This window comes from Streptomyces sp. CBMA123 (assembly GCF_014596465.1).
Taxonomy (GTDB): domain Bacteria; phylum Actinomycetota; class Actinomycetes; order Streptomycetales; family Streptomycetaceae; genus Kitasatospora.
Genome location: NZ_MECK01000002.1, coordinates 1 through 56629, shown reverse-complemented (window position 1 = coordinate 56629; position 56629 = coordinate 1). Strand labels below are relative to the sequence as shown.

Here is a 56629-nt window from a genome sequence, read left to right as displayed (position 1 = left end):
TTGGAGAACGCGCTGCGGCTGCACGCCCACCGCCCGGGCACCCTCCTGCGACTCGCCCCCTACCTGCACGACCGCACCGCGGGCATGATCGGAAGCCTGTCCCACCTGGTCCGCGAAGCCGCGCTGGACGCCATCCTGGACGGCACCGAGAAGATCACCCGCAGTGGCCTGGAGGCCGTCGACCTCGACGAGAGCGCCGAACAGCAGAACCTCCCGCGCGCCCGCCAGCGCCGCACCCGCGAGGCACGAAGGACCGCATGACCAGCCACCTGCGGACCTTGCCCCTCTCACTGCCGCCGGTCCACGGCGAGACGATCGGCTCCTACCTCAACCGCCTCGCCGACGCCAACCACCTTGCCATCGGCCACCTCTCGTTCCTGATCGGCCCCAACCGCCGCCACCGGCGCGACGACAACCGCGTCGGCTACTGGACCCCCGCAGCCCTGCCACGACTGGCGATCCTGACCGGGAGAAGCATTCCGGCCCTACTCCACGCCATGCCCGCGCTGGCCGCGGTGCGGGAGCCCGGACAGCGCCGACCACCCCTGGCTGTTGAGGAATTGGCCGAACCACGGCGCCGCCCGGCCTGCCGGCTCTGCATGGCCCACCGCGGCATCCACGGACTCGTTGTCCGCAGCACCGACCCCCACGAAGGCGTCTGCCACCGGCACCGGATCTGGCTCCTCGGCGGCGACCAGCACGACCTGTCCGCTCTCCCCGAGATCACGTCCGCCGACCGTCGGCACCGACGGCTCGTCCGCCGCCGCAAGGACCCCTTCATCACCGTGGACTACCTCCACGCCCGCAAGATCACAGCCCAGTGGTTCCGAGAGGCCGACCCATCACCACTGCACCAGCGCTGGAACCGCCGCCTGGGCACCTTGCCGGAGGACCCCTATGGAGATCCCCATCGTCCCGACGAAGACCGCATCGAGCTCGCCACCTACCCCGAGACCACTACCCTGACCAGCCTGTTCGCCTCACCGCACTGGCGCGGACATCACGGCCTGCGGGCCGAAGCCGCCCAGCGTCTGGCTATCGCGGTCCAGGACCTGCCGCCCGGGCTCACTGCAGGTTGGCGTCACCCGCAGGCGGATAGGGCGTGATCTCGGCCGCCCACGCCGTTGCCGCCGCCAACACTGCCTCCGCCGTCAGCCGGGACGTGACCACAAACGGCTCACCCGAGCGGGCCTGGCGTCGCCAGGGGGGCGAGAACTCCAAGTCCAGGCTGACGCCCAGTTCGACCAGACCCGGATCGGTCCAGGTGAAGGTGAAGGCCAAGTTGGGCTCGGTGAAGTCCAGTCGGCCGCTGCCATCGTGTTCGGAGCCGGAGGGGCGGGCCGCCGCCCGACCGAGCCATCGCGCCAACTCAACGGCGTCGTCTGCGGTCAATGCCTGCCAGCGGAACGACCACGTCCCCTGCGGACAGTGGGCGGACCCTTCGACGATCAGCCAGCTCTGCCGCTGGCGCGGGTCAACCGCATCGGGGAACTGGTAGCCCACAACGCCCAGCTCGACACCATACCCGTCGCTACCGATCAACCTCATCGGCCCAGCATTCCACGCTGGGAACCCGTCAGGCACCAGGGACGAGCAGCCCGCCCCTCGACTCGCGAAAAGGACTCAGGACCAACCCCGGGTTCCACTCAAGCTGACCCAGTCCCCGGAAAATGCCATGCCCAGCGAGAATCGCCTCTCCGGCGTCTCAGCCAAGCTGACGAACCCCAGCTCAGGAGACCGGTTTCAACCGCGATCGATGAGACTGCCGACGCCGCCCCAGCAGCAGTCCGCCTCCCAGCACATCACCCACGAGACGAGTCTCAGCCAGACCTGTCAGAACCCAGGTCACAGCATGCCTTCGTGACATGATCAATGAGACGGGACAGACCGGATCTGACCGGATGAGCGCGGGGGGTGAGCGGGCCGATGGCGTGGGTGACCATGATCGGCCCGAGCGACGAGCAGGTTGAGTACCGCCTCACTGGCGGCCACGGATGCGGGAAAACCGTCCTGGTCGACGCCGCCCCCCTCGTCGCCGCGATCGAGGCCAAGGCAGCAGAAGCCGGTAGTACCGTCGCCGCTCTGCTCGGCCCCACCGAGGCCAAGAAGACTTTCTTCCGGGCCCGCACCCAACTGCGCAACGCCAAGAACGCGCGGTTCACCGGGTTCGACGCCGTCGAAGTCGCCGCCGCAGCCGGCCTCAACGCCCGCGACCTGTACGGTGATCAGGCTCTTCCCCGACCTGTCGGCGATGGGCAGGTGGACTACCACCTCGACGCCAGCGAACGCCCCCTCGTGTGGATCGGCGGCGGCCTCACCGAGTTCGGCATCACGCCCGGCAACATCCTCGCGCCCCAGCAGTTCCAGGCGGCCCGACGCCTCATGCACGGCGAGGACCCCCGCACCGGCCAGACCCTGGTGGAACCCAAGGTCGCCATCGCCCCGGCCGCGAAGCTGCCCGCCGCCCCGCTGGTCCGCGCCATCCGCCGCGCCGCCGCCGAACGCAGCGTCAGCCCCGCCAGCCTGCTGGACTCCAAGCGGAAGAAGGACGCCTTCCGCCGGATGGAGAACCAGCTCCAGCGGTTCGGCGAATCGCACCGCGCCCCGGCCTCCACCCTGCTCAAGCTCGCCGACGCCGTCGGCATCGACGCCGTCGCCCTGTATGGCGAAGCCACCCTGCAGAAGGCCGTCGCCGCCGAGGCGGGTGGGCGCCTCGACGCCCGCGCACTCCTGCGCGCCGTCGAAGCCCGTGCCACCGAAACCGGGCAGAGGCCCGCCGACCTGTTCACCGCAGCGTCCATGAAGCGCCGGTACGCCCAGGCCGCGCGCGAGGGCGAACGACGCCTCCGTGACCTGCCCATGGACGTTCGCGAAGCGGTCGCCATGGCCAAGGCCGCAGGAATCGCGCCCGAGAACGTGTGGGACGCCGAGGAGATCAAGGCCGCCCTCCTCGAAGGACGCGTGCAGGTCGGCAACCGTGGAGCCGACGTCACTCTCGACCTCCCGAAGTCCAAGTCCGCGTTCCTCGCCTACGCGCCCGACGAGATGGCCGCCCAGGTCGAAGCCATCTACACGTCCGCCGGCCGTGAGTCCATCAGCGCTCTGGAACGGTGGACCGCCTACGGCATGCGCGGACACAACGGTGACGGCGTCGAGTCAGAGACCGTGAAGACCAGCGGCTTCTCCGGCTGGATGATGGTGCACCGCGCCGCCCGGCCCGTCGACGGCGCCCCGTTCGGCGACCCCCACTTCCACCTGCACTTCACCATCGCCAACATGGCCAAGGGCGCCGACGGCCAGTGGTCCACCGTCGCCAGCGGCGGCCGCGACCTCAACCGCCACGCCCGCGCGACCCAGTCCCTCATGAACGCCCGCATCCGCAGGGAGCTGACCGATGGTTTCGGCATCACCTTCCGCCGCGAGGAGCGCACCGGCGCGTGGGAGATCGCCGCGATCCCCGAAGCCACGATCCGCCTGTTCAGCAAGCGCGACAACCAGGTGCGCGACCTGCTGACCAAGCTCGGCATCGACTACGACAGCGCCACCACCCGCGAACGCACCGCAGCCTCCGCCGTGTCCAAGGCCGCGAAGAACGGCGAAGCCGCCGGCGTCGAGGACGACGTCCTGCGCGCCTACTGGCAGGCCGAAGGCCAGGCCGCCGGTGATGACCCCGACGCCATCGCGGCCAGCGCCATGGAGCAGGACCGGGCAGACCAGAACCCCAGCCTGGACAAGCTGTGCGCCCAGGTCTTCGATCCGAAGACCGGCTTGACCAGCCACGCCAAGGAGTTCACCCACGCCGCCGCCATCGCCGCCGTCCTGGACGCCCTCCCGTACGGAGTCGCGGACGCCGACGAAGCCGAACAGCTCACCAACTCCGTCCTGCGGCACGCCGGGTACGCGGTCAAGCTGAACCCGAAGGGCGCCCAGCACTTCACCCACGCCGACCGCTACACCACGGCCGACGTGGTCGCCGCCGAAACGCTCATCATCTCCGAGGCCACGAACCGCCTCAACGAGCACGCGGCCGTAGTCAGCCACGACACCGTCGCCATGACCCTGTCCGCCGTCGAAGCCCAGCACGGCGGCACCTTCGCGTTCTCGGGCGAGCAGCGCGCGGTCCTCGAACGGCTGCTGACCGCAGGCCACGGAATCGACGCAGTCGTGGGCATCGCCGGATCGGGTAAGACCACGATCATGGACAGCGCCCGGCAGGCGTGGGAGGCCAACGGGCTCATCATCGCCGGGGCGAGCACCGCCGCCGTCGCCGCCGCCAACCTCAAAGCAGAGGCGGGCATCGGCTCCCGCACCCTCGCCTCCTGGCTCACCGGCATCCGCAACGGCGGCCCCGGTCTCACAGGCGTTGACGTGCTAGTCGTGGACGAGGCGGCGATGTGCGACGACCGCGACATCGCCGAACTCCTCGCCCACGCCGCGACGACCCGCACGAAGGTCATCGGCATCGGCGACCCCAAGCAACTGCACTCGCCCGGCATCGGCGGCTCCTTCGCCGCCGTCCACCACATCGTGGGTGGACTCGAACTCACCGAGAACTTCCGGCAGAAGGACGCGATCGAGCGTCGGGCACTGGCACTGTGGCGCGACGACAACCGCATGGAAGCACTCCGCGCCTTCGCCGGGACCGGCCGCGTGCACGCTCTCGCCGACAAGGACGCGACCCTCGCCGCGATGCTCACCATCTGGGCCGACAAGCGCGCCGCGCACACCGACGACCACACCGCCGTGCAGCAGCTCCTCATGCTCGCCTCCACCAACGAGATCGTGGAAGAGCTGAATCTCGGCGCCCGCGCCCTGCGGAAGGCCGCCGGTGCCCTCACCGGCCCGGAACATCTCTTCGCCCTGCCCGGCGGCGGCGAACTCGCGCTGTCCATCGGCGACCAGGTACTCCTGCGAGCCAACGACTACCGGAGCAAGCGCAGCCGGGGCGAGAACGAAGACGTCCTGAACGGCTACCGCGGAATCGTGCGGGCCGTGGACGAGGCACGCCGGGTCCTGGTCGAGTGGCGCGAGAAGACCGCCGAGGGCCACCGCGACGTCGCCGAGTGGGTCGATACCGATTACATCGCACAGGGCGGACTCGGCCTCGGTTACGCCATCACCGGCCACAAGTCCCAGGGCCTGAGCGTCCAGGAAGCCCTGGTCTACGGCCCCGGCGCGCAAGCCAACGCCCTCTACACGATGATGAGCCGCGACAAGAAGGAGACTCACCTCTTCCTCCCGCTGTCCGTCTACGAGACCGACGCGGACCGTGCTCGCGCAGGCGAAGCGCTCACCGACCAGGAGCAGCTTGACCGCGCCGTCGCGGGCCTGATCCGCGAGGTCGAGAGCGGCACCGAGGAACGCATGATCCTCACCGAACTCCCGCAGTCCGCCATCCCCGCCCACGTCCGGGACGTGGTCGCCGACCTGCCGACCCCGCGCGCTCCCGGCACGGGCAACGCCCACGAGGCGGAAGACATCGAGGACACGCCCAAGGTCGAGCAACGACGCGCTTCGGGTTCCACCAAGCGGTCGGCGGCGCCGTTCACCGCTCCGGACAACGGGCAGACGGCCGCCCGTCCGTACGCCCACCTCAGCACCCAGGCCCTACGCGACGCCGCGCGCAAGGCTGCCACAGCCGCGCGCGCCACAAAGACGGCGGCCGAGAAGGCAGAGGTCGCAGCCGACCATGCCGAACAGCAAGCCGCCGCAGGAGTCGGCCCGAATACGCTCGCCCTCAGCCGTCGACTCCAGGACGTCGACCACCGGGCTACGACGATCCGTGAAGTTCGAGCGCTGAGCGGTGTTGTCGCGGAACGGACCGCTGATCTGTGCGGCTTCGAGGAACGCCTTGAAGGGCTCCAGCGGCAGCTGACCGCCACTGGTCGATTCGGTCGGCCGGTGCTGCGCGGGGACGCCCGGCGGGCAGTCGAAGCCGACCGTGACGCACTGCTTGGCGGGCAGGAAGGGGCCGGACGTGAACTGGAGCAGTTGAACAACCAACTCCGCGAACTGGCCGAGACCGCAGGCCCCGCCGATGAATTCGAGGCCGTGATGACCGAAGCGAACATGCCCGAGCAAGAGATGACTGCTCTCCTGCGACGCGCTCAGGAGAAGGACAACCGAGGCGCCAAGGGTCTCCGCGCAGAGGCTGTCATTGCACGCACGACCGCCAACGGCGCAGCTCACCGCGAAGCTGGCCTTCGAGGCGAGATTGCGGGGCGAAGCCGGCCGAACGCCCATCGGTCCCACGCTGACGAGCTACCGGGACCGGCCCGGGGGCGACAGCCCGTGTCCTCTTACACCAACCACGCGGGGGCGGAAGCTCCGCACCTACACGATGTACCTGAACCTCCTCTGGCCGAACCGCTGTCGTAGGGATGCCGGCAGCAGGCCGCTCAGCAGCCTGAGCAATGCTCCCTCCGGTGACTGTGCCTTAACGCCCTGCGCAGGGCAGCGTCGGCAGCAAGGGGAAATCAGGGGTGACATGTCGGTTCTGGGGCTATCGTCACGCCATGAGTTCACCTACCCGGCAGCGACTGTCGGTTCGCATGGGCGCGGCCCCAGTGCCTGCGCTGGTGGAGGGAGTGCCCGCGTCCCTTGACCCTGCGCTCCGCGCCTGGATCTACGAGACAGCGGCTCAGGACCCGGAAGAAGCACAGCATTTGCTGATCCGGCTGGACCTCACACTGCCCAAGAAGTACGCCGACACGTACCAGCAGCAGCTACAGGAGCGGCAGTCGAAGCAGGCAGAGCTCAGCGCCCAGTGGGAGGCAGGCAAAGCGGCGCGGGGAGACAACACATACGTCGCCCCCCGACTGCCCGTGCCCATGCCACCGAACCCGTTCGCGCGCTTCTTGGCATACGGAACGGACCATGAGCTCCTCTGGGATGTCGTAGACGACCTGCTGTTCGCGCTGTGTCGGGAGCCGTTGTCACCCGAGACGTGGCCGGTGACAGCCTTCCTCAACCCCGATGCGCGGCGAACGAGGCGGATCATCGAGCCACTAAACCGACTGCTCGCCGAATCACGGTCGGTATACGAGGTCGCCCCGAACCAGCGCGGCCTCACACGGAGGATGGAGGCTGGTCTCGGCGAGGCACTCGCTCTGGCATCGGATGCGGCCCAAGACGGCGGCTACCCGAAGGCTCGGCGGCACCTGGAGCGGGCACGCGACAAGCTGTTCGCAGTGCGCCCCGACCCGAGCGGCGCCTATGTGGACCTGATCCGCGCGGTAGAGGCCGTGGCGTGCCCGATGTTCCTGCCGCTCAACCAGGTGCCCACACTCGGCATGGTCCGAGCCCACATCAAGGACGCAAAGACGAAGTACGAGTACGTGCTGACGGACAAGTCCGGGACAGCGGGCACCACCGATGCGGTGGTCGCGATGCTCACCGCACTGTGGGAGGGGCACAGCGACCGGCACGCCGGCGGTCCGCGCGAGGTCCCCGTACTCCAGGAAGCCGCCGAGGCAGCGCTGACCGTGGCGACGGCCCTGGTGACGATGTTCAGCACAGGGGCAGTCCGGTTGCGGCGCTGACGGCGCAGGCAGGCGAGAGGCCGCCAGCAGCCGAAGGCGCGGGGCTAGGTCATGCCGAACCCAGGACGATGTACTCCTGCATACCGGTGCGCAGCGCTCGCAGGGCCGACCGGATCAGCTTGTCCCGGTCGCAGTCACTGCTGTACTCGGCGGCTGTGCCGATGACGACTTCGCTGTGCTCCCGCGGGTCGAGCTTGATCGCGTCGATCTGCGCCGGGGACAGCTGGGGGCCCTTGTGGACGAATCCGAACTTCATCGGCCAGCCGTCGGCCGGGCTCCGGAAGATCGAGGTGAGGAGCGGGTGCAGCTTGGGGTCTGGGGCGAGCCGGATACCGGTTTCTTCGAAGCACTCCCGTACGGCAGTGTGCAGCGGAGTCGCGTCGTGAAACTCCATGTCCCCGCCAGGAAATTGGAGTCCGAGAGCTGGGTCGGCGGCGCGTAGCAGCACCGGGGCACCCTCGGTGGTGGTGCAGAACAGCGCCCCGTAGGCCGGGCCATGGGGAATCCTCGTCAGGTACTGGGGGAGCGGCACCCACCCGGTGATCGGGTTGGGCGGGGCGATCTGGCGCACCACGGACCGCCCGCCGTCGCTGACTTGCGGCGGCAGCTGGTCGGCGTAGGTCCAGATCTGCTCGTCGTGCTCGGCGGACAGGACCACTGCGGTCCCGGCCGGCACTGTGGCGGTGAACACGAACTGACGACTCGTGCGTCCCGGTTGGTTGGTGTAGTCGATGTGCATTGCATAGGCGAGGTCCAGGCCGGTCAGTCCGGCCTCCTCACGGAGTTCCCGGGCGGCGCCGTCGCGGATGTCCTCGCCGGGCTCTAGGCCGCCGCTGGGATACTCCCACCAGCCAGAGAAGGCTTCTTCCTTGGCCCGGCGGAGCAACAGCACCCTGCCGTCTGTGTCGGACACCAAGACGGCGGCGGCCAGCTTCTCGATGCCGTCCGCGCGGGCCTGGGCGCTCGCGGCGTCGGTGTCGATCGTCATACTGTTGCTCCTCGTGCGAGTTGGCGGTGCGGCACCCACCGCGTGGTGGTGTCCTGGCGCTGGTAGGGAACGTCGCTGCCACGATCCGCCTGGAGGGCGCGCAGGTCGGCGAACACGCCCCGGGGTGTTGGCGAGCTGGTCGAAAGTGCCTTCTTGCAGGACGCGCCCATGGTCGAGGACGACGATGCGGGTGTTCCGGTCGCCGGGTATGCGGGCACGACAGGGGGATTGCTGACTCTTCACGGGCAGGTCTTCTTCCGCGATCGAACGGCACAGGTGGACGCCGCGCTCTTCGGCCCGCTGAACGAGCCGGAGAGCTGGGCAACAACGTGGCCGGGCCGCCCCCGTGCCTGCCTCCGGCTCAGCTCGTACATGAGCCGGAGGCGGTATGGGGGCGGTGACCTATTTCCCGGGCCGTCCGAGCTGGTGGACCGTCCAGCCCGTCGCCCGCCAGGGCTCGGGGTCGAGTACGGTCCGGCAATCCACGAGCAGCGGGGTTGCGGGACGGCCAACAAGCGTCTGAGGGTTGGCCTGCTGGTACTCGGGCCACTCTGTGGCCAGAACGACGAGGTCTGCGCCGTCGAGAGAGGCGGGCAGGTCGGAGGTGTAGTCGAACTCGGGGTTACGGATCGTGGCCGTGGCCACGGCCTGCGGGTCGTGGACGGTGACGGTGCCGCCGGCCTGCTGGAGGGCCTGCGCGAGGGCGAGCGCCGGACTCTCGCGGACGTCGTTGGTACCGGGCTTGAATGCGGCGCCCCACACGGTGATCCGGGCTCCCTTGACGGGGTGGTCGCCCAGGGCGCGGGTGATGAGGCCCATGGCCACGCCGGTGCGGGACTCGTTGACCTGTTCGGCGGCTAGCAGGAGGGTTGCGGCCTGTCCGGCGCCGAGCTGCCGGGCTGAGGCGGTGAAGGCGCGGACGTCCTTGGGGAGGCAGCCGCCGCCGTAGCCGATGCCGGGTCGCATGCCGCCGCTGCCGATCCGGGGGTCGATGCCCAGGATCTGCACGATCTGGGAGATGTCGCCTCCGGCCGCCTCGCACATGTCCGCGACCGCGTTGATGTAACTGATCTTCAGGCCGAGGAAGCTGTTCGCTGCCCCCTTGGCAAGCTCGGCGGTCTGCGGGTCGCAGATGAAGATGGGGACACCGGCGTCCAGGATGGGGGCGTAGACGGCGCGGATGGCCTTCTCTCCCTCCGTGGTGGTGACCCCGGCGATGATGCGGTCCGGCCGCAGGGTGTCCTCCACCGCGTGTCCCTCGCGCAGGAATTCCGGGTTCCACACGACCTCGACGGCCGTACCCGCCGGGGCCAGTCGCTGCGCGAGGGCGGTGACCTTGGCGGTGGTGCCGACGGTGACGGTGCTCTTCCCGACGATCGTGCAGGCTCGGTCGAGGTGGGGGGCGAGTTGGCGGATTGCTCCGTAGACCTGTGCGGTGTCGTAGGAGCGGCCGTCGGCGTCGATGGGGGTTCCGACGCCGACGAAGTGCAGCTCGGCGAAGGCGGCGGCCTCGCCGATGTCGGTGGTGAACCGCAGTCGTCCGCTCGCGGTGTGACGGGCGAGCAGCTCGGGCAGGCCGGTCTCGTAGATGGGGCATTGGCCGCCGTTGAGCTGGTTGACCTTGGCCTGATCGACGTCCACGCCGATGACCTCGTGGCCGAGTTCGGCCATCGCCGCCGCGTGCGGGATACCGAGGTGACCGCAGCCGATCACGGAAACGCGCATTGCAGGGTCCTTGTCTGGTCGGGGGCACACCGTTCTCGGCGCGCCCCCTGACGCTATCGCTGTGGGAACGGGCTTGTGGTGGGCCCGAGTTCGCTCAGATGTTCACGTTGAGGAGTTCAGCCAGGTGGAGCAGGGCGGGGGTGGCCTCGGACCGCACGATGACGTCGCCCTCGCGGGCGCCCTCGATGAGGTAGGGCTTGTGGACCCCGTTCTCCTCGACGCCTTCGGTGTCGAGGTAGAAGATCTTCAGGCCGAGTTCGCGGGCACGGGCCTGGACCTTGCGTCGGTCGGCGTGCAGACCGATCACGAGCACCGCCTTGGCGTCCTCGGGGAACGGCATGTGGGGCGTCTTCTGGTCGTAGCGGCGCATGTACGCCTCCGGCAGCCCGGCCCGCGCGAACAACCTGTCGAAGTTGTGGGTCGCCACCGGGCCGGTCATGTGCCCGGCGTCGTGAAGGGCCTTCAACGCGCGGTGCGCGCTGGTCGGCTCTGCCAGGAGCAGGCGGCGGAACATGAACACCATGTCGTCCACCTTGCTGACCGGGTCCGTCAGCATCTCCTTGACCAGGAGGTCGGAGACCGGGGAGAGCGTGAACTTGAAGCCCTGGGTGAGGTCGTTGCCCGTTCGGGCGGTGACCCGATAGACCTCGTGCAGCCAGTGCAGCGGCGGGACGCCCGCCTCGATGCTGGTCCCGCATCCGGCCTCCACGACGAACGGCAGGTACTCCAGCAGGCCGGACAGGTCGGCGGCGTAGGCCGGCTTGCCGCGCTCCTCCTTGACGCGCATCCCCCCGGCCAGCACGTCCCAGGGCAGGTTGCGCGCGGCCCGGGTGAGGGCGAAGTCCACGGAGTTGATCGTGACGTCGAGCGAGGCGAACCCATCGGGGGTGTCCCGTCCGGCCCGCTCGTCCTGCGGGTGGTGGGTGTGCTCAGTGATCGTGGCGTACAGGTCGCCGTGGCGCCAGGACCCGGCCTCGTCGCCGGTCGGCTTCCACTGGCCCTCGGCAAGCCATCGCTCCAGGTCGCTCTGGTGTTCGGCGATCTCGCCGGCCGGGGCGAGCCACGACACGTGCAGGTACAGCTCCTCCAGCACCAGGCGGTCCATCGGCTGGGTCCGGTCGACTCCGTAGTGAAGCTGGTAGTGCACGACGCGGCGGCGGCCGTCCTCGTCCTGCGTCCAGCCGGACTGCTCCGCGTTGGCCGGGTCCTGGGTCCGCCGCCAGATGCCCTCCTCGACGGCCGGGCGGCGCTGCCCACTGGCCTCCGGGGAGAAGTGCGCGTCCCACGCGCGGACCTGCTCGGACGTCATGGAGTCGAGCACGGGGTGGGGCAAGAACATGGTGGTCCTCCTTGAATGATCGGGTGTCGGCCGGTGCGTGGTACGGCCTAGCCGTTTCGGTCCAGGGCGGTCACCGCATCGGTGAGCGCTGTGGACAGGTAGTCGAGGTCCTCGTCGGTCGAGGTCAGCGCGGGGGCGACGACCAGGCCCTCGCTGCGCGGGTCGCCGGCTCCGGTGAACGGGTAGAAGAACGCGCCGCGTTGCTCGCACGCCGCCATCAGCGGCCAGAGGAGACCGGGCGCCAGTTCCACGCTGTACAGGTGGCCAAGGCCCCGGACGTCCCGCACGCCCGGCAGGTCGGTCAGGGCCCGCAGGCGCGCGCCGAGCACCTGTCCGCGAGCCCGGAAGGCGGTGTGGTCGATCGACTCCAGCTCGTCCAGGACACCGAGGCACGCCGCCGCCTGGAGCGGGTGGGTGGCCATGGTGCCCATCGCGGGCAGCGGGTCGGCGTCCTCGTGCCTGATGAGCGGTGCGATCTCGGGAGACACCAGCACCGCGGCCACGCTGGTGTACCCGGCGCCCAGCCCCTTGGAGAGGATGACAAGGTCCGGCTCGGCGCCGGCCCAGTGGTTGCTGGCCAGGGGCGTGCCGGTGCGCCACAGCCCGGTCAGCACCTCGTCGTGGATGACGAGGACGTCCCGCTCCCGGCAGATCTCCGACACGCGGCGCAGGTATCCGTCCGGAGGCACGTAGGCGCCGCCCGTGCTCCCGTTGACGGGCTCGATCAGGACGGCGGCGACGTTCTCCGCGCCCCGGACGTCGATCGCCCGCGCCACGGCGTCGGCGCACGACGCGTCGCACCATGCCTGGTCGTGGGGGTGAGTAGGCGGGTAGGGCGCGGCGAAGGCCGGGCCGAGGCCGAGTGCGTCCTCCGGGCGGGGGCGCCGGGCATGGTTGCCGGCGAGCGCGAGGGTGAGCGCGCTCATCCCGTGGTAACAGAGGTCGTTGGTCAGGATGTCCGCGCGCCGCTTCCCGCCGCGCACCCTGGCGATGTTGCGTGCCAGGCCGATGGCGATCTCCACGCCAAGCGTGCCGCAGGTGACCAGCGCGACGGAGTCTTCCGGACGCCCCACGGCGTGGCACAGGCGCTCCATCAGCTCCAGCTGAATGTGGGGCCGTACGACGGCGGCACCGGCGAACGTGGCGAGGGAGAACTGCTTCTTGATACGGGAGAAGACCCGGGCGCTGCCCTGGCCGACGTTCACGCAGAGGAGTCCGCTCGATCCGTCGAAGATCCGGCGGCCGTCCGCGAGGTGGAGCCAGGGCCCGCGCGCCGCCACGACATCGAGGTCAGGCAAGGGCCGAGTTGACGTGAGCAGACGCTCGCGACGGGGTAAGTGCCGATTCACGGTTAGGTCCCTTCTTGGGTGCGCTGATCAGGTGCAAGTCGGTTGTGGTGCTGGTTTGTTGATGGTCGGTGCCGCTGCGGGCACCGGAGCGCGCGGCCGGAGACGGCGGCGACGATCGTGCAGCCGCTTAGGAGCTGGCCCTTAGATCAGAGCCGCAGTTCCGAGCGGAACACCTCCGGCGCCTCCTCCTCGGCCGACTCCAGCAGTGCCACCAGGGCCATCTGCGCCACCGAGACCAGCGCCGCCCGGAGCTCCTTGGTGGCGTGCCCCTTTCGGCCCACGCGCATCTTGCGCAGTTTCAACATGTTGAGCGCCGCGTCACCCATGTCCTGCTGCAGGTAGAGCAGCAGGAGGTTCATGAAGTCCGGCGCATCGTCGGAATACCCCTTCAACTGCGCGTGCTTGTCGCGTACGCGCTCCCAGAGGCGGTCCAGATCCATGGCCGAGTCGTTGTCGTTGGCGGCCTCGTCCGACAAGTCAGGCATCTTCTGCTCTCTGCTGGTGCCGATTGGCTCAGGTGGTATGGAATTCTGCGAAGGAAATCTGGAAGGCCGTCCCGGTATCCCATGGAGAACACCAGGACGGCTTGGCCCCACCATGTAGGGGCCACCCCCGCCGACCGAGCAGTTGTCGGGGGAAACTAGTTGGCGTTCATCTCCAGCCACAGCACCGGCTTGCTTACAGTCCACACGGTGGGCAGGTGGTCGGAGGTGCGGCGCAGCTCCTCTGTGTCGGCGACCCACGCGCTGATGGTCAGCGCCGCGAGGGACGGGCTGACGGTGATGCCGTCGATGCGCCGCGACCCGTACTGGTGCGGCTTGCCCCAGCCTGCGGTGATGCCGGCCGCGTCGTTCATGCCGAGCTTGTCCGCGGCGAAGTGGCAGACATCGATGTAGCGCAGCTGGTTCAGCACGCGCACCGGGTAGTCGTTGGTGACCCGGGTGCCGTCGCCAGTGTCGAAGGTGCGGTTCAGCCGGAAGACGACGTCGGCCTGGGCGTCGGTCCTCTCGAACTCGTCCCAGTCGGGCCCCTGGCCGGGCTCGAAGGAGTTACGGTCCATGCCGATGACGGTCAGCAGCCCCTTGTTGGCGAAGGTGCTGAACCAGTCGGCCTCGACTCGCTGCACCGCCGCCGAGAAGTAGCACAGGTGGTGCGAGACCAGCGCGAGCGACTTCTGACTGAGCGCCCCCGACCGCTCCTCCCGCATCTTCACCGTGATGTTCGCCGCCGGGTGCCACGGCATCCAACTGTGGTCGAATTGGTCCTGCACGACGAACGGGCCGTTCTTCCGCAGGAGGATCGCGTTCGCGTTGCGCGAGGCTCCGGGCAGCATCCCCTCGGCTACCTCGCGCACGGCCGGGGGTTCGGCCGCCGCGTAGCCGAGCATGTTCAGGCGCAGTGCGACCTTGTCCAGGTCCCCGGGTTGCATCTCCTGCCAGAGCACGATGTCGGGCCGCTGCTGGGCCAGCCAGTCGCAGGCTTGGGCGAGCTTGACCCCGTGCTCGACGTTCCACGAGATGATCTTGACGACGGTGTCGTTCGGCACGTCCATCTCGCGCAAGGGAGCTGCCTGTTCGCTCACGCGCTCTCCTCCGCGTTCCGTGGCAGATCATCAGCCCGGTACCCCTTGTACAGGTCCAGGGTGTGGCCCAGGATGATCGCGTCCAGCGCCGCGTGGGCACGCCGGACCCCGTGGGGGTTCATGTACTTGTCGAAGTCGGCGCGTGGCACGAACCGGTAGTCCACGAGCCCATCCCCGAGTTTGATCGGCGCGTCCCTCGACAACCGAGAGGGCACGTCATACAGGAAGTTGAACCCACGCGCGTAGCGCCCGGCCGGCACCTCGTCAATGAGGACCATGCGCCCGAGCTTGACGGAGATACCGATCCGCTCGACGGCCCGCGCCTGCGCCGCCTCCCGCCGGTCGTGGGCGGCCTCGATCATCGAACCCCCCACCAGGCCCCAGGTGTGCTCAGCACCCTCGTCGATCAGATACTGCTTCCGCACCAGGAGCAGCTGATCCGTCTCGTCCCGCAGGGCCAGGAGCACGCCCGCCCGGGTCGGGGTCGGAGTCGTCCAGTAGTCGCCTCGCGACATTTCCCCTCCTCGAATCCACCTCCCACCAGTGGGGAGGAAGTCTGTGGTGCGGGACCGGCCAGCCACGGAGCGGGTATGTCACTACCGGCCGGTCCCGCGATCATCCGCTAGCCGACGCGCCGGTACGGCGCGGGTCCGCGGGAAACCCCAAGTGCGGCGCGGGGGAGCCGCGGCCGTTCCTGGGGAACCTCGGGCGGCCAAGCCGCCTCGAACTCGCCCAGTACGAACTCGCGCCGGTGCGCCGCGAGGATGAGCTGAAGCTGATGCTCGTAGGGACCGACGCCCAGTTCCTTCAGAATCCAGACGGCCAGCTTGCGGGCCATGACCGAGTTGGTCAGCACGAAGGCGACCCCACCGCGCCAGGATGGCGTCACCGGGAGCACGTGCGGGCCGCCGAGCGTCACCCGGAGCATGTCGTTGTTCGGGCCGACAGCCGTGACGTTCAACTTGCTGAGGTCCGGCGGCGTGGCGCCAGCGCTGTTGCTGTGCTGACCACCGCTGGCGGATGAGTGCTTCATGACCTCACCGGGTCCTCTCGCACGAGTTCGCCGGGAATCACAGTGACCGGCCCGGCATGCCGACCCCAGCCGGGCTTCGTCACGCTGCGCATGATCTTCAGGGCTGCCATTCCCTGGGCGATGCACTGGCCGTCGATGGTTACCTCCGCGCCGATGCGCTCGCCGAGGCGCAGCATCAAGCGCTTGAGATGCTGTTGGTCCATGGCATCGAGTAAGCGCGTCGCTGCCTCCAGGGCCTCGCCCGGAGACGGGTTGACGACGCCAACCGCTACTAATCCGTTGGTCATGTGGGGATAACCTCCTCGATCGCGATCGAGACGCAGACCACCTTCCCGCCGGGGATGGGCGCGACCTCGAACGACTCGGACAGCGCCTCCGTGAGTTCCATCCCTCGGCCGCTCTCGTCTTCGGGGCCCGCCCGCCGCCGCCTGGGGGGGACGGAGCTGGTGTCCGCAACCTCGATGCGGATCAAGCCATTCGAAGGAGTGAACAGGGTTACGCGCACGGGGCGTTGGGTGTGTAGAACTCCATTGGTGACGAGTTCACTGACGACGAGTTCGACGGTGTCCGTCGGCACCTTGAAGCACTCGTAGGCGTTCTTGGCGAACCGGCGGGCCTTGGGGACGGACAGCTCTGCCGCAGGGAACTGACTCGACGCGAATACGTGAGCGTGTCTGTCTTCCAGGTCCAGCACGACTGCCTCCATCGTGTGGGGGTGCAGCTGCCGAGGTGCACGACATGATCACCAACGGTGGGGTGATGACCGTGCTGCGTGGTGATGACGAGTGTGTACCCCGTCACACCGTGTGCGCAACCCCAATGGGTAACCCAATGGGTCGACCCTCGGATCTTGCAACACTTCCGCTGGCGCTGGAGACTGACGGTTAGCCAGAAGGGAGGAACCAAGTGCCACCGCACTTCTCACCGATCACCGCCGGCGCCCTGGGCGTTGAACTGGGAGCCCTCCGCGGCACACTCGTGCTTCGCGAGGTGTCCAAGGGGACCGGGCTCGACGCCAGCGATATCAGCAAATGGGAGAACGGCAGCAAGCTCATCCCCGAGCGATCCCTGGAACGCCTACTCGACTTCTACGACGTCCAGGGGGAGCGCCGACGGCGCCTGCTGAACCTGCGGGAGAGCGCGACCAAGGTCCACTGGTGGGCGCCCTTCCGCGAGATCCTCGACCACCAGATGATTGGTGAAATCGAGGTCGAGGCCAAGGCGACCCTTCTGGAGGAGATCGTCGACGACTCCTTCGGCTACCTCCTCCAACACCCGAACGCTCGCCGGGAGAACGCCCAGTACTACTGGCAGCAGCCAAGCCCCGACGACGCGGAGCTGTATCTGGAGGTCCACCGCCGTCGGCGGCAGCGGTTGTTCGACAACCCGCCCCTGCACGTGCACGCGATCGTTCACGAGTTGGCGTTCGAGCGCTCGACCGACCCGGAGGTGATGGTCCCCCAGCTGACGCTTCTCAGGGACCTGACGGCCCAAGGTCATGTTGTCCTGCACGTCATCCCCAAGACGTCGGGCGCAGCGGGCAGGGTATTCTTCCGAGTCAAGCGGTACAGCTTCGATGAGGAAGATTCACCAACGTATGTGTTCTCCGAGGCACTTACCGCCGGGACTGTGCAAGAGTCGGAGCGCGAAGAGATCCGCTTCAAGCGAGCCTGGGCCCGCCTGTCCGCGCTCGCTCTCTCGCCCGAAGAGTCCAACGACCTCCTGCATCGACGTCTGAAAGACTGGCTGTGACGATCTCCCACGACCCCTACGCCCACGACGGTACCGAGAGCATCACGGCCCGGGTGAAGTCGTTCGCCTCCAACGCAAACACCGGATGCTTGACGATCGAGCGATTCCGGGATGGCTGTGTGGAACTCGGTGACGACAAGCCCGGCCGCGAGAATGACCGGATTCGTCTGACGCCGGCGGCGTGGTCGGCTGTCCACCGTGCCTTCGAGACGAAGGAGCCGCCGTTCGCCGAGTTCTACGACGCTGGCACCACCCTGGGCGTCGCGCTCAACTTGACGATCGGGCGGCTTCCGGACGGCGGCGTGGAACTCGGCGACAACACAGACGGCCACGCGGACGACAAGATCGTCCTCAACCAGGAGGAGTGGTCCGCTGTGCACCGCGCCTGGGAGGGCGGCCAGCCGGAGTTCGCCGAGCTCTACGACCCCGAGCACACCGAGGGCACGGCCGCTCTCTAAGTTCCGCGCGCTGCCGCTGCGCACGGAACGCGACGTCGCCCCCCGCACCGTTCGACCAAATCCGGCGCGGGGGCTGCTGGTTGCTGTGCGATTTCCTACCGGCGCCGGTGGCGACCACCACCACCCTTCACCGGCGAATACCCCGGCACGGGCACCGCCCGCGCCGCCTCGGAGTGGTTGACCGCCCGGCAAGCCGCTGGGTAGTTCTCGGCGACGGTGACCGGCTGCCATGCGAAGCCGTCCCACTCCAGGATGAGCCTTGGGGCGGCCGGGCTGACGTGGGCGCCGTGCTGCGGCCCGTCGGCGAGGGTGATCGCCCTGCGCTGACCGACAGGCCGTCTGCGCTGCTGGCGACCCTTCCACCACTCTTCCAACGGGATCTCACCGTCGTTCCGGTTCACCTTGGCCTCCATCAGATCGCCCAGCAGTTCGCCGGGTCGTCCAGCCACGCAAGCTGACCGTCGGAATCTACCGTCAGCCCGACTCGGTCAAGGCCCGGTTCGCCGTTTTCCACCCACCAGTGATGCGCCACCTCGAACTCCTCCCACAGCCGCCGCGGTCCGGCCTGGCGTACCACGGTCGGCGCGCCGTCCCGGAAGGTCGCCGACGCCCACGACGATCCGGAGAGCGCGTAGAGCCACAACGTCTGGCCGTTCTCGTGGACCTGGACGGCGTGGGTGAGGGTGGGCAGGCGCAGCCCAAGCACGAACGGGTACGGGTCGAATTGGCCGTGCCCGATCCAGGGGACGTCGGTTGTCGACTCGGCAGCCGGCATGTCCTGCGGGGCCGCCCAGACGTGGCGCTGGGAGCGCGCCTTCATGAACGCCACCGGGCGCAGGAACGGGCCCGAAGCGATGCCGTCGGCCGCGACGGTGAGGCGCACGAGGGCGTCATCGGTGGAGTAGTGGGTGCCCCACGGGGCGAGGATGATGCCGCCCGGCTTGGTCTGGGCGATCAGCGGGAAAGGCATCTCCCGCAGTCCGAACGTCACGATGGTGCGGTCGTACGGGCCCGCGTCGGGGCAGCCCGTCAAGGCGTCGCCGGTGTGAACCACCGGATTCAGCCCGGCCGCCTTGAGACGGTGCTTCGCGGCTGCTGCCACGGCGTCGTCTACCTCGCCCGTGACCACGTTGGTGTCGCCGAGGCGGTGCGCCAGGAGTGCGGCGTTCCAGCCGGTGCCGGTGCCCCCCTCGTACACCCGCATCCCCGGTTCCACGTCCAGGTCGGCGAGCATCGCGGCCACGACGGACGGCATGGACGCGGAGGAGGTGGAGACGCTGCCGGGCTGCTCGCCCTGGTGGTCGCCGTCGTCCCACTGGGTGACGATCGGGATGTCCGATTCGGCTGCCGCCAACCACCTCGCGGGGTCGGTGGCCTTGTTGACGGCCACGCTAGTGCCTGTGGCCATGTCGTAAGCCCAGAACAGGTCGGGCAGAAAGAGGTGACGGGGTAGCGCGGCGAAGGCCGGCGCCCAGTCGCAGGTCAACGTGCCGGAGTCGAGGAGGAACCGCCCCAGCGCGTGGCCGGGGCGGTCCGTTCCCTCGAAGAGGGTGTCGGTCACTTGCGGTGGCCTCCGTCACCGGGGGGCGGCCCGCCGTCCGGGGGAGGGGGCGGGGGCGGCGTCCAGGGCTGTCCGGGGACCAGGTCGGGGTTGCCCCCGCCTTCCTCCCCGCCGTTGGCCGTCAGGATCATGATGGTGCTCCTTCCATATGGGCGGATGGCGCAGTGATGGTGCTGCCCAGCCAAGGAGTTCGTCATGCTCCGGCTGGGAGTCGGTGGTGGGCGCCGTGGAGACGCATTCGACCGGCGTCGGTGGTTCACCGCCCGGCGGCCTGAGTGACCAGGCGAAGAACTAGGTGGTGGTTGCGGGGCGCCCGCCATGCTCGCTGCACATACAGGCCGGCCACGTGGCCGACGAGTGCAGAGCGGTAGCCGCGACGTCCTTGGGGTCGACGGGCAGGACGCCGGTGTCGCCGGTGATACTGCCGTCGGCGCGCCGGGTGTAGGAGCGGATGGTGAGGCCGCGGTGCCGCTGAGCCAGCGGGACGAAGTCGGCGCTGGTGGTGGTGTCGACGGTCACCGGCCCACCCGGCGACGACGACGGCGCTGGCTGGCGGCCAGCTGCGCGAGAAGGCTGGAGCGCCGGGAGGCACGGGAGTCGTCGAAGACGATGATGACCGGTCCCTCGGCGCCGCCGGTGTCGACGTAGTACGCCGGGTCTGCCGACCGTGGTTGCCGGTGCAGGCTCCGACCGGGGTGCCGCTGTTGAAGGACCGTCGACACGATGTCGCTCCTCACCGTCGGGGGTGGAGGCGGCCCCAGGGCACAAGGGGGTGGTGCACTGGGGCCGCTGGTCTGCCCCTGGCGATTCCTATCAGCTGGGGCGACATCTACGACGGTAGGGAGTAGCGGTATCGCTACTCAACGCGTTTGCGCGTTATTGCGGAAATTCAGGAGAAGGAGCCGGCCGCCGTGGTGACTAGGGCCTTCGCGGTGTCCCCGTAGACGGCCATCTTCGCCAACTGCTCGAACGCCCGTGCGTAGTCGCGGAGTTCACGCGGCTGCACGACCTCGATCTTGGCGGTCAGTGTCTCCACCCCCGCCTCCTGGTCGTCGTGCATGTAGAACGCCTCAAGCGGCCACACGGTCCGCTCGGCACCGAACGGGATGATTCCGAGGGAGACGGAGGGCAGCGGCAGCACGGTGAGCAGATGCTGGAGCTGACCTCGCATCGTCTCCGGGGTGCCGATCCGGTGCCGTAGGACACCCTCCTCCATCACCACGACGAAGCGGTGGTTGCCCTCGTAGAGGAAGCGGCTGCGGGCAACGCGGGCGGCAACGGCTTCGGTCACGTCATCCGGGGTGCCTTGGAACGCGGTGATGGTCTTGAGCAGCGCGGTGGCGTAGGCGGCGGTCTGGAAGAAGCCCGGCACGACGTTGGAGACGTACACCCTGTTCACGCGGGTCGTCGCGTACTGCCGAAGGCTTTTCTCCTGCACTCGGCGTAGACCGCCGCGGTGGATGCGGCGCCACTCCATGTGCATCGAGTCGACGGCCCGCGCGGTGGCGATGAGGTCCTCAGCCTGGTCCTCGGCTCCGCAGGCCCGGCACCACGTGCGGATGTCGCTGTCGGAAGGCTGGACCTTGGCGTTGATGATGCGTGAGGTCTTGGCGTCGTGCCAGCCGCAGCGCATGGACAGCTCATGCTGGTCGATCCCGGCGTCCTGGCGCAGGTGGGCGAGGCGCGCGGCGAGTGCGGCACGCGCGTTTTGGGCACTGGTGGACGGGGAGTCGGGCATGAGCTGTCCGGTGGCGGCTAGACGGTGTACTGGTCGTGCGGTGTGGCGCGCTCCCAGACCTGTTCGAAGGCGTCGGCGCAGAGCTTCACCGTGGCGAGGTCCTCGCGCGTCTCGACGCGCGGGTCCGCCCAGTCTCCGTCACCCGTGAAGATGTTGAAGCGCACGAGCCGGCCGTCGAAGAGCCAGAAGTCCGCGGCGGGCAGCGGAATACCCAGGGCGCGGCGGCGGGGGAGCCAACGGATCTGCTCCCCGGCGTCGATGTTCATCTGGGTACCGGCGTGCTCGAAGCGGATGTACTGGGTGACCGGCTCGGAGACGATGCGGGCCCGGCGCAGCACCACGCCGCGGTTGACGGCGTCGGCGATGAGGCCGAGCCAGGTGCTCCGTCCGGCCTTTTCCTCGGCCTCGGTCCACACGCCCTTCTGGAACGCCTCGAACGATGCCGCCTCGCTGGCGACCCCGTAGGCATCGCGCATCTCCAGGTGGGATGCGGAGTGCTGGGTGTTCTTCAGCAGCTCACTGAAGTCCGGCACGCTCTGCGTCATCACACGCCTTTCGGATGATCTCGATCATGCGGAACGGGAGCCGGATCGGAGTCTCTCCGGCGGGGATTCCCGTCTTGTGCCCGGCCACCCACTCGGTCCCCGCCAGCTTGGCCACCAGGGCCTCCTCGGCGTCCAGGCCCAGGAACACGAACTCGTGCGCGTCGGTGTCCACCCACACCGTGGGCGAGCCCTCCTCGCCCGTTTCCGGGTCAATCCCTACGAAATCTAGCGGCATGACCGTCTCCCCTACCAACTCGGTTGCAGTTATTTGCGCTTCGACCCTCCCGCAGGGGTGATGGGCCGTCAAGGGTGCGAACGCGCGGCAGCCCCAGGCCGTCTGACGGTGGTCGGCGGGGGACCGCTTCAAGTCGCGTACACCGCCTTCCCCAAGGGAACCGACCTGGCCGTCCACAGCTTTGAACACCTGATCACGGCCGCCGCCGAACTCAACGGTCGCCCACGCAAAGCGCTCGACTGGGAAACCCCAGCCGAGCGCCTGCATAAACTGCTCGCGGCCTGATCAAGCCGACCGCGTGTTGCAACAACCCCTAGAAACCGCCAACTCCGTTGCAGGGGTCGGCGTCGTCTCGAACGGAGACGGCTCAGCAGGGGATCGAGGGGCCCCGCGAGTTGCCCACGCCTAGAACGACGGTGAGGCCAGCGTTTCTGGCGGGGCTGCGTCAACTGGGATAGCCGCTTCGCTATATGCCGCATGCCGCCGTTTCGTCGTCTCCCGGGGAATGGCATGGGCCGTTGTTTCTGCCCGGGGTTCGGAGGTTTCCCGAGCTGCGGCCTTCGTGAACACCTGCTCGGCGCGGTCCGGGGTCAGCCGCATGGCGCCGTAGGGCCCGACCGCGTACCCCGTCCGATAGCCGTGCAGGTGTAGTTGCTCCACCGCCTGAACTCCGGCGTCGAGGTCCGGAGTGTCGGCCGGCGGGACGAGAGCGTGCAGTTCTTCCTGCCACTCCCACCCGAGGTCGTGTAGGACGGTTCGGGCCTCTTCCTTCTCCCACCCGTTTCGTGCCATCAGGCCGTGATGAGGGTCCGTCTCGAAGACAATGTCAGGGTTGGTCATCATCGCGCCGTGCCTCCGGATGGTGCCGTCGGTGTCGGGTGGTTGGCATCACCGGCAGCCTCTTCGAGCCATGCCGCGAGCTGGAAGCGCGAAGGACGGTCTTCGTGTCGCCCGACTCGGCACTCGTCCCCTGCTTTGCCCAGGGCCTTGTTCATCCGGGTCAGGAACCGGTCGTACTGCTCGTGCCAGACGACGGTGGAGCCGGGGTCTTCGTAGGCGTCGCCCCGAGCGAAGGCCAGCGCCGCGATCTCGTACCCCAGACCCTCGTGCTTCTCCCAGCAGGGTGGGATCACGTCCTGCGGCTGCCAGGCGTAGGTCTGGTTCAGCCAACGGCACACCGAGTTCAGCCACGCGGGCATCGGCTTGGCCAGTTCAGCCGGCAGGGCTCCCAGGTCCCACGGCGTGGGGCCGTCGACGACGGACTCCTCCGCGCTCCGCTCCGCGATGTACTCCAGGATCAGCGCGGGCGGCTCGGGGAAGGGCTTGAACAGCGAGAGCGGGTTCGTCATGCAGCAGCCCCCTGGACAGCCCAGGCAGCGGCGTGATCCTTGGCCTGCTGCTTCCTCGACTTGGCCTGCCGAAGTCGCTCTTCCTCGTTCGCGGCACGCAGTTCGCGGACGTGCCCCTCGATCTCCGGCCACGAGTCCCAGGTCCACATCCCGTCAAGGCGGGTGATCACCGGCGGGAGGTTGTCCGCGAGCACCAGGGCGTGGCCCTCGGGCAGCGACCTGATCTCGTCGCCGCGCAGGACAGGCTCCAGAGCCATGTGCGTAGCGGTCGAGTGGCTGCCGCGGTCCCCGCCGCTGGTGGTCTTCGTGGTGCGCTCCCGTTCGACCTGACCGCACAGGTCGGACATGTCCTTGAGGAAGGCGGGGTCCTTCGCTCCGCCGAAGACGACGACGTGGTTGGTGAAGCTCGCCAGCTCGTTCGCCGTGTCCTCGCCGAAGCGGGCGCGGGCCGAAGCCCAGCCCTGGAGGCCGTAGATCACCGTGATACCTCGGCCCCGGCCGTCTGCGACGCGTTGGCGAAGGCTGGGGATCGGCGCAACGTTCGGCGCCTCGTCCAGAGCAGCGAGGAGGGCCGGGTCGAGGCGCCCGGCCGGGGACGCGAGGGCGTGGACCTCGGCGACGTCGAGCAAGTCCTCCGTGATCGCCGTGGTCAGAGGAGCGACGCTGTTCACCTCCGAGTCCTTGCCGAGCAGGTAGATCGTGCCCCCTGCGTCAAGGAACTCAGTGAAGTCGGTGGGGACTTCACCTTCCCCTTGCAGAGCACGGATCACCGACTGGTGCATGAGGGGTTCGAGGGCCGCGTCGAGGGTGGAGGCCGTATTGCCGACGGTGCGGCTGTCGCCCGAGGTGGCGGTACGGAGCATGTCCGCCCACCCGGGTCCGGCACCGGGATGGGCGTTGAGGATGCCGATCGGCGCCGGGTCGGTCAGCTTCCGAGCCCACTTGAGCACCCAGTCCAGGCTGGCACCGTCGAGAGCTGCGGCGTGGAGGTACGCGGCGAAGATCTTGGCGGCCTGGCCCTTGTAGAAGGCGGCGCCCTCGCTGGACTGCGCAGCGACCCCGGGAGTCCGGGAGCCGGCGATGAACGCCTTGGCCCTCATCATTGCGACCTCCGTCTCGGCGGCGCCCGTGATCGGCGTCCACCGGAATCTCGGGAGAGAGGGGGCGATGCTCTGCGGGTCGAAGACCATGACCGGTCGCCCGTCGCGTCGTCGCGCGTCAAGGGTGAGTTCGACCAGGTCCGGCTTGGTCGAGGTGGCGAGCACTGGGCCAGCCCACTTTCGGATGGTCGGGGCGAAGAAGCGCGTCGTCTTCCCGCTGCCCATGGGACCGATGACCCTGCATGCCTTGTCGGCGCGGGACCACAGCTCGATGCCTTTCGGGCGCTGCGAGGTCCCCAGCGAGTAGCCGAAGTCGTGTGGATCAAGGTGGTGGCGCATGAAGTGCTCCGGAACGAAGGGGAAGGGCGACTCACGAGGTGGCAGAACATTTCTCCGCGAGGCTCACCGCCGCCGTGTGACTCGGGCTTTCCTCACCGCGGGTGAGGGAGGGACGGATCTCTGTGGCCTTGAGGACTGCTGCTGCCGACATCTGGCGCTTGAGCTGTCCCTTGTCGGCGAACCCGGCGTTACGCCGGGCCCGGTTCGTCACCAGCCAGACGGTGGCCAGGGCTACCGCGCACACGGCGACGACGGCGTACAGGGCCAGGGACATTCCGTTCGGCAGGAAGTTCACTACGCGGCCCTCTGGGTAGCACGGGCGGTGAGGTAGCGCATGCGCCGGCCGCAGAGCCGGGACAGCGCCGCATCGGGTCCGGCACAGCGCGGCGGAGCGGTATGGAATGCACTGTGGAGGTCTTCCGCCGCGCGCCAGATGTGGGCGACAGCGGTACGGACGCGACCACCGGCCGCGGAGTAGTCGCCGTGGTCGAGAGCGGTGGCGAGGGCCTTCGTGCGCCGGGCGAGTTCGAGCGCGTCGGCGTGCAACTGGTCGATCTCCTGCCGTACTGCGCGTTCGTCGGCAAGGAGCGTGGTCTCGACGGCGGTGCTGGTCATGGAGGAGGCGCGTTCCGAATCTGTGCGGACCTGGTCGACGGCGGCGAGGTGCTGGTGGGTGTTCACGCGGCGTCCGGGTCGGTGCTGGTGAAGTCGGTCATCGAGCCGGAGGAGAAGCAGAGGTGCTGCTCGGCCTCGACCAGGAGGTGCTGGACAGCGGGGTAGATGACCTCTCCGACCACCCACAGCGCGATGCCGCGACGCAGACGAGTGATGTGGTCGGCCGTCCAGGACGGCAACCCCAGTCGGGCCACTGTCGCTTCTGCTTCGGCCTTCTTCTGGCTGTAGATCACGATGGTGTCCGCCATTTTCAGCGCGGCTTGGGTCTCCGGGCTGTCGTCGATGTCGGACAGGTGGTGGACGAGACCGACGAAGCTCAGCCCGTAGCCGCGTGCGAACTTCAAGAACTTCTCCAGCAAGGCGGCGAGTTGGGGGACGCCGAGGATGTGCCACGCTTCTTCGCAGATGAGGATGCGCTTGCGCTGGGTGTAGCGGCGGCATCCCGACTCGGGGTTCGGCCCGAGTTCCCAGGCACCGGAGCCGGCGTCGACCACCACGCGTTCGTGACGACTCGGCTCCGCCCCGCACTCGCACAGCGGTCGCAGCCAGACCTCTTCGAGGAACACGGCGATCACCGCGACGAGGATGGTCATGGCGACGCCGCCGGACGGGACCTTCGTCAGGTCGAAGACGATCATGTCGGCGTTGAGGTCCACGCCGAGGCTGGTGGGTCCGTCGAGCATCCCGGTCAGGTCGCCGGTCGTGTCGTCCTCGCTCCCACAGAGCCGGTCGAGGACGTAGGACGCTTCCAGGCCGTCACCGAGGAGTTCGTCTCGCGTCCGCTGCTTGGCCGTTGCGTCGGATTCCTCCGGCGCCCGGAGCGCTGCGGCGACGTCGGCCAGTACCGGGATTCGACCCAGGTCACCGGCCCGCTGGTGGGCTCGCCGGATCGCGATGCGCAAGGCGGAGCCAGCGAACTCGTCCAGTGGCCTGCCGAGGCCGAGTTCAACGATCGTCCGGACCAGCTCGACCTGCCGCTTGCCCGCGATGGCAGGGTCCATCGGGTTGATGCAGGAGGCGCCCGGCCCGCCGCCGGGGCTGAACTTCACCGGGGACTTGCCGGTCAGCGAGCGGCCGAGAGCGGCCCACTCGCCTTCCTCGCGCTCCTTCTGCTCCTTCGTGTCGAGGATGACCACTTGCCGTCCGAGGCGGATCTGCCGGGCGGCGTAGGTCTTGGCGAACGCGGACTTCCCCCGCCCCGTGTCGCCCATCACGATCATGTTCCCGCCAGGCAGGCCGTCGCCGAACGCGCTGAACGGGCAGTAGATGAACGCCTTCCCGGAATAGAGCTCGCGGCCGATGATTGCCCCCGCGCTGCCCAAGGTCGGCGGCGCCACTGGCAGGAACAGGGCCTGACTGGTGGTCGTCTCCGTGTAGAGCGGTCGACGGACTGTCTCGTACATCGGGGAGAGCGGGGAGAGGTCGAGCAGGTCAGTCACTTGATGCCTCCGGCGAAGGGCAGGGTTGTGGCGAAGGCACGGGCGTGTTCGAGGTCGAGCCATTCGATCCGCAGGTGAGCGTTGCGGGCACGGGAAGCGGTCGTCCGCTTGGTGCGCTCCAGCTCTTCGGCGCTCCGGGCGGAGATGGTGATGTAGCCGACGACAGCGGCACCGGCCGCGCCCGAGGAGGCCAGGGCCATGCCGCGCGAGCCGGTGGCACTCGCGGCGAGCTGGTCGCGGGGGTCGATGTTCTTGCCGCGCTGGCGGTCCCGGTTCATCTCCGCCATGTTGTTCGTGTCCTCCGCGAGCATCCGCTCCACGGCCTTGTCGTTCGGTTCGAGCTGCTGCGTGATGGAGATGGTTCGGATCACGTCAGGCATCCCGATCAGCAGGGGCGACAGGAAGTCGGGGCCGACTGGCGTGGTGGGCCAGGAGACCACGGCGGCCGTGGCGTGGAACCAGCTGGTGGTGGAGCCTGCGGCGCGGGTGGCCACGTGCGCTCCGTGGCGGACGTCGACGTTACGGGGGAAGGCGTGGGCCTGCTGGATTTCGGTGTCCCAGATGGCGTGGTCAGGGTCGTACGAGTTGCGGATGAAGGCCGTCAGTCGGCCCTCGTCCAGAGGCGCGACCACCGAGAGGTCGGCGTCCTCCGCACGGGACCACAGCTCGTCGAGGTATGCGGCCATCGCAGCGGCGACACCGTCGTCACCTGATCCTCGGGCCGAGCCCTCGGCGGCCAAGTCCCGGGTGAACTTCGCGTGGATGGTGATGTAGTACCGGTGCTCCTCGGCGCTGGTCGACACCGCGTTGGCCAGCACGTCGTACGAGTCCTTGAGCCACTGCGGGGCGTTGGCCGTCGCTGCCGACTCGTCGCGCTGCGAGATGAACCGCTGGTGTGCGTACGGGTCGGACTTCATCTGCCGGGCGAGGACCTGAACCCTCTTCACCGGGTGCTCCTCGACGTTGCCGAAGGCGTCCAGCAGCTCGCCCCAGCGCTCCAGCGTGACGATCTGTTCCGGTACGTCCTTGCCACCGAGACCGGGGGAGGCGACCTCCAGCGCGGCTGTGACGCAGCCGGCCTCTGGTTGGAGGACGACGACGGCCTTCTGCCCGCGGACCGTGACCGGAACCCAGGTCATGCCCGCGATGCCCTCGGGCTCCGCCAGGGCGGCATCCGGCGGCGTGCCGTCGCGCCGTACGCCCTCCTCGATGGCCGGGGACACCCAGACGCCCCCGGTACGGCCAAGTGCCTTGCGGTGGTAGCGGTTGATCCGCCACCAGCGGTAGAGGGTTCGCCGCTGGGACGTGCCCTTAGGCCGGTACGGGGCGTACACGATGACCAGGGCGAGCAGGATCGGCACGAAGAGGCCCGTCGCCGCGACGGCCGTCACCTTGTTGAAGAGGAGGCCGAGCAGGAGGCCGGTCCCGGCACCGGCGCCGAGGACGACCTGTTCGCCGAGGTCACGGCGGCCAACCAGCCCGGTGGGGCGGTGCTTTCCGAACTGATACGTACGAGTCGACACGGGTCATCGGTCCTTGCTGGGGTCTGGCCGGCCAGGTGCCTGTCCGCCAGTCGGCCGCGACTGCGGCGTGGGCGAGGCGGAGGGCCCGGGGCTCGGGGTGGTTCCCGGTGAGGGAGAAGGGGAGGAGTGCGCCGCTGCCGGGCGGGGCGGCGGTGCCGCCGGGAGTACTGATGCCGGGGCGGGCGCTGCCGGGGGCGGAGCCTGTGGCGGAAGCGGCCGTCCGGTGACCGGAGCAGACGGGGTGCCGGCGAACTCCTCCCAGTTCAGCGCCATCTGGGCCCGCGGTGCCGAAGGCTGGGCAGGAGCCGAGCCGACGACCGGGGCAGAACTCGTGCCCTGCGGGCGGGCGGTGGCCGGAGTGCCGGAGGCAGCGTTGCCGCCAGGCGTGGCCGGTGCCGGTGCTGGCACCGGGCTGACGACCGGGCCTGAGGTTGCTCCAGCCGGACGGGCAGCGTCCGGAGCGCCGGAGGCAGCGTGATCGTTGGCTGCGGACCAGTCCGGAGTTGAGCCGACGACCGGGCCGGAGGTGGTGCCCTGCGGGCGGGCGGTGGCCGGAGCCTCGGAGGCAGCGTGATCGTTGGCTGCGGACCAGTCCGGAGTTGAGCCGACGACCGGGCCGGAGGTGGTGCCCTCCGGGCGGGCGGCCGGAGCACCCGGTGCTCCGGTGTGGCTGCTGCTCTCGGGCTGGCCTTGGTCGGAGCCAGGTCCGCCGTTGGCGGCGTCGGCACCCTGCGCGCCGGGGGAGCTGGCGGCCTTGTTCTTCGCCATGTCGAGGCCAGCCTTGGCCACGGCCGCCCCAACTGCGACAGGTCCGGCTGCTGCCGTTCCGCCGCCCATCTTGGCTCCAGCGGCCTTGCCGCCCGCTGCCTTCGAGCCGCCGCCGACCAAGGCGTCCTGCATGTGCGTGTTGATCGCCCGATTGGCGTGCTGACCGGGCCCGTCGATCGCGGCGGCCGGCCCCGAGGACTGGGCAGCCTTCCGGTCGTGGTGGAGCTGGGCCATCTCGTCGCCGAACGCGGGCACCCACCTGTAGAGCGTGGCGCTCGCGAAGACGGCGAGCAGGAGGATCAGTGCCCCGATCAGAGTCTTGGAGACCGCGTCGGACATGCCACCGGAGGTGTCGCTGAGGACGGCTCCGCCGAGGCCGAGCAGCGCGAAGAGCACCGGCTTACTCAGGCCGATGGCGAAGATGCCGCCGAACCACTTCTTGCTCTTGCCCCACAGGTCGCGGTCGACCAGGCCCGCGTTCACGATGGGGCCGAGCGCGACGGCCACGTAGATGGCCGCGCCGCGGATCAGCAGCTCGATCCACATCAGCAGCGCGCCGAGCATCATGATGAGGTTGACCACCAGCAGCTGCCCCACGCCGTCCGTGGGGTTGGCCGCCATCACCTTGAGGAGGTTCGCCAGGAACGGCTTGAAGTTCGATGTCGCGTAGGGCTGGAAGATGGCTGTGACTTCGTCAATGGCCTTCATCAGCAGGGCAAGTGCGCCGGGCGTCATCGCGTTGACGACGAACTGGAGGAGCAGGAAACCGATCGCCTCGGAGACCGCCGTGGTCACCGCGACCCCGCGGACCGCCCGCTTGGCGACGGCGATCAGCCACAGCGCGACGGTGAGCAGGCTGCTGGCCGCGAAGATGATCGCGTACTGCTGCAAGAAGCCGGCCGACGTGAGGTCGATCTTCGTCGTGTTCTGGATCAGGTCCAGCATCTGCCGGAGGAACCAGATGTTGGCCTCGGTCAGCTTCTGGAGCAAGAACCCCAGTGGGTCCTTGACGAAGTCGATGGCCGCCTTCGCCTCGCACACCATCGGGATGTAGCAGAAGATCGAGTCCGCCTTCGCGGCCGGGATGAAGAAGAACCCGATGACCACGTTGACCACGGCGATCGTCTGGAGCCGGCGCCGCCAGCGGCCGGGAGCGCTCCGTTCGAGCCTCAGCAGGCCGGGAGCATCGTCACGCAGTCGCAGGCGCATCGCTGGCACCCCCCACGTCCGCGAAGCTGTCGGCGGAGTCGGCCTCGTGCATGGCAGGTGGTGACGGAACGAGCGGCCCCGACGGCGTGACGGCCGTCGTCTTCCACGTGCCGTCGACCCAGACCAGATCCACGGTCATCCGGAGGAAGGCGATCTGCGGGCGCTGGGTCTCGTCCTTGCCCGCGACCCCGCCGACCGACGCGGTCCACAGTTCGACGCTCGCGGCCTGGTCGGAGCAGGAGATGGTGCGGGTTGCCAGGGCCGCCGTCCGCGTGATCAGTTCGCTGCCGTCAGGCGTCGTGCCGTCCGTGCCGACCCCGCGGTTGTCCGAGACCAGCCGGGCCGTCGAGTCCGCGTCCGAGGTGACCGAGGCCAGCACGCTCGGTGCGGCGGTGGCCGCCAGCATCCGGTGCCGCCACTCGGCGTCGGTGAAGAACCGCGGGTCGCCGTAGAGCATGACGGCACTGACAGCAGCAGCACGGGCTCCCTGCTCGCTCCGCTCGTACGGCGCGGGGAAACCGCCCTGCGCGGTTGCGCCGGTCATGACGGGATCTTCTGCAGCGGCCGGCACGTAGCTGGCGAAGTCGCCAGGGACGTTGGACGCCTGTCGGACGTCGATCGAGGCGAACAGCCCGGAAGTGGTCGAACTGTCGACGAGCTTCCAGTCGTTGGACTCCCAGACCAGGGTGACCGTCACTGACTGGTACCCAACGGTGGGCGTCACGTGCCCGGCCGCGCTGCCGCGGACCGTCGTCGTCCACAGCCGGACCATGGCTCCCTGGTCGTCGTATCCCAGGACCCGGGCGGACAGGACTCCAGTACGGGCGATGGCCTGCTCGGCGGAGAGCGTGGGGTTGTCGCCCTGTAGCGCACTGACTGCTTGAGCGGCGGACAGGTCGGCCTTCTTCTCCGCCGCGTCGGCGGTGCCCTGGGCGGCCATGGCCGACACGGCCCGGTTCCGGTCGGCCGTGTTCGTGAAGAAGTCGGCACTTCCGCTGATCACGGTGTAGTTCGCCGCTGCTGCCTTCGCGCCGTCCTGGGTGTGCGGGTAGCCCACGGGGACGCCGCTCACCGTCTGAACGCGCTCCCCGCTCGCGTGCATGGTAGGTCGGGCGGTTGCCGTGGCGGAGACGGCGGGTGCGGAGGGGGCGCCGGTCGCGAGGCTGACGATCACCCCGGCCACGGTGACGGCTGCGGCGCCACCGGCGGCGACGCTCCAGAGCTTCGCGGACGGCCGAGGCGGCCCATCTGCCGCAGAAGAATCGTTTCGCCTTGCGGATCGAGAGGCCATGGGTCACACACCCATGCCGTACGTGATGGCGAAGATGGTGCCGAAGCTCGCCACGAGGAAGACGCAGGTCAGACCCCCGACCATCATGCCCTTGCCCCGCGAGCTCTCCATGGTGCTGTGACCCTCGCCGAACCAGCCCTTGGATTTGCCGACGCCCGCGAAGAACGCGCCGGCGCCGATGACGAGGGTGACGGCGGCCATGACGCCGAGGATCACCTTCGCCGTGGAGCCGAGCTTCGAGAACGGGCCCCAGTCCGGGGTCACGCCGGACACGACGTCAGCCCCGGCGGCGAGGGTGGCGTGGAGGGAGGGGTTGGCAGCGGCAGCGAGGAGATGGTACATGTTCAATCCTTTTGGGTTCATTAAGGCAAGAAACAGAAGGTTTGTGATGGTTTAGGCGATATGTCGCATTGCGACGATGGTGTTGATCGCGCCCGCCGAGCCGGTCCACTGGGTGAGCGGAGTGATCCGTACGACCGCTCCCGTGTGCGGCGCCTCGATTACCTGGCCGTCGCCGATGTACATCCCGACGTGTCCAGGAGCCGCTGCGCTGCCGTCCGATCCCGGGGTGAACAGCAGGTCCCCCGGGGCAAGTTGAGAGACGCTGGCCACGGCTGTGCCGGAATTGACCTGGTCGAAAGTCGTCCGCGGGAGGTTCACGCCGGCCGAGGCCCAGGCCATCTTGGTGAGCGAAGAGCAGTCGCAGCCGTCCGAACCCGTATACGGCGAGACGCAGTTGCCGCCCCACTGGTACCAGGTCCCCAAGGCCGTCCTCGCTGCGGCCACCGCCCGAGCGGCGCCGTCACTGCCGGGGGAGTTCGGCGACATGCTGTCCGCCCACTTCGCGGCCAGGTCCCGGATGTTCTTCACGTAGTCGCGGGTCTCGGCGTATGGAGGGATGCCGCCGTACTTGATCACGGCACCGCTGCCCGCGTTGTACGCGGCGAGCATGTTCTCCGCGGGGTCTCCCGGCACGCCCTTGACTTCGGCGGCTAGAACGCAGTCGTACTTGGCTTGCGCTGCAACGGCGTCGGCCGGGTCGAAGACGTCCTTGATCCCGTCGCCGTCCCCGTCCACGCCGTACTGGGCCCAGGTGGAGGGCATGAACTGAGCGATGCCCTGGGCTCCAACTGGGGACACGGCCTTGGGGTCGAAGTTGGACTCGGTGTAGAGCTGGGCGGCCAGGAGCGACGCCGTGACCTGTGGGCACTCGCCGGCGTGCTTGTTGACGAGGTCGCGGACCCAGCCGGGAACGGGAGCGTCGGTGGCGATGCCTCCACCCGGGCCGGTCTCCTGGGCGGAGGCGCTGTCGGCTCCGCCGAAGGTGGTCAGCAACGTGATTGCCGAGACGGTAAGCGCCGCAGCAACTCCGAGGCCCAGTTGTGTGCCCTTGCTCATCGGGTCTCGTCACGCCCAGGGCAGCGCGGTGACGCGCCAGCCCTGGGAGGTGTGCTCCAGGCGGAGGGCGAGCTGTTCGTTGCTGCGCTGTTCCGTCCCGGAGTGCGGGGTGGTGGTCAGGGTGTAGTGCACGCGAACCAGTGCGGAGGTCTGCGTCGGGCCCGGAGCGCCGTCGGGGGTGGCGGCAGAGGTGATCTCGACTGTCTGGATGGCCTGCTCGGCGCGCAGTTTGGCCCACTCGGCATCCTGGCCCGGCCGCTTCTGGCTCAGGTTGTCCACCAACTCGCCGGTCGCGAACTTGGCTGCTCGGCCGCCGGCATCGGCGTAGGAACCGTCCTTGCCGTCGCGAGCATCGTGCTCGGCGTAGGCCGCGGTGAACGCCCGCGCCGTCTGCTCGACGTCCGCCGGCAGATCGGTGCTCGGCGGTGTCGCCGGGCCTGCGGAGGCGCGGACCGCAGTCGGCTCCGGGATGCCCACCGAGACGGCGCTCGGCTGGGCGACCGAGGGGTGGGAAGCGCCCGAAGAGCAGCCGGTCGAGAGCGCGGCCAGCGTGCCGACGGCGCCCACGGCTGCGGATATGCGTATGAAACGGCTGGATCGAGGCATGCGGAATTCACAATCTTGGTGCGAGGGGATTTCGATAGATCGGGTGTTTCGGCCCCAGTGTGGACGGGGTCGCAACACCACTTCGCGGAGTAGGATTGCCCCTGCGGGCTTTATCGGCGATTCGGCGCCGTAGAATTAGGGGATCGGTGACAGCTCTGCGCCGCACCTTTCCTTGGGCTGTTCCCGGAGCCGTCGGCAGACCTTCATGCAGGTCAGATACCGATTCCAGTGACCGTCAACCCATGACATAGTTCGGGGGCGGTGCGTGAGAGGCGGTAGCTCATATCAAGGCCATCAGCCCCTCTCAGGAAAGGGGAGCCCGGCGGATGGGCTCCGACAGGCCGAAAATCGCCTTGTGGCGTTGGCCGTGCCTAAATCCTCACAGAGGTCTGCGGACAACTCGAATCAGCAAAAAAAGCCGGAACCTAATTCCTGGAATTAGGTTCCGGCTTCTTGGTCGAGAGGTTGTTTCAGTCGGTCTGGCGAAGGTGCTCGATCGCCACCCCGAGCCAGGCGGTGGCGGGCCCGGCGATCAGCAGCGGGGCGCACACGCTGTACGAGAGCACGAGTTCGCCCGGCCCTGCCGTGAGCTCGGTGAGGAGGCAGTGGTCGAACGGCATCCAGGTTGGCGAGCCGGTCGGCCTGAGCCGTACTCCCGCGGAGGTCAGGGCGAGGCGGGCCGGGGTGTGGTCACGCCAGTGCGGTTCGGCGGCGGCTTCGGCCTCGCGCCGCCGCCGGGCGTCGTGCGGGTTGGGCACCCACTGCCGGCCGAACGTCGGGTGGTTCTCCCAGTACCCCGTCGACCGCGGATATACGACGTCGGTCCCGTAGAACCGGGCGGCCGAGCACCACACGTCCGCGAAGATCGTCTCGTCCTCGGCCAGCGGGACGTCCGCTGCCTCGACCGGCACCAGCTGGCCGCCGTTCTGGAGATGAACCGCAAGCGCGGATGCTGCCTGCACGCCTTCGGCGCGGGCGGTCTCCTCGGCGCGGTTCTGCCGACGTCGCCACATGGCCTTTCCTTCCTGGTCAACGGGGCCGGTCGTGGTCGCTGCGGCGGGGACCGCAGCGACCACGCGACACCAATGCGATGAGATCACCAAAGGGCGCTGGAGGCACCGGCGGGGGCGGTCGCGCGCTGGTCCACCTCGTCCTTCAACCGGGCCAGGAGAGCCCCCATGCGATCGTTGCTGATCGGCTGGTGTGCTCGGACGGCCTCCTTGATCGCGTCGCGGCTGATCCGTCCGCTCTCCTGGTAGGCCGCTCGCGCGACCGGCAGCAGTTCCTCAAGCCACCCGTCGTCGGCGGCTTCCCGGTCCTGCGGGAGTTCGGCGTCGTCCGGGACGGACGGCTCGCCGCCGTCCGCGTGCTCGCGGACCGGCTCTGGAACCGGGGCCTCAGCAGCCGCAGGAGAGGGAACCAGCACCTCCCCGTCCGCGACACCGGCGGCCCGCCCGTCCGTCAGGACCTGACCCCCGTCCGCCGGGTCCGCCGCTGCCGACGGGTGAACACCCGGACCCTCCGTAGCAGGCGCTCCGTCGTGGCCGCTTCCGGACTTTCGCAGGTCAACGATCACGGGTACAGCAGCGGACGGCGCGGACGGGACGGCCACCGCTCCGGTCGCCGGCCCGAACTCCGCCGAGCGGCGCTCCGGCGTCTCCTCACCCCTCGCAGGCGGCTGGACGGCTTCGCGGACCGGTCCGGGACCGCCGTCCGCGCCGTCCCGGACGGACAACTCGGTGGTCCGCGCCATCAGGATGTACAGGTGGACCGAGCCCGCCAGCGCCAACGGCGCGAGCATCGACAGCACCGCGACGACGCTGTCCGTGAGGTGCAGCGCGGACTGCGCGGACTGCGGACCACGGTTCAGCGTGATCGCGTGCAGGGCGTTCGCGCCCAGGCTCGCCGCGGTGGCCGCCAGGAACAGGAACCAGGTGTACAGCCGGGCGAAGAACGGCCGGTGGCGGAGCAGCAATATCGCGCGGACGCCGTACGCAATGAAGCCGTCAACGAAGATCGGGAAGAGGTAGCTCAGGGACTCCCGGGCGTGGATCGCGACGGCGATCTGCCGCAGTGCGTCGTAGGAGAACGCGAAGCCGGCCGCGCCGAGCAGGGTGACCGCCGCACGGTCCCAGGCCGTCATGCTCTGCATGGGGACGGCCTTCTGTGGCGCCGCCTTCGTCGGCTCTATGGGCGTGCGGGCCATCAGAGGTTGCCCCCGTCCTGCGGAGCGATGAACGGCCAGGCCGGAGTCTGCGACAGCAGTTGGCCGAGCTGCTCCAGGGAGGTCACCTCGCGCACGTGCTGGCTGGGGCAGCTCATGCACGACACCCGCAGTGTGATGGATTCCGTGCCGCCATGGTCGGAGTAATACAGCTCCAGGTGCTGGCCGCCCACCGTGTCGAGGGAGGCGAACGCCTGGAGGTGCTCTTCGAAGGACAGGAGACCCAGCGTCTGCCACTCCAGCGTGGCCGCCTCAGCGCCGAGGAGCTGGTAGGCGTAGTGGGCCGCTGCCTTGGTGGACCGGGGGCCCCAGGTGCGGAAGGCGTCTTCCCGCGCCGCGGTCCGCCGCTTCTCACCAGCCGTGAGGTGTTCGGCCGCAGAGACCATGATCGAGTGGGGCATCGGGGAGCCTTCCAAGGAGTTGCTGGTGGAGATCGTGTTGCTGTCGACGTGGCCGTTGGCGAGACGGAGAAGAACGTCCGCGTGGCACGACACGTCTAGGGGACAGGTGCACATGAGGTCGAGGCCACGGAGCGCGCGGGCGAACTCGTCGGCGTATAGGCGGCCCACCGGGCCCCGGAGTGTGGCGGCGAACAGGTCCACCGCCTCCTCCGCGTCCATCGGCGCTCTGGCTGGTGAAGGGCTGCGCTCCCCGGTCGTGAACGGGTTCGCGTACGGGCTGAGAGGCCCCACGTATGCACAGGCTGTGGACAGGGCTGCGGCGTCCGGCGCGGCTCCTTGCAGGCGAACGGGCATCAGGCCGCCCTCCGGCCGCGCCGACGGTCCCCGCCGATCATCGGGACGAGGCTGGTCACCATCTCGGCCAGTCGGCTCGCCACCCGGGCCCCGACGAAGTCGGTCAGGTCCGGCCCGTTCTCGTCCCGGGCAGGCAGGTTGGACGTGATGATCGTCGGGAGGCAGTGGTTGTACCGGTGATTGATGAGGCGGTACGTCACCTCCTCGGTCCATTCCGAGGTCTTCGCCGTACCGAGGTCGTCCAGCAGCAGGTACTGCACCTCGCTGAGCCGACGCAGCTCACGCTCGGCAGCACCCATGACCTGGGAGGGCCGCAGCCGGCCGTACATGTCGGCCGAGTTGAGGGCGATCACCTCGAACCGGTCCGGGCCGCCAGCCGCGATCCTCCTTAGCGCCCCATACGCCTCGTGCGTCTTGCCCGTGCCGGTCTGGCCGGTCAGGAGCAGGGCACCGACAGTGGCGTTGTCAGCCAGGGCGCGATCGGCCCAGGCCGCGACCTCCGGGAGGGTCGCTTCGGCGTCGAGATATCGGGGCGGAGTCGCGGCGCTCCAGCGGTTCAGCGCGTACTCCGCGCGGGTCCGGTGGTGCCACTGCCGATCACCCGGGTTCGCCTCCGGTGAGTCGTCGCCAATCTCTTCCGGCACGACCTGTAGCCCTCTCGCTGCGAGTATCCGTTCCATGGCCCGAAGGGATGTGGCGCTGGCCGCGCGCTCTGGGTGGGCCATGATCAAAATCCGTTCTGGTAAGCGCTGGGCTGGGCGGTGTTCTGGAACGGAACCCGCGTTCCGGGCTGCCGCCGCAGCGGGACGACGTTGGTCTGTGCCGCCGGTGCCGGGGCCTGGTCCGGGAGATCCGCCCAGATGCGGAGCAGGTAGCGGGCAGACAGCGGCGGGCGGTCGGCGTTCCAGCGCCGGGCGACCATCTCGACCAGCCGTTCGTGCCCCCAGCGGGCCGAGAGGGCTGTTACCCGCTCCCACTCGGCTCCGGTCAGCCGCCAGCCGACGACCATCCCGGCAGCGGTCATCGCCGCCACCAGCTCCTTGGAGCCCTCCGGGACCTCGACCGAGTCCTGTCCGGCCGGGACTTCCCGGAGATTCGAAGCAGAAAAGCTAGCTTGCTTTTGGGTGGTAATACTCCCGTAGGGAGTATTACCACCAGGCGCAGGCGGGGAAGAAACTTCCGACTCACTTTGAAGCGACTTCCACCTTGAGGTCGCATCGGAGGATTTCCGGGAAGCACCTTCCTGGAATATCTCTCCGGATTGCGGCACATGAGAGTCCGAAGTGGGAAGTTCTGTTCCTGTATGCGCCGGAGTGTCGCCGGCCTGGCCGAGGAGGAGAATCGAGTAGCTGTTGGGATTGGCGGCCCCTCCTCCGCGCTCGCGGCTGAGTTCTCCGAGCGACGCCAGGTTGCTCAGGCACGTCGTGATCGAGCGGACTGTGAGCCCGGTCAGTCGCGATATCTCCTCCAGGGTCAGGGCCACCCGGCCCTGATCGTCTGCCTCTCGGGCGAGAGCCAGCAGGACAAGCCGCGAACCCCTGCACGACTTGGACTCCGCCCAGACCAGGGCCGTGGCTATTTCGCTCATTCGGAGTTCCCATCGAATATCGCTATGATCCGCGTCGGTGCGAGGCCGAAGGACTGGTCGTCTTCCGGGATGTACCCGTCCTGGTGTGGCTCCGGGGTGAGGTAGAGCTCCCCAGTCGGACGGTAGAAGTCGTGGGCTAGCCGCCAGTCCGCGACGTTGCCGAAGGTCCGGCGGATCAGTCGCGCCGCATCTTCTTCCGCATTGCGGCCGAGGAACATGCGATGGAAATCCAGCTCGAACAGGTAAGTGGCGGCCCGTCGCTCCGGGAAGATCCGGACAAGCACCGCAGTGCGCGCAATGTCGCCGATTGCTTCCCCGAGGCTTTTCCGCGTCGAGGCTGTAAGGTCGTTCTGAGGCATGGGGGAGGCTCCCGGACAGCAAGGGATTCCTTGCTGGAAGAAATCGTTTCCTTGCCGCCGTCAGGCAGCGTTAGCGCTTTGAACCGGCGGCGCAGCCAGTTCGGTCCGGCGCTTCTGCCGGTAGGTCCGCGCGAGCTTCAACAGGTACTCGTGTGTGATCCCGAGGCCCCTCGCCACGGCAGCGGCGTCACTCGTGGGGTCCGTTGCGAACCGGGCGATCACCTCGTTGCGCTCAGCCTTGCTCAACGCTGCGGTAGAGCCCCGCAGGGCCCGCACAACGGCCCCCTTGTCCGCGCGCTGCTGCCATCTGGACCGCAGAGCGGAGCGCTCCGAGGCGATCAGACCTCCGCGAATCCCGAACTCCTCGTCGTCCCGCAGGGCCTCGATCAGGCATCGGGCGGCTGTCGTCAGCGGGCAGGCCGCGCACAGATTCAGCGGCCCGACCAGGGAAAGGCCAAGCCGTTCCACCGTTTCCACCGGCTCGGACTGCGGACCATCCCCACGGGGGAAGAACATGTTGGTATTCCGCCCGGCACACCGAGCATTCTCGGCCCAGTGCTTTCCCTGGGCCTTCTCGGATTCCCTGATAAGGGGGTCCCAATCGCCCCGCAAAGCCGCCTCGGAGAGGTCGGATATTTTGGTTCTCATTTCGCCTCATGGTGCTAGCGGCACGCAGCGCCGTATCCGGCCCGGTGCGAGAAGAGGAATCGAGAGCTGTTGAAACTCTCGGCAATGGGGAGGCGTAAGCTACGCGGCTTCGCTGTCGACCGAGACTTCGGTAACAGGCTTCGCGAAGTTGTAGAAGCGCGAATCGCCAGGGACCGAGAACTCGACGTCGAGGTCGTCCGCGTCGGCCACTGCCGCCCTCACGCTTCGAGCCGGAGGAACACGGCCGGTTGTGCGGGCTCCGACAAGAGGGGGGACGTGCACGTGCAGTGAGTAGCTGTTCCTCCCGGCTGGGCCGCCGTTTCGGGGCCGAGCTCGCGCCCGGCTGCTGGCGCGGCCTGGCTCCCGCACGGGACGGAGAGGAAGCTGATGCGCCTGATGGCGCGCTCAAGCCGCCGCCGGCAGAGGCCAGATACTGGGGAAGGGATTCCCTTCGGCATGGCAAGCATGCGATACTCCATGGTTGCTAGAAACGCACGCAGCGGCCTCTCTCCAAAGATGTTCCGCTGCCCGCGTTGTAGTGAATCGGTGCCCCTCGGGGTGCTGGCCCGGCGTCCAGGAGTTGGTAGCTCCTGGACGCCTGGCACCATAGAGAAGGCGGAGCCCGACTAGCGGGTGCGATACAAAAACGTACACTATTTGCGTGGATGTATCAAGGTACTAAAGTTGCCCTGCCGCCGCCCCGACCCGCCCGATCGTCGCTGGAGTTCATGTGTCCCCACGTCAGTTCGACGGCAGACGCGTACGTGCTGTCCGGCGGGCCAAGGACCTTAGCCAGGGTGAGTTGGGCGCCAAGGTGAGCGTCGGCGGCCCAGCCGTCGCGCGATGGGAGAACGGCGAGGACCACCCCAAGGGTGAGAAGCTCCCCGCGATTGCAGCGGCGCTCGGTCAGCCGCTCGATGTTCTTTTCCCTCACGACGGGCCGCCGGACCTCCAGCTCCTGCGATGCGATGCCGGCCTCACCGTGGCGCAGGCCGCTGCGATCATCGGCACGAGCCGCGTGCCGCTGAGCAACGCGGAGTCCGGTCGGCGCAGGCTCAACGACGCCTATGTGCCACCGCTCGCAGAGGCATACGGGGTAACCGAGGAGGTCTTGCAGGCCGCCCAGGACTGCTCGTTCGGGCTTCGCCCCGCGGCCTCGCGTGACGAGCAGGCGTCGGCGCCCCGCACCATCGGCGAGAAGGTCAACTACCTCTTGGCGCACGGGTACGTGGGCCAGGAGGCGCCCTCTGGCGAGGAAATCGCGCGGGTCGTAAATGATCACGCGGGCGGGCCAGTCGTTACAGTCGAGGACATCGTCGCCCTTCGCGCGGGCGCCACAACCGAGGCTTCCGAGGTAGTGCGCGCCGGCCTGGCCGAGGCGCTCCAAGTCGACGTCGCCCTCTTCGAGGACGATGCCGAGGTCGACCCTGCGGCCCGCGAATTCCTGGAGGCGGTCCGTTTCCTCGGCTCGATTCACCGAGGACAGATTCTCGGGCTGGCTGCCCGGGGCAGCGGCGGGGGTCTGTCCGCCGAGATGATGGCCAAGATCAACGAGGTTGTCGGAGAGCTGAAGCACAAGCTGCCAGAGGTGCCGGACGAGGAGTGACGCCGTCGGCAAGTCGCCCTCGCAGGCTTGACCCCTGAGCGGTTTCCGCTACAGGCGTCGTGCCTGCTGCCAACGGTCGACCGCGCCCGGGAAGCAGGGCGAACGAGCTGTGTTACCGCCAGGCCATGCCCGACAACAGCGAAGGGACTGCGGTCCCGCCCCAGCACGGGGCGGGACCGCAGTCCCTTCGCTGTTCATGGCCTCGGAGCCTCACGATCGAGCTCTTGCTGCACCGAGATGTGGGCGCACACAGCGCCCGGCTACTACGCGGTGAGGTCTACGCCGAGCAGCTCGGAGAGAGTGGCCACCGTCTGCGCCGGGTCCTGGTTGTGCACCCCAGCCAGGCCAAGCTGCTCCGCTGCCTGCACGTACGCCAAGGTGTCATCCACGAAGATGGCCTCAGCAGCCGGCAGATCCATGAGCTTGAGCGTGACCTCGAAAAGGCCCGCGTCGGGCTTCCGCATCAGGTGGTGCTCGGAGATCACCACGACGTCGTACAGCCGCTCCAGGTCGTAGCCGTCGTACAGGTCCCAGGGTGCGAGGCCCACGGAGTTGGACAGGATGCCCACCTTGATCCCTGCGCGCCGTGCCGCCGCAGCCGCGTTGATCAGCAGCGGCTCAGGGCGAAGGTCGCCGAAGATGCGGCCCATCAGACCCTCGGGGTCGACGCCCAGCATCGTGCCGGCGAACTCGTTCCACTCAGTCTGGGAGACCGCTCCGCGCTCAAGGTCGCTGGTGATCCGGACGCCTGTCTCGTCCTTGTACAGGGCCGTGAGGCATGCGCCCTGCGGAAGGCCCTCGCGCTGCTCGAAGGCGAGCACCGCGGGCAGGAGCGGGGTGGTGAGCACTCCGCCGAAGTCGAGGATGAGGCCAGTGCGGCGGTTGGACATGCGGGAACTCCATTGTTGAGAGATTTCGGACGCCCGGACAGCGTCACGGCCCCGGCTACATATGGTGACGACAGTAGCTGTGCGTCGCAGACCAGGGGGCACCTGTGGGCGGATCGGGACGTATCAGTCCGCATACCCACGGTACCAAACCAGTTCATGGCGCGGATGGTGCTAAACCTCACTTGCCGGACCGCAATTCAAGATCGCCACGCTGCGACCCAGTGCGGCGGATATGAGGCCGCCCCGGGAATAATCGGGCGACCTCACTGCGAGCTACCGATCGGCCTTGAACTCCACTCTCGCTGAGCATACGAGAAGCTCCTGTGCCTGATCCTCTGTGGTATTCGAGTAGGCCGTGCTGACGCGTGCGAGCCACGCCGCTTCGCTGTCGGTATCAACGAAAGGCTTCTCTCGCAGAGGGGCTGAGGCGTCCACATTTGCTGGTGTGGTGTCAACGGCCTTGAGCGCGGCCTTAATCCAGTACGCCTCTGCGGTCGGCTCAGGATCGGAATGTGAGGCGGTAGCATCCTCTGCGGCGAATATCAGGTCTCGTGGAGCGTAATAGCGCAGCTTCTCACAAGCATCAGCAATGTCCTGGGTCCACCGGTCGAGGCGGACGTCAATGGGGACGCGCATGTGCATAAGTTCTGTGAGGCGCCTCCCAGGTGGATACAGGCTCGTCCCCGGGAATGCCTCCACCAGGTCGAACCAGAGTGGATAGATCCTGTTCAGGGTGCGCCACGTCTTCCACCGGGCTGCTGCCGCGCGGGTGGTGGGAATGCTCGCGCCGACGGCGACGAGCAGGAAAAGCAGGTCCATCCATATTGATTCGGCGTCGACGACAAACCGCACTGTGGAGGGGCTCAGGGGGAAGGCCACCGCGACCCAGAGGAGGCCGGGACGGGACAGTGAATGGACCAGTCCCATCCACATTGCAATCCCCATCAAGCCTAGCCCGATGCGCATGCTCGTACTCTCGGCCTGTCGCGCTGCCCTCGTCCACTGGTAGCCGCAGACCGTAGCCGTGACAAGGGGGAAGGCGTAGAAGACGGTCATGTAGACCGCGACTCCCCATTGTCCAGCATGGTCTATGAGGAAATCTTGGCTCTGTGCCTTGCGGTCCACCACGGTGAAAAATAGGACCGTGAGCAGGGTGACGCCTACAGCCCCCGCCTTATAGGACACGCGGGCGATCCAGCGGGAGACCGCTACGTGACGGGGCACAACTGCCTCCGTACTCTTCCCGTAGCTGGTCGCGACGTAGGTCAGGGCTGCGATGGTCGCCGCAGTGCTGGCAAAGTGTCTCAGCAGAGCGTCCAGGTCCACCACGGGAATGCGATCTACGGCACCCATTACTGCCGGCGTGTAGAGCCACAGGGCTACAGCGAATCCCGCATAACCGCCCCAGAGCGCCCGGCGGTGAGAGTCACCGTAGCGAACTGCGGGGAATCGCCATATGGCGATTGCGGCCATCACTACTGCGGTCAGGTATTTAAAGTAGTCGAACATGTAACCAGTGGTTGTCTATGCAGGCTACGTGCCTGCCGACCGGAAGGTCGGCTGACGGCGGCCTTAGTTGCCAGCAGGTGGACTGTTTTGTGCGGAGTAGTCATGAGGCCAGAAACGACACCTCGGCGGTTGCCGTACAATCGCGGCTAGCGTTTGCGCCGCGGCGGGGCAACTGGGTGGGCGAGCGAGGATTCCAGGAGACTGACCATGTCATCTCCCGTGATCGACTGGCGGCGCGCCAACCGCTTTATCAGTGAGGCCGAAAGCTCGGCCTGCTTCTCCTCGGGACTGTCAAAATCTACGCGCCCTTGGACCAGAGTCGACGGGAAACGGCGGATCACTTCCTGGCGGATACGTTCAGGGACGTATCGCTCGATCTCGGCAGCCGTCAGGGTGGTCCCGTGGTCCAGCCATTCGTGCGCAAGCTCATGCAGGATGATGTGCTCGGTTTGATTTCGGCTTGAACGGCGGCGGTAGAGAATGAGTGTGAACGCCGGTGCTTTGACTCGGAGGCCACATGCCGTGCCCAGCCCCCCATCGGGGTCATCCAGTGGCACAAGCCGAATCTGGCGACCCAGCGCTCCCTCCATATTTCGCACCAGCGCCTCGACACTGAAGGGAACGGGAGTGGGTAGGTCGGCGAGAAGGCGCATGCATTCCTTGACGAGTGCGCGCTGTGAAGGGTCTCTACGCCAACGCATAATCGCTCCATTGAAATGCTGGTGTTCTGCGCCGGCCCCACCCGATACTCGTAGCGAGGTGCTAGCAGTCAGGAGCGTGTGCTTGAGGTGCGCGGTGGCCGGTCGATCGGCGGCCGTGGCCACGCTCAATCGTACAAGGAGGGAAGTGCGATACGTCCGGTTCGGGTGTGTTGCGAAGGTCACGCTACATAGCGTGATGATTCCAAGATCGAAATTGAGCGGCGGCGTCTTAATTGATCTTTAGTGCCTTTATGCCGTCACAAGCCTGACCATGCACCAGGCCAGCGTGCCCGAACGGGGGCGGCGGGGCGGCGACAGCTTCGACACGGATGCGGGCAGGAGAATGCCGGCGGTGGCTCAGCCTGGCCGGACGGCGGGGCTTGGAGGGCTGTGCCTGTTCGTCGGGTTCCGCCGACTGGCGGGTGCCGGGCAGGACGGTGTCGAGATCGGGCCGGAGGAGAAGTTCGAGACGGGCTGCGGCCTCGGGACGGGGGCGGGCGTGGCAAGGCCACCCGAAGCAGGCACCGGAGGGGTACGGGGTCCGCTCGATAACGCTCCTACACCGAGTGCAGGTGGCCATCTGGGGGGCCTCGCTGTTGAGCTCCACCGTTCCGTCTCGTTCCTGGTCCTGGTCCTGGTCCTCTTCGACCGTACGGGCGCGTGACCCGCGAGCGAGACTGACCACGAGGTGAGGTCGACCACGTCGGGCAAGGCAAACGCGGCGGCCTCCGTCGCGGTTCAAACACCCCTTGTCCGTTCAGGGCCGGGGCTGCTACTTCTCCACAGGGCTGAGTCTCTTGGGGGTCGGCGTCAACGGGTTGTCCCGATGGCCCTCAGCCTCATCTCGGTAGCCGTTGGCATCACCCTGCTCTACGTCCTGGATGCGCCGTCCGACGTCTCCGCACTCGCGGTCGCCATGTTCGTAGGACTCGCCACTTCACTGCTGGTCACAGATCTCGATCCACAACAGCGTCGATCCTTCTGCTGGTCTTCGGCCCCTGGGCGCTCCCCGCCGTACTCGGCGCCGTGCCATCGGCTGGTCCCGGATCATCCTCAAGGCTCACGCCATCGCGCAGATCCTTGCTGGCACGGCTCTGGGTGGCACTGCTGCCTTGACGTTCGTCCTTCTTCGATAGCGAGGCTCAAGGGTCTGCGCTCACCGGCTGAGGCCCTCCGCCTCGCGACCGCCGTCTCCGGCCGCACCCTCGGGGCCTATCTCCGGACCAGCCACGGACCAAGGCTGGTGCCGAACCAGGTTTCAGCAGGTCAGGACATGTTTGCGCGGCGGTCTGTAAATCTGTCGCGCAAGCTACGCAGGTTCGAACCCTGCACCAGCCACAGGATAGAAAACAGCCCCCGATCTGCGGAAACGCGGATCGGGGGCTCTTTCGTGTGCCCCGGCGCGGGTGGGGGTAGTTGTTGCACATTGCTTGCAATTACCTCTGACAGGCAGCAAAGTGGGGAGTCGGGGGTGGGAGTCCTTCGACCGAGCTGATCGTCTTCCCAACCGGCGCCCGCCGGGACAACGGCTCACCCCACCCCCGCCAAGACCCCTCCCGTCGTGCCGCGCCGCGTCAAGACCGCGTCAAGGGCACTGGTGGCGGCGTCAGGAACACGTAGGGGACGGGCCCGGCCGGGGCGCGCGAACCGCAGGATTCGGAGCAACTACCCGACTGCGGAGGTCCGTCCGATGTCCAGCGCCATCTCCACCCCGGCCGTGACGGCCGACGAACCGCCGGATACCGGGGCGGGCGACGAGCGGCACCGGCTCAGCGCGCTCGGCGGGCTGGCGGCCCTGTCGCTGGACGCGATGGCCTCGGTGGCGTACGGCCCGGAGTCGATCGTGCTGGTGCTGGGCGCGGCCGGCGGGTACGGGCTGGGCTTCACGGTGCCGGTCACGGTGGCGATCGCCGTCCTGCTCGCGGTGCTGGTCGCCTCCTACCGGCAGGTGATCGCGGCCTTCCCGGACGGCGGTGGCTCCTACGCGGTGGCCAAGGCCCACCTGGGGCGCCGGACGGCGCTGACCGCCGCCGCCTCGCTGGTGATCGACTACATCCTGAACGTCGCCGTCTCGGTGACCGCCGGCGTGGCCGCGCTGACCTCCGCCGTCCCGAGCCTGTACGACGACCGGGTGTGGCTCTGCCTGGGCGTGCTCGCCCTGGTGACCGCCGTCAACCTGCGCGGCATCGCCGAGTCGGCGCGCTGGTTCATGGTGCCGACGGCCGTGTTCGTGCTGTCGATCCTGGCGATCATCGTGGTCGGCCTGTTCCGCGACGCCCCCGCCAGTACCGCGGCCGCCGCCGGCCACGCCTCGGTGCTGGCCGAGAACGCCACCGCGGTCGGCGCAATGCTGCTGCTCAAGGCCTTCGCGGCCGGCTGCTCGGCGCTGACCGGCGTCGAGGCGGTGGCCAACGCCGTCCCCTCCTTCCGCACCCCGCGGGTGAAGCGGGCCCAGCACACCGAGGTCGCGCTCGGCGCCCTGCTCGGCGTGATGCTGATCGGCCTGGCCGTGCTGATCGGCCGCTTCCACCTCCAGCCGGTCGACGGCGTCACCGTGCTCGCCCAGCTCGCCGACGCCTCGCTCGGCCACGGCCTCGGCTTCTTCGTCGTCCAGTTCGCCACCGTGGTTCTGCTCGGCCTGGCCGCCAACACCTCCTTCGGCGGCCTGCCGGTGCTGATGGACCTGCTCGCCCGGGACAACCACCTCCCGCACGTCTTCGCGCTGCGCGCCGACCGCCAGGTGTACCGGTACGGCGTGCTGTTCCTGGCTGCCGTGTCGGCCGCGCTGCTGGTCGGCTCCGGCGGCGACGTCAACAGCCTGGTGCCGCTGTTCTCGATCGGCGTGTTCGTCGGCTTCACCATCTGCCAGGTCGGCATGGTCCGGCACTGGTACCGGAACCGCCCGGCCGGCTGGCGCCGGAAGGCCGCGCTGAACGGCTTCGGCGCGGTGCTGACCGGCGTCGCGACCCTCGTGGTGACCGGCACCAAGTTCACCGAGGGCGCCTGGGGCATCGTGGTGGCCCTGCCACTGCTGGTGGTGCTGTTCGAGGCGATCCACCGCAGCTACGGGCGGATCGGCGAACGGCTGGAGCTCGGCCGGGTGCCGGGCGCGGTGACCCGCCAGCGCAGCCTGGTGGTCGTCCCGGTGACGGCGATCACCCGGCTCACCCGGGACGGCCTGTCGGCGGCGCTGTCGCTGGGCGACGAGGTGTTCGCGGTGACCGTGGTGCACGACCCGGCCGACGCCGAGGCGCTGCGCCGGGACTGGGAGCTGTGGCAGCCCGGGGTGCCGCTGCTGGAGATCCCGGAGGGCCACCGGCGGCTCGGCCAGCCGATCGCCGACTTCGTCAACCGGCTGGGCGAGGAGCACGCCTACGACCGGCTCACCGTGCTGATCCCCGAGGTCGAGCCCGCCCACTGGTACCAGCGCGCGCTGCAGAACCGGCGCGGCGCGGTGATCGACCGCGCCCTGCGTCGGCACACCGACGCGGTGGTCTGCCGGCTGCGGATGCGGATGTGACGGCGGGAGCCGGCGGGCTCGGACACTGACGGGTGAACCCACGGGCCCCGGTACGGCTGCGAAGCCGTACCGGGGCCCGACGCATGTCTCCCGCTCAGCCCGGGCACGGCCGGTCTCGGCCTGGTCACGACGGTCTCGGCCCGGTGAAGCGGGCGTCAAGGTCGCGTCAACGGACCGCATTCACCCGTATGGAGGGCGTCAGGGCGCCCTAACGCGGCCTAGACGGCTGGTTTGCTGCATCTGCCGGCCGTCCGCCGGTGCCGCACGGAGCCACTCGGCCCGTCCGCGGCATCTCCCGAAGCACGCTGGTGGAGCCCATGTCCGATCTCATCTACGTCGGTGTCACGGTTGCCGTGTTCGCCGTCATCGCCCTGATCGCGCGGGGGGTGGAGAAGCTGTGAGTGCCGAAAACATCGCTGGTCTGGTCGTGGCCGTCGCTCTCGTCGGCTACCTCGTCGTGGCGCTGATCTTCCCGGAGAAGTTCTGACATGGGATCCACTCTCGCGGGCTGGATGCAGGCCCTCGCCCTCGTCGGCGCGCTGGCCCTGTGCTACCGCCCCCTTGGCGACTACATCGCCAAGCTCCTCACCACCGCCAAGCACCTCAGAGTCGAGCGCGGCATCTACAAGGTGATCGGCGTCGACGGTGACGCCGATCAGCGCTGGCCCGTGTACCTGCGCTCGGTGCTGGCCTTCTCGGCCGTCTCGGTGCTCTTCCTCTACGGCCTGATCCGCCTCCAGGGCTACCTGCTGCTGAACCTGGGCGTCAAGCAGATGGAGGGCCACCAGGCCTGGAACACCGCGATCTCCTTCGTCACCAACACCAACTGGCAGTCCTACGCCGGTGAGTCCGCGATGGGCCACCTGGTGCAGATGTCGGGCCTGGCGGTGCAGAACTTCGTGTCCGCGGCCGTCGGCATCGCCGTCGTCGCCACGCTGATCCGGGGCTTCACGCGGAACAAGACGGACCGGATCGGCAACTTCTGGGTGGACCTGGTCCGCATCAACCTGCGGCTGCTGCTGCCGCTCGCGCTCGTGTTCGCGCTGGTCCTGGCCGCCAACGGCGTCATCCAGAACTTCCACGGCTTCCACGAGATCACCGGCCTCGCCGGTGACGTCCAGAAGATCCCGGGCGGCCCGGTGGCCTCCCAGGAGGTCATCAAGGAGCTCGGCACCAACGGCGGCGGCTTCTTCAACGCCAACTCGGCCCACCCGTTCGAGAACCCGACCGGGCTCACGAACTGGCTGGAGATCTTCCTCATCCTGGTGATCCCGTTCGCACTGCCGCGGACCTTCGGCCGGATGGTCGGGGACAACCGCCAGGGCTACGCGATCGTCTCCGTGATGGGCCTGTTCTGGATCGCCTCGGTCGCCCTGCTGACCCTCGTCGAGTCCCAGCACCACGGCACCGCCCTGCAGGCCGCGGGCGGCGCGATGGAGGGCAAGGAGCAGCGCTTCGGCATCGCCGCCAGCACGCTGTTCGCCGCCTCGACCACGCTGACCTCGACGGGTGCGGTGAACTCCTTCCACGACTCGTTCACGCCGTTCGGCGGTGGCATCACGATCTTCAACATGATGCTGGGCGAGATCGCGCCCGGCGGTGTGGGCTCCGGCCTGTACGGCATGCTGGTCCTGGCCATCGTCGCGGTGTTCGTCGCCGGCCTGATGGTCGGCCGCACCCCCGAGTACCTGGGCAAGAAGCTCGGCGGCCGCGAGATGAAGTTCGCCTCGCTGTACATCCTCACCACCCCGACCATCGTGCTGGTCGGCACCGGTGTGGCGATGGCCCTGCCGGGCGAGCGGGCCGGGATGCTCAACTCGGGTGCCCATGGCTTCTCCGAGGTGCTGTACGCCTTCACCTCGGCCGCCAACAACAACGGCTCGGCCTTCGCCGGCATCACGGTCAACACCGACTGGTACGACACCGCGTTCGGCCTGGCGATGGTCCTCGGCCGCTTCCTGCCGATCGTCTTCGTCCTGGCGCTGGCGGGCTCGCTCGCCCAGCAGCAGCCGGTTCCGGCCACTCCGGGCACCCTGCCCACCCACAAGCCGCTGTTCGTGGGCCTGCTGTCGGGCGTGATCCTGATCGTCGTCGGCCTCACCTACTTCCCGGCCCTGGCCCTCGGGCCGCTCGCGGAAGGTCTCTCCTGATGTCCACCCCTACGCTCAACCCCGCACCGGCCGACAACCCGGCCGAGCCCGCCGCGCCGCACAGAGTGCAGAGCGGCCTCCTCGACCCGAAGCTGATCGTCGCGTCGCTGCCGGACGCGGTGAAGAAGCTCGACCCCCGGGTGATGGTCAAGAACCCGGTGATGTTCGTGGTCGAGGTGGGCTCGGTGGTCACCACCGTCTCCGCGATCGCCAGCCCGTCCGTGTTCGCCTGGGCGATCACCGTCTGGCTCTGGCTCACCACGATCTTCGCCAACCTGGCGGAGGCCGTGGCCGAGGGCCGCGGCAAGGCCCAGGCCGACACCCTGCGCAAGACCAAGACCGAGAGCGTCGCCCGCCGGCTCACCAACTGGCCCGCCACCCAGGACGAGGAGGAGGTGCCCGGCACCGCGCTCCAGCTCGGTGACCACGTGGTGGTCGAGGCCGGGCAGGTCATCCCCGGCGACGGCGACGTGGTCGAGGGCGTCGCGTCCGTCGACGAGTCGGCGATCACCGGTGAGTCCGCGCCGGTCATCCGCGAGTCCGGCGGTGACCGGTCCGCGGTGACCGGCGGCACCAAGGTGCTGTCCGACCGGATCGTGGTGAAGATCGCCTCGGAGCCCGGCAAGTCCTTCATCGACCGGATGATCGCCCTGGTCGAGGGCGCCGCCCGGCAGAAGACGCCGAACGAGATCGCGCTCAACATCCTGCTGGCCTCGCTGACCATCGTCTTCCTGGTCGCGGTCGTCACCCTCCAGCCGATGGCCACCTTCGCGGGCGCCCCGCAGTCGATGATCGTGCTGGTCGCCCTGATCGTGGCGCTCATCCCGACCACCATCGGCGCACTGCTCTCCGCGATCGGCATCGCGGGCATGGACCGCCTGGTCCAGCGCAACGTGCTGGCGATGTCCGGCCGCGCCGTCGAGGCCGCCGGCGACGTCAACACCCTGCTGCTCGACAAGACCGGCACCATCACCCTGGGCAACCGCCAGGCCGCCGAGTTCCTGCCCGCCCCGGGCGTGGACACCGACGAACTGGCCAGCGCCGCCCAGCTCTCCTCCCTGGCGGACGAGACCCCCGAGGGCCGCTCGATCGTGGTCCTGGCCAAGACCGAGTACGGTCTGCGGGCCCGCGCCCAGGGCGAGTTGACGCACGCCACCTGGGTCCCGTTCACCGCTCAGACCCGCATGTCGGGGGTGGACCTGGACGAGGCCGACGGCGTCCACCAGGTCCGCAAGGGCGCCGCCGGGTCCGTCTCCAACTGGGTTACGGAGAACGGTGGTTCGGTCGGCGACGAGGTCGCCACCCTGGTCGACGGCATCTCCGCCGCCGGTGGCACCCCACTGGTCGTGGCCACCAAGGTCGGCAGCAAGCCGGCCCGCGTCCTGGGTGTCATCCACCTCAAGGACGTGGTCAAGGAGGGCATGCGGGAGCGCTTCGACGAGCTCCGCCGGATGGGCATCAAGACCATCATGATCACGGGCGACAACCCGCTGACCGCCAAGGCGATCGCGGAGGAGGCCGGCGTGGACGACTTCCTCGCCGAGGCCACGCCCGAGGACAAGATGGCCCTGATCAAGAAGGAGCAGGAGGGTGGCAAGCTGGTCGCGATGACCGGCGACGGCACCAACGACGCCCCCGCGCTCGCCCAGGCCGACGTCGGCGTCGCGATGAACACCGGGACCATGGCGGCCAAGGAGGCCGGCAACATGGTCGACCTGGACTCCAACCCGACCAAGCTGATCGAGATCGTGGAGATCGGCAAGCAGCTGCTGATCACCCGTGGTGCGCTGACCACCTTCTCGATCGCCAACGACGTGGCCAAGTACTTCGCGATCATCCCCGCGATGTTCGCCGGGGTCTACCCGGGCCTGAAGCACCTCAACATCATGGGCCTGCACAGTCCGCAGTCCGCGATCACCTCGGCGATCATCTTCAACGCCCTGGTCATCATCGGCCTGATCCCGCTCGCCCTGCGCGGCGTGAAGTACCGCCCCTCCGACGCCAGTTCCCTGCTGCGCCGCAACATCGGGATCTACGGCTTCGGCGGTCTGGTGGTGCCGTTCGTCGGCATCAAGCTGATCGACCTGATCGTCCAGTTCATCCCCGGCCTCAGCTGACGCGGGAAGGAGAAACACCATGTCCAAGCCCCTGCCGACGACCATCCGTACGCACTGGACCGCGCTGCGCGCGCTGCTCGTGCTCACGGTGATCCTGGGAGTCGCCTACCCGCTGCTGGTCACCGGGATCAGCCAGGTCGCGTTCAGCGACAAGGCCAACGGCTCGATCGTGAAGTCCGACGGCAAGGAAGTCGGTTCCAGCCTGCTCGGCCAGAACTACAACCTGCCCAAGGTCAACCCGGACGACCCGAAGGAGGACCCCAAGCCGGACCCGAAGTTCTTCCAGCCCCGGCCCTCCGCCAACAACTACGCCGGCGACAACTCGGGCGCCTCCAACCTCGGCCCGAACAGCGACGACCTGCTCAAGGCCGTCAACGACCGCCGCGCCGCCGCCGCCGAGTTCGACGGCGTCGACCCGGCCAGCGTCCCGGTCGACGCGCTGACCGCCTCCGGCTCCGGCCTCGACCCGCACATCTCGGTGGCCTACGCCAAGGAGCAGGTCAACCGGGTCGCCAAGGAGCGCAACCTGCCGGTGGAGACGGTCGCCAAGCTGGTCGACACGTACACCGAGGGCCGCTCGGTCGGCTTCCTCGGTGACGAGGGCGTCAACGTCGTGCTGCTCAACAAGGCCGTCAGCGAAGCGAAGTGACCGAGCAGACGTGACCGAGCAGAAGTGACCGAACAGTGACACCGCACCCCGTGCCGGGGTGACCGGGCCGACCCGGGCGCGGGAGGATGCCTCCCGCGCCCGGGTCGGCTGCCCCGTATCCGCAGACGCGTACCGCCCAGCCGTCGACTCCTGATGGAAAGAAGCAGTGCTCATGGCCCGCGACCTCACCCCCGGCTCCGGCACCCGCACCGGCCGCCTGAGGGTGTACCTCGGCTCCGCCCCGGGGGTCGGCAAGACCTACCGGATGCTGGACGAGGCCCGGCGCAGACAGGAGCGCGGGGCCGACGTCGTGGTCGGGTACATCGAGTGCCACGGCCGCCGTCACACCGAGGCCATGATCGACGGCCTGGAGGTCCTGCCGCGCGTCCACCGCTCCTACCGCGACGCCGAGTTCGAGGAGATGGACCTCGACGGGCTGCTCGCCCGCCGCCCCTCCGTCGTCCTGGTCGACGAACTGGCGCACACCAACATCCCCGGCGGCCGCCACGCCAAGCGCTGGCAGGACGTCGAGGAACTGCTCGCCGCCGGGATCGACGTCATCACCACCGTCAACATCCAGCATCTGGAATCGCTGAACGACGTCGTCCAGAAGATCACCGGCATCCCGCAGCGCGAGACCGTCCCGGACGAGGTGGTCCGTCGGGCCGACCAGCTCGAACTCGTCGACATGGCGCCGCAGGCGCTGCGCCGGCGCATGGCCCATGGCAACGTCTACAAGGCGGAGAAGGTGGACGCCGCGCTCTCCAACTACTTCCGGGTCGGCAACCTCACCGCCCTGCGCGAACTCGCCCTGCTCTGGGTGGCCGGGCGGGTCGACGAGGGGCTGCGCGACTACCGGGCCAGCCACAACATCGACCGGGTCTGGGAGACCCGCGAACGGGTGGTGGTCGCCCTCACCGGCGGCCCGGAGGGCGAGACCCTGGTCCGCCGCGCCGCCCGGATCGCCGTCGCCGCGGGCGGCGAGCTGATGGCCGTGCACGTCTCCCGCAGCGACGGCCTGGCCGGCGCCTCCTCCGCCGCGCTCGCCCAGCAGCGCCAGCTGGTCGAGAGCCTCGGCGGCAGCTACCACGTGGTGGTCGGCGACGACGTCCCCATCGCGCTGCTGGCCTTCGCCCGCGCCCACGACGCCACCCAGCTGGTGCTCGGCACCAGCCGCCGCGGCCGGATCAACCGCTTCCTCACCGGCCCGGGCACCGGGCAGACCACCGTGGACGCCTCCGAGGACATCGACGTCCACATGGTCACCCACGAGTTCACCGGCCGCGGCCGGCTGCCCTCGCTGGGCCGGCGCCACTCCAGGCGCCGCACCATCCTCGGCTACGCGGCCGGCTTCGTGGTGCCCTGGCTGCTCACCGCCGTGCTCTCCCAGGCGCACCGGACCATCAACCTCACCACCGAGGCGCTGATCTTCCAGCTCGGCGTGGTCATCGTGGCCCTGCTCGGCGGCGCGATGTCCGCCCTGCTGGCCGCGTTCATCGCCTCGGTGCTGCTGAACTACTACTTCATCCCGCCGGTCCACAGCCTGACCATCGGCGAGACCAACAACATCGTCGCCCTGGTGGTCTTCGCCGCCATCGCGCTCACGGTCTCCACGGTGGTCGACCACGCCGGCCGGCTCACCACCCGGGCCGCCCGCGCCACCGCCGAGGCCGAGACCCTCTCCACCCTGGCCGGCAGCGTGCTGCGCGGCGCCGACGCGCTGCCCGCCCTGCTGGAGAAGTCCCGGACGGCCTTCGGCATGCAGACCGTCGCCCTGCTCTCCCGCTCCGACGGCGAGGTGCTCGCCCACTGCGAGGCCGAACACCCGGACGACGCCGGGGCGCGGCACGAGACCACCGAGGTCCCGGTCGGGGCCGATGCCCTGCTGGTCCTCACCGGCCGCCGGCTGCCCGCCGCCGACCAGCGGGTGCTCACCGCCTTCGCGGCCCACGTCGCCGCCGCACTGGAGCGGGACCGGCTGGCCGTGGTCGCCGCCGAGGTCGAGCCGATCAAGGCCGCCGACCGGATGCGCACCGCGCTGCTCGCCGCCGTCAGCCACGACCTGCGCACCCCGCTCGCCGCCGCCCGCGCCTCGGTCGGCTCACTGCGCAGCCCCGACGTCGAGTTCTCGCCCGAGGACCAGGCCGAACTCCTCGCCACCGCCGACGAGTCACTGGTCAAGCTCACCCGGCTGGTGGACAACCTGCTCGACATGAGCCGCCTCCAGGCCGGCGCGCTCACCCTGCACCTCACCGAGACCCACCTGGACGAGATCCTGCCCAGGGCGCTGGACAGCCTCCCCGACCCGTACGCGCCGGTCCAGCCGCTGGACCTGGACACCGCCCCGCCGGTGCTCGCCGACCCGCCGCTGCTGGAGCGGGTGCTCGCCAACGTGATCACCAACGCGCTGCGCTACAACGCGCCCGGCGCGCCCGTCCTGGTCACCGCCAGCCACCACGCCGACCAGGTCGAGATCCGGGTGATCGACCGCGGCCCCGGCATCGCCCCCGAGGACCGCGACCGGGTCTTCCTGCCCTTCCAGCGCCTCGGCGACACCGACAACACCACCGGCGTCGGCCTGGGCCTGGCGCTCTCCCGCGGCCTCGCCGAGGCCATGGGCGGCAGCCTGGAGGTGGAGGACACCCCGGGGGGCGGCACCACCATGCTGCTCACCCTGCCCGCCGCCACCTCGCAGTTCACCACCGAGCAGCTCACCACCGAGCAGCTCACCGAGCAGCTCACCACCGAGCAACTCACCGCCGAGCAACTCACCGAGCAGTTCACCGCCGAGCACTTCGCCACCGGGGAGGAACCACCGCACCATGAGTGAACGAAGTGAACGGACCATCGACAACTGCGAGATCCTCGTCGTCGACGACGAACCGGCCCTGCTGCGCACCCTGCGGATCAACCTCAGCGCCCGGAAGTACGCCGTGCGCACCGCCGCCAGCGGCGGCGAGGCGCTCGACCGGGCCGCGCACTCCGCCCCGGACGCCGTCCTGCTCGACCTCGGCCTGCCGGACCTCGACGGCATGGACGTGCTGCGCGGACTGCGCACCCACAGCGCGGTGCCGATCATCGTGCTCTCCGGCCGTTCCGACGCCGCCGACAAGATCGGCGCCCTCGACGCGGGCGCCGACGACTACCTCACCAAGCCGTTCCTGATGGACGAACTGCTGGCCCGGTTGAGGGCGGTGCTGCGCCGGCCGCTGAACCCGGTCCCGTCGGGCCGGCCGGTGATCGGCGACCACACCGTCGACCTCGCGGCCACCACGGTGCTCGGCCCGAGCGGCCCGGTGCGGCTCACCCCGACCGAGTGGCGGATCCTCGGCCTGCTGCTCGCCAATCCCGGCCGGCTGGTGCCCGGACGGCAGATCCTGCGCGAGGTGTGGGGCCCGGCCCAGGAGGCGCGCGGCAACTACCTGCGGGTCTACCTCGCCGGGCTGCGCCGGAAGCTGGAGCGAGATCCGGCCCGGCCGCGGCACCTGATCACCGAGCCGGGGATCGGCTACCGCTACGTGCCGTGACCGCGCGGGGCGTCAACGGGCCGTCAAGAGGGGCCCGGTGGGCGACAGGAGAGCGTCAAGGCCGGTCGGGGCGGTGCTCCGTGGTCGTAGTGTCAGTGCTGGAACGAGCGGGCCCTGCTCCATGTGGGGGAAGCCTGGGGCCGCTCCAGCCGCCATCCAAGGGCGGCCAGTAATGGGGGAGGGGCGCGCGATGCGAATCGCGCGCCCCTTTGGTTTCCGCCGCTCCACCCGCCCGTCGCGCCTGTTCAGCAGCCTGTTCAGCGGTCCGTTCAGCAGTCGGTGCAGCGGTCGGTTCAGCAGTCCGTGCCGCCGGACTGCCGGGGCAGCGCCAGCGCCACGGTGTCCGCGAACTCCCGTACCGCGCTGGTCCGGCTGACCACCCGGCCGCTGTGCACCACCAGCCGGCTGTGCCCGCCCGCGAGCGCCCCGGCCAGGCTGTCCCCGCGCACCGCCAGCAGCTCCGCCGGGAACCCGGCGTCCACCCGGACCGGCGGCAGTCCGAGCGTCGCCCGCGCCTGGTTCGCCACCGCGTCGTACGCCGCGCCCGGGTCCAGCTCCCCGCCCGCCGCGAGGAGGTAGGCCGACTCCAGCGGATCGGCTCGGCCGACCGGGTTGGACTGGTCCCGCAGAGCACCGCTGCCGGCCGCCATCGGCACCCGGGCCGCGGCCAACTCCCGTACCAGGCCGGGCCGCGGGGCGGCCGGACGGCCCTCCAGCCCGGTGCAGCCGCCGTTCTGCGGCAGCCAGACCACCCGCACCCCGCTGGTGGCCAGCACCGTGGCTGCGCCGCGCGGCAGCGCCCCGCACGGCCCGAGCGCCACCCGCGGCCGCAGCGGCGCCAAG

The 56629-nt window shown here is 69.0% G+C and carries 55 protein-coding genes and 2 pseudogenes (1 of these 57 cut by a window edge); 15 read left to right on the top strand and 42 right to left on the bottom strand.

Annotated features, from left to right (window positions below):
• On the top strand, positions 1 to 261 hold the 3' portion of the coding sequence (locus BG452_RS01725) for an AAA family ATPase (protein ID WP_188302312.1). Its footprint begins 795 nt before the window's first position; only the last 261 of its 1056 coding nucleotides appear in the window; its start codon lies off the left edge, out of view; the stop codon is at positions 259 to 261.
• Complete coding sequence (locus BG452_RS01720) at positions 258 to 1106, top strand: TniQ family protein (RefSeq protein WP_188302311.1); 849 nt, start codon at positions 258 to 260, stop codon at positions 1104 to 1106. The genes BG452_RS01725 and BG452_RS01720 overlap by 4 nt, the downstream gene beginning before the upstream one ends.
• Here the strand turns inward: BG452_RS01720 and BG452_RS01715 are convergent.
• Positions 1066 to 1548 carry a hypothetical protein gene (locus BG452_RS01715; protein ID WP_188302310.1) on the bottom strand — a complete coding sequence of 161 codons (483 nt, stop codon included), beginning with the start codon at positions 1546 to 1548 and terminating at the stop codon, positions 1066 to 1068. The two genes, BG452_RS01720 and BG452_RS01715, sit on opposite strands and share 41 nt — an antisense overlap.
• Before the next feature lie 378 nt (positions 1549 to 1926).
• On the opposite strand from BG452_RS01715, the gene mobF reads away from it, so the two are divergent.
• Both mobF and BG452_RS01705 read left to right on the top strand, forming a co-directional pair.
• Positions 1927 to 6378: a MobF family relaxase gene (gene mobF / locus BG452_RS01710; protein ID WP_223241609.1), complete on the top strand. Its 4452-nt coding sequence runs from the start codon at positions 1927 to 1929 to the stop codon at positions 6376 to 6378.
• A gap of 137 nt (positions 6379 to 6515) precedes the next feature.
• A complete protein-coding gene (locus BG452_RS01705) occupies positions 6516 to 7541 on the top strand; it encodes a hypothetical protein (RefSeq protein WP_188302309.1) in 1026 nt (341 codons plus the stop codon).
• Between the two features lie 49 nt (positions 7542 to 7590).
• Here BG452_RS01705 and BG452_RS01700 read toward each other — a convergent pair whose 3' ends face one another.
• From BG452_RS01700 to BG452_RS01655, 10 genes are all read right to left on the bottom strand, one after another.
• On the bottom strand, positions 7591 to 8529 hold the full coding sequence (locus tag BG452_RS01700; RefSeq protein ID WP_188302308.1) for an NUDIX hydrolase: 939 nt from the start codon (positions 8527 to 8529) through the stop codon (positions 7591 to 7593).
• Between the two features lie 402 nt (positions 8530 to 8931).
• Positions 8932 to 10254 carry a UDP-glucose dehydrogenase family protein gene (locus BG452_RS01695; RefSeq protein WP_188302307.1) on the bottom strand — a complete coding sequence of 441 codons (1323 nt, stop codon included), beginning with the start codon at positions 10252 to 10254 and terminating at the stop codon, positions 8932 to 8934.
• A 94-nt stretch (positions 10255 to 10348) separates the two neighbouring features.
• Positions 10349 to 11593, bottom strand: a complete 1245-nt coding sequence (locus BG452_RS01690; protein WP_188302306.1) for a hypothetical protein — start codon at positions 11591 to 11593, stop codon at positions 10349 to 10351.
• A gap of 47 nt (positions 11594 to 11640) precedes the next feature.
• Positions 11641 to 12891, bottom strand: coding sequence for an aminotransferase class III-fold pyridoxal phosphate-dependent enzyme (locus BG452_RS01685; protein WP_188302305.1), 1251 nt, complete (start codon positions 12889 to 12891; stop codon positions 11641 to 11643).
• A 197-nt stretch (positions 12892 to 13088) separates the two neighbouring features.
• Positions 13089 to 13427, bottom strand: a complete 339-nt coding sequence (locus BG452_RS01680) for a hypothetical protein (protein WP_188302304.1) — start codon at positions 13425 to 13427, stop codon at positions 13089 to 13091.
• A gap of 155 nt (positions 13428 to 13582) precedes the next feature.
• The gene (locus tag BG452_RS01675) at positions 13583 to 14524 is read right to left on the bottom strand and encodes an endonuclease/exonuclease/phosphatase family protein (RefSeq protein ID WP_188302303.1); all 942 of its coding nucleotides are present in this window, start codon (positions 14522 to 14524) and stop codon (positions 13583 to 13585) included.
• Positions 14521 to 15039 (bottom strand): NUDIX domain-containing protein, encoded by a 519-nt coding sequence (locus tag BG452_RS01670; RefSeq protein WP_188302302.1) that lies wholly within the window; start codon positions 15037 to 15039, stop codon positions 14521 to 14523. The genes BG452_RS01675 and BG452_RS01670 overlap by 4 nt, the downstream gene beginning before the upstream one ends.
• A gap of 107 nt (positions 15040 to 15146) precedes the next feature.
• A complete protein-coding gene (locus BG452_RS01665; protein ID WP_188302301.1) occupies positions 15147 to 15557 on the bottom strand; it encodes a hypothetical protein in 411 nt (136 codons plus the stop codon).
• Positions 15554 to 15844 (bottom strand): hypothetical protein, encoded by a 291-nt coding sequence (locus BG452_RS01660; protein WP_188302300.1) that lies wholly within the window; start codon positions 15842 to 15844, stop codon positions 15554 to 15556. The genes BG452_RS01665 and BG452_RS01660 overlap by 4 nt, the downstream gene beginning before the upstream one ends.
• On the bottom strand, positions 15841 to 16251 hold the full coding sequence (locus tag BG452_RS01655) for an ATP-binding protein (protein WP_188302299.1): 411 nt from the start codon (positions 16249 to 16251) through the stop codon (positions 15841 to 15843). Before BG452_RS01655 ends, BG452_RS01660 begins: the two co-directional genes overlap by 4 nt.
• Positions 16252 to 16463: 212 nt before the next feature.
• Here BG452_RS01655 and BG452_RS01650 point away from each other — a divergent pair, with 212 nt between their 5' ends.
• Together BG452_RS01650 and BG452_RS01645 are read left to right on the top strand one after the other, a co-directional pair.
• Complete coding sequence (locus BG452_RS01650) at positions 16464 to 17309, top strand: Scr1 family TA system antitoxin-like transcriptional regulator (protein ID WP_188302298.1); 846 nt, start codon at positions 16464 to 16466, stop codon at positions 17307 to 17309.
• Positions 17306 to 17767, top strand: a complete 462-nt coding sequence (locus BG452_RS01645; protein WP_188302297.1) for a hypothetical protein — start codon at positions 17306 to 17308, stop codon at positions 17765 to 17767. Before BG452_RS01650 ends, BG452_RS01645 begins: the two co-directional genes overlap by 4 nt.
• Before the next feature lie 95 nt (positions 17768 to 17862).
• Here BG452_RS01645 and BG452_RS01640 read toward each other — a convergent pair whose 3' ends face one another.
• The 8 genes from BG452_RS01640 to BG452_RS01610 all read right to left on the bottom strand — a co-directional run bounded on the left by BG452_RS01640 (position 17863) and on the right by BG452_RS01610 (position 21846).
• On the bottom strand, positions 17863 to 18216 hold the full coding sequence (locus tag BG452_RS01640) for a DUF6087 family protein (RefSeq protein WP_188302296.1): 354 nt from the start codon (positions 18214 to 18216) through the stop codon (positions 17863 to 17865).
• Entirely contained in the window at positions 18180 to 19328 is a 1149-nt protein-coding gene (locus tag BG452_RS01635; RefSeq protein WP_317620857.1) for a protein-L-isoaspartate(D-aspartate) O-methyltransferase, read from the bottom strand. Before BG452_RS01635 ends, BG452_RS01640 begins: the two co-directional genes overlap by 37 nt.
• A complete protein-coding gene (locus BG452_RS46885; protein WP_262985962.1) occupies positions 19325 to 19459 on the bottom strand; it encodes a hypothetical protein in 135 nt (44 codons plus the stop codon). Before BG452_RS46885 ends, BG452_RS01635 begins: the two co-directional genes overlap by 4 nt.
• 160 nt (positions 19460 to 19619) lie before the next feature.
• A complete protein-coding gene (locus BG452_RS01630; RefSeq protein ID WP_188302295.1) occupies positions 19620 to 19847 on the bottom strand; it encodes a hypothetical protein in 228 nt (75 codons plus the stop codon).
• Positions 19844 to 20050 carry a hypothetical protein gene (locus BG452_RS01625; RefSeq protein WP_188302294.1) on the bottom strand — a complete coding sequence of 69 codons (207 nt, stop codon included), beginning with the start codon at positions 20048 to 20050 and terminating at the stop codon, positions 19844 to 19846. Before BG452_RS01625 ends, BG452_RS01630 begins: the two co-directional genes overlap by 4 nt.
• A gap of 167 nt (positions 20051 to 20217) precedes the next feature.
• Positions 20218 to 21066, bottom strand: coding sequence for a DUF5753 domain-containing protein (locus BG452_RS01620; protein ID WP_188302293.1), 849 nt, complete (start codon positions 21064 to 21066; stop codon positions 20218 to 20220).
• Between the two features lie 17 nt (positions 21067 to 21083).
• Positions 21084 to 21611 (bottom strand): DUF6879 family protein, encoded by a 528-nt coding sequence (locus BG452_RS01615; protein ID WP_188302292.1) that lies wholly within the window; start codon positions 21609 to 21611, stop codon positions 21084 to 21086.
• Positions 21583 to 21846, bottom strand: a complete 264-nt coding sequence (locus BG452_RS01610; protein ID WP_188302348.1) for a hypothetical protein — start codon at positions 21844 to 21846, stop codon at positions 21583 to 21585. Before BG452_RS01610 ends, BG452_RS01615 begins: the two co-directional genes overlap by 29 nt.
• 153 nt (positions 21847 to 21999) lie before the next feature.
• Between BG452_RS01610 and BG452_RS45210 the strand changes: the two are divergent.
• Positions 22000 to 22131 (top strand): annotated as a pseudogene (locus tag BG452_RS45210) (IS30 family transposase); the annotation flags it as partial.
• 120 nt (positions 22132 to 22251) lie between these two features.
• On the opposite strand, the gene BG452_RS01605 reads toward BG452_RS45210, so the two are convergent.
• The 19 genes from BG452_RS01605 to BG452_RS01510 all read right to left on the bottom strand — a co-directional run bounded on the left by BG452_RS01605 (position 22252) and on the right by BG452_RS01510 (position 39117).
• Positions 22252 to 22686, bottom strand: a complete 435-nt coding sequence (locus tag BG452_RS01605; protein ID WP_188302291.1) for a hypothetical protein — start codon at positions 22684 to 22686, stop codon at positions 22252 to 22254.
• On the bottom strand, positions 22686 to 23195 hold the full coding sequence (locus BG452_RS01600; RefSeq protein WP_223241608.1) for a hypothetical protein: 510 nt from the start codon (positions 23193 to 23195) through the stop codon (positions 22686 to 22688). The genes BG452_RS01605 and BG452_RS01600 overlap by 1 nt, the downstream gene beginning before the upstream one ends.
• Positions 23192 to 24634, bottom strand: coding sequence for a type IV secretory system conjugative DNA transfer family protein (locus tag BG452_RS01595; RefSeq protein WP_188302290.1), 1443 nt, complete (start codon positions 24632 to 24634; stop codon positions 23192 to 23194). The genes BG452_RS01600 and BG452_RS01595 overlap by 4 nt, the downstream gene beginning before the upstream one ends.
• A gap of 31 nt (positions 24635 to 24665) precedes the next feature.
• Positions 24666 to 24929 (bottom strand): hypothetical protein, encoded by a 264-nt coding sequence (locus tag BG452_RS01590; protein WP_188302289.1) that lies wholly within the window; start codon positions 24927 to 24929, stop codon positions 24666 to 24668.
• Positions 24929 to 25315, bottom strand: a complete 387-nt coding sequence (locus BG452_RS01585) for a DUF6238 family protein (protein WP_188302288.1) — start codon at positions 25313 to 25315, stop codon at positions 24929 to 24931. The genes BG452_RS01590 and BG452_RS01585 overlap by 1 nt, the downstream gene beginning before the upstream one ends.
• Positions 25312 to 26748, bottom strand: a complete 1437-nt coding sequence (locus BG452_RS01580; RefSeq protein ID WP_188302287.1) for an ATP/GTP-binding protein — start codon at positions 26746 to 26748, stop codon at positions 25312 to 25314. Before BG452_RS01580 ends, BG452_RS01585 begins: the two co-directional genes overlap by 4 nt.
• The gene (locus tag BG452_RS01575) at positions 26745 to 28271 is read right to left on the bottom strand and encodes an SCO6880 family protein (protein ID WP_188302286.1); all 1527 of its coding nucleotides are present in this window, start codon (positions 28269 to 28271) and stop codon (positions 26745 to 26747) included. The genes BG452_RS01580 and BG452_RS01575 overlap by 4 nt, the downstream gene beginning before the upstream one ends.
• A gap of 3 nt (positions 28272 to 28274) precedes the next feature.
• Complete coding sequence (locus BG452_RS01570) at positions 28275 to 30248, bottom strand: hypothetical protein (RefSeq protein ID WP_223241607.1); 1974 nt, start codon at positions 30246 to 30248, stop codon at positions 28275 to 28277.
• Positions 30229 to 31320: a hypothetical protein gene (locus tag BG452_RS01565; protein WP_317620856.1), complete on the bottom strand. Its 1092-nt coding sequence runs from the start codon at positions 31318 to 31320 to the stop codon at positions 30229 to 30231. Before BG452_RS01565 ends, BG452_RS01570 begins: the two co-directional genes overlap by 20 nt.
• A 222-nt stretch (positions 31321 to 31542) precedes the next feature.
• Positions 31543 to 31881: a hypothetical protein gene (locus BG452_RS01560; protein ID WP_188302285.1), complete on the bottom strand. Its 339-nt coding sequence runs from the start codon at positions 31879 to 31881 to the stop codon at positions 31543 to 31545.
• 51 nt (positions 31882 to 31932) lie between these two features.
• On the bottom strand, positions 31933 to 32937 hold the full coding sequence (locus BG452_RS01555) for an NlpC/P60 family protein (RefSeq protein ID WP_188302284.1): 1005 nt from the start codon (positions 32935 to 32937) through the stop codon (positions 31933 to 31935).
• Positions 32938 to 32946: 9 nt separating this feature from the next.
• A complete protein-coding gene (locus BG452_RS01550; protein WP_317620855.1) occupies positions 32947 to 33504 on the bottom strand; it encodes a hypothetical protein in 558 nt (185 codons plus the stop codon).
• Between the two features lie 509 nt (positions 33505 to 34013).
• Positions 34014 to 34556 carry a hypothetical protein gene (locus BG452_RS01545; RefSeq protein ID WP_188302282.1) on the bottom strand — a complete coding sequence of 181 codons (543 nt, stop codon included), beginning with the start codon at positions 34554 to 34556 and terminating at the stop codon, positions 34014 to 34016.
• An 83-nt stretch (positions 34557 to 34639) separates the two neighbouring features.
• Entirely contained in the window at positions 34640 to 35695 is a 1056-nt protein-coding gene (locus BG452_RS01540) for a DUF2637 domain-containing protein (RefSeq protein WP_188302281.1), read from the bottom strand.
• A gap of 53 nt (positions 35696 to 35748) precedes the next feature.
• Positions 35749 to 36522, bottom strand: a complete 774-nt coding sequence (locus tag BG452_RS45205) for a DUF6195 family protein (RefSeq protein WP_223241606.1) — start codon at positions 36520 to 36522, stop codon at positions 35749 to 35751.
• Positions 36522 to 37247 (bottom strand): ATP-binding protein, encoded by a 726-nt coding sequence (locus BG452_RS01525; protein WP_411292869.1) that lies wholly within the window; start codon positions 37245 to 37247, stop codon positions 36522 to 36524. The genes BG452_RS45205 and BG452_RS01525 overlap by 1 nt, the downstream gene beginning before the upstream one ends.
• 2 nt (positions 37248 to 37249) lie before the next feature.
• Entirely contained in the window at positions 37250 to 38005 is a 756-nt protein-coding gene (locus BG452_RS01520) for a hypothetical protein (protein WP_188302279.1), read from the bottom strand.
• Positions 38006 to 38106: 101 nt separating this feature from the next.
• Positions 38107 to 38469 (bottom strand): hypothetical protein, encoded by a 363-nt coding sequence (locus tag BG452_RS01515; protein ID WP_188302278.1) that lies wholly within the window; start codon positions 38467 to 38469, stop codon positions 38107 to 38109.
• A 60-nt stretch (positions 38470 to 38529) separates the two neighbouring features.
• Positions 38530 to 39117 carry a WhiB family transcriptional regulator gene (locus BG452_RS01510; RefSeq protein WP_223241605.1) on the bottom strand — a complete coding sequence of 196 codons (588 nt, stop codon included), beginning with the start codon at positions 39115 to 39117 and terminating at the stop codon, positions 38530 to 38532.
• Between the two features lie 730 nt (positions 39118 to 39847).
• Between BG452_RS01510 and BG452_RS01505 the strand changes: the two genes are divergently transcribed.
• On the top strand, positions 39848 to 40723 hold the full coding sequence (locus tag BG452_RS01505; protein WP_188302276.1) for a helix-turn-helix domain-containing protein: 876 nt from the start codon (positions 39848 to 39850) through the stop codon (positions 40721 to 40723).
• Between the two features lie 263 nt (positions 40724 to 40986).
• Here BG452_RS01505 and BG452_RS01500 read toward each other — a convergent pair whose 3' ends face one another.
• The 3 genes from BG452_RS01500 to BG452_RS01490 form a co-directional block, all read right to left on the bottom strand.
• Positions 40987 to 41613 carry an HAD-IA family hydrolase gene (locus BG452_RS01500; RefSeq protein ID WP_188302275.1) on the bottom strand — a complete coding sequence of 209 codons (627 nt, stop codon included), beginning with the start codon at positions 41611 to 41613 and terminating at the stop codon, positions 40987 to 40989.
• A 273-nt stretch (positions 41614 to 41886) separates the two neighbouring features.
• On the bottom strand, positions 41887 to 43122 hold the full coding sequence (locus BG452_RS01495; protein ID WP_188302274.1) for an MAB_1171c family putative transporter: 1236 nt from the start codon (positions 43120 to 43122) through the stop codon (positions 41887 to 41889).
• Positions 43123 to 43268: 146 nt separating this feature from the next.
• Positions 43269 to 43775, bottom strand: coding sequence for a hypothetical protein (locus tag BG452_RS01490; RefSeq protein ID WP_223241603.1), 507 nt, complete (start codon positions 43773 to 43775; stop codon positions 43269 to 43271).
• Between the two features lie 1738 nt (positions 43776 to 45513).
• Here BG452_RS01490 and BG452_RS01485 point away from each other — a divergent pair.
• From BG452_RS01485 to BG452_RS01455, 7 genes are all read left to right on the top strand, one after another.
• Complete coding sequence (locus BG452_RS01485) at positions 45514 to 47343, top strand: APC family permease (protein WP_188302273.1); 1830 nt, start codon at positions 45514 to 45516, stop codon at positions 47341 to 47343.
• Between the two features lie 397 nt (positions 47344 to 47740).
• On the top strand, positions 47741 to 47830 hold the full coding sequence (kdpF, locus tag BG452_RS46875; protein ID WP_045693083.1) for a K(+)-transporting ATPase subunit F: 90 nt from the start codon (positions 47741 to 47743) through the stop codon (positions 47828 to 47830).
• Position 47831: 1 nt separating this feature from the next.
• Entirely contained in the window at positions 47832 to 49493 is a 1662-nt protein-coding gene (kdpA, locus tag BG452_RS01475) for a potassium-transporting ATPase subunit KdpA (protein ID WP_188302272.1), read from the top strand.
• Complete coding sequence (gene kdpB, locus BG452_RS01470) at positions 49493 to 51610, top strand: potassium-transporting ATPase subunit KdpB (protein ID WP_188302271.1); 2118 nt, start codon at positions 49493 to 49495, stop codon at positions 51608 to 51610. The genes kdpA and kdpB overlap by 1 nt, the downstream gene beginning before the upstream one ends.
• Positions 51611 to 51629: 19 nt before the next feature.
• Entirely contained in the window at positions 51630 to 52259 is a 630-nt protein-coding gene (gene kdpC / locus BG452_RS01465; protein WP_188302270.1) for a potassium-transporting ATPase subunit KdpC, read from the top strand.
• A 172-nt stretch (positions 52260 to 52431) separates the two neighbouring features.
• Positions 52432 to 55089 (top strand): ATP-binding protein, encoded by a 2658-nt coding sequence (locus BG452_RS01460; protein ID WP_188302269.1) that lies wholly within the window; start codon positions 52432 to 52434, stop codon positions 55087 to 55089.
• Positions 55082 to 55786 (top strand): response regulator, encoded by a 705-nt coding sequence (locus BG452_RS01455; protein WP_188302268.1) that lies wholly within the window; start codon positions 55082 to 55084, stop codon positions 55784 to 55786. Before BG452_RS01460 ends, BG452_RS01455 begins: the two co-directional genes overlap by 8 nt.
• Positions 55787 to 56079: 293 nt before the next feature.
• Here BG452_RS01455 and BG452_RS01450 read toward each other — a convergent pair.
• Positions 56080 to 56629: pseudogene (locus tag BG452_RS01450) on the bottom strand (hydrolase); the annotation flags it as partial.

What these genes read in the sequence shown, in the direction of transcription:
- BG452_RS01720 (WP_188302311.1), top strand. Translation starts at nt 258, where the DNA reads ATGACCAGCCACCTGCGGACCTTGCCCCTCTCACTGCCGCCGGTCCAC.
- BG452_RS01695 (WP_188302307.1), bottom strand. Translation starts at nt 10,254, where the DNA reads ATGCGCGTTTCCGTGATCGGCTGCGGTCACCTCGGTATCCCGCACGCG.
- kdpC (WP_188302270.1), top strand. Translation starts at nt 51,630, where the DNA reads ATGTCCAAGCCCCTGCCGACGACCATCCGTACGCACTGGACCGCGCTG.
- BG452_RS01700 (WP_188302308.1), bottom strand. Translation starts at nt 8,529, where the DNA reads ATGACGATCGACACCGACGCCGCGAGCGCCCAGGCCCGCGCGGACGGC.
- BG452_RS01485 (WP_188302273.1), top strand. Translation starts at nt 45,514, where the DNA reads ATGTCCAGCGCCATCTCCACCCCGGCCGTGACGGCCGACGAACCGCCG.
- BG452_RS01540 (WP_188302281.1), bottom strand. Translation starts at nt 35,695, where the DNA reads ATGCAGAGCATGACGGCCTGGGACCGTGCGGCGGTCACCCTGCTCGGC.
- BG452_RS01670 (WP_188302302.1), bottom strand. Translation starts at nt 15,039, where the DNA reads ATGTCGCGAGGCGACTACTGGACGACTCCGACCCCGACCCGGGCGGGC.
- BG452_RS01610 (WP_188302348.1), bottom strand. Translation starts at nt 21,846, where the DNA reads ATGCCGCTAGATTTCGTAGGGATTGACCCGGAAACGGGCGAGGAGGGC.
- BG452_RS01705 (WP_188302309.1), top strand. Translation starts at nt 6,516, where the DNA reads ATGAGTTCACCTACCCGGCAGCGACTGTCGGTTCGCATGGGCGCGGCC.
- BG452_RS01495 (WP_188302274.1), bottom strand. Translation starts at nt 43,122, where the DNA reads ATGTTCGACTACTTTAAATACCTGACCGCAGTAGTGATGGCCGCAATC.
- BG452_RS01615 (WP_188302292.1), bottom strand. Translation starts at nt 21,611, where the DNA reads ATGACGCAGAGCGTGCCGGACTTCAGTGAGCTGCTGAAGAACACCCAG.
- BG452_RS01545 (WP_188302282.1), bottom strand. Translation starts at nt 34,556, where the DNA reads ATGTGGCGACGTCGGCAGAACCGCGCCGAGGAGACCGCCCGCGCCGAA.
- BG452_RS01600 (WP_223241608.1), bottom strand. Translation starts at nt 23,195, where the DNA reads ATGACGAACCCGCTCTCGCTGTTCAAGCCCTTCCCCGAGCCGCCCGCG.
- BG452_RS01510 (WP_223241605.1), bottom strand. Translation starts at nt 39,117, where the DNA reads ATGAGAACCAAAATATCCGACCTCTCCGAGGCGGCTTTGCGGGGCGAT.
- BG452_RS01680 (WP_188302304.1), bottom strand. Translation starts at nt 13,427, where the DNA reads ATGCCTGACTTGTCGGACGAGGCCGCCAACGACAACGACTCGGCCATG.
- BG452_RS01515 (WP_188302278.1), bottom strand. Translation starts at nt 38,469, where the DNA reads ATGCCTCAGAACGACCTTACAGCCTCGACGCGGAAAAGCCTCGGGGAA.
- BG452_RS01595 (WP_188302290.1), bottom strand. Translation starts at nt 24,634, where the DNA reads ATGCGCCACCACCTTGATCCACACGACTTCGGCTACTCGCTGGGGACC.
- BG452_RS01620 (WP_188302293.1), bottom strand. Translation starts at nt 21,066, where the DNA reads ATGCCCGACTCCCCGTCCACCAGTGCCCAAAACGCGCGTGCCGCACTC.
- BG452_RS01660 (WP_188302300.1), bottom strand. Translation starts at nt 15,844, where the DNA reads ATGACCAACGGATTAGTAGCGGTTGGCGTCGTCAACCCGTCTCCGGGC.
- kdpA (WP_188302272.1), top strand. Translation starts at nt 47,832, where the DNA reads ATGGGATCCACTCTCGCGGGCTGGATGCAGGCCCTCGCCCTCGTCGGC.
- BG452_RS01525 (WP_411292869.1), bottom strand. Translation starts at nt 37,247, where the DNA reads ATGGCCCACCCAGAGCGCGCGGCCAGCGCCACATCCCTTCGGGCCATG.
- BG452_RS01715 (WP_188302310.1), bottom strand. Translation starts at nt 1,548, where the DNA reads ATGAGGTTGATCGGTAGCGACGGGTATGGTGTCGAGCTGGGCGTTGTG.
- BG452_RS45205 (WP_223241606.1), bottom strand. Translation starts at nt 36,522, where the DNA reads ATGCCCGTTCGCCTGCAAGGAGCCGCGCCGGACGCCGCAGCCCTGTCC.
- BG452_RS01605 (WP_188302291.1), bottom strand. Translation starts at nt 22,686, where the DNA reads ATGACCAACCCTGACATTGTCTTCGAGACGGACCCTCATCACGGCCTG.
- BG452_RS01555 (WP_188302284.1), bottom strand. Translation starts at nt 32,937, where the DNA reads ATGAGCAAGGGCACACAACTGGGCCTCGGAGTTGCTGCGGCGCTTACC.
- kdpB (WP_188302271.1), top strand. Translation starts at nt 49,493, where the DNA reads ATGTCCACCCCTACGCTCAACCCCGCACCGGCCGACAACCCGGCCGAG.
- BG452_RS01455 (WP_188302268.1), top strand. Translation starts at nt 55,082, where the DNA reads ATGAGTGAACGAAGTGAACGGACCATCGACAACTGCGAGATCCTCGTC.
- mobF (WP_223241609.1), top strand. Translation starts at nt 1,927, where the DNA reads ATGGCGTGGGTGACCATGATCGGCCCGAGCGACGAGCAGGTTGAGTAC.
- BG452_RS01690 (WP_188302306.1), bottom strand. Translation starts at nt 11,593, where the DNA reads ATGTTCTTGCCCCACCCCGTGCTCGACTCCATGACGTCCGAGCAGGTC.
- BG452_RS01665 (WP_188302301.1), bottom strand. Translation starts at nt 15,557, where the DNA reads ATGAAGCACTCATCCGCCAGCGGTGGTCAGCACAGCAACAGCGCTGGC.
- BG452_RS46885 (WP_262985962.1), bottom strand. Translation starts at nt 19,459, where the DNA reads ATGATCCTGACGGCCAACGGCGGGGAGGAAGGCGGGGGCAACCCCGAC.
- BG452_RS01560 (WP_188302285.1), bottom strand. Translation starts at nt 31,881, where the DNA reads ATGTACCATCTCCTCGCTGCCGCTGCCAACCCCTCCCTCCACGCCACC.
- BG452_RS01500 (WP_188302275.1), bottom strand. Translation starts at nt 41,613, where the DNA reads ATGTCCAACCGCCGCACTGGCCTCATCCTCGACTTCGGCGGAGTGCTC.
- BG452_RS01490 (WP_223241603.1), bottom strand. Translation starts at nt 43,775, where the DNA reads ATGCGCCTTCTCGCCGACCTACCCACTCCCGTTCCCTTCAGTGTCGAG.
- BG452_RS01570 (WP_223241607.1), bottom strand. Translation starts at nt 30,248, where the DNA reads ATGCGCCTGCGACTGCGTGACGATGCTCCCGGCCTGCTGAGGCTCGAA.
- BG452_RS01460 (WP_188302269.1), top strand. Translation starts at nt 52,432, where the DNA reads ATGGCCCGCGACCTCACCCCCGGCTCCGGCACCCGCACCGGCCGCCTG.